This window comes from Caulobacter sp. FG121, assembly GCF_057809815.1.
On sequence record NZ_JBMDKR010000002.1, the window covers coordinates 170,318 to 223,518 of the forward strand.

61 protein-coding genes (2 of these 61 running past the window's edge) are annotated in these 53,201 nt (G+C 68.1%); 35 read left to right on the forward strand and 26 right to left on the reverse strand.

Annotation, left to right across the window (positions count from 1 at the left end):
- Window positions 1-591, forward strand: the 3' portion of a protein-coding gene (gene prfA / locus ACODSL_RS06695) for a peptide chain release factor 1 (protein WP_488899885.1). 486 nt of this gene lie to the left of the window's left edge; only the last 591 of its 1,077 coding nucleotides appear in the window; its start codon lies off the left edge, out of view; the stop codon is at window positions 589-591.
- Here prfA and ACODSL_RS06700 read toward each other — a convergent pair.
- Complete coding sequence (locus ACODSL_RS06700) at window positions 527-2,197, reverse strand: hypothetical protein (RefSeq protein WP_488899886.1); 1,671 nt, start codon at window positions 2,195-2,197, stop codon at window positions 527-529. The two genes, prfA and ACODSL_RS06700, sit on opposite strands and share 65 nt — an antisense overlap.
- Before the next feature lie 100 nt (window positions 2,198-2,297).
- Between ACODSL_RS06700 and ACODSL_RS06705 the strand changes: the two genes are divergently transcribed.
- The 3 genes from ACODSL_RS06705 to ACODSL_RS06715 all read left to right on the forward strand — a co-directional run bounded on the left by ACODSL_RS06705 (window position 2,298) and on the right by ACODSL_RS06715 (window position 5,112).
- Entirely contained in the window at window positions 2,298-3,062 is a 765-nt protein-coding gene (locus ACODSL_RS06705) for an MOSC domain-containing protein (RefSeq protein ID WP_488899887.1), read from the forward strand.
- On the forward strand, window positions 3,059-3,925 hold the full coding sequence (gene prmC, locus ACODSL_RS06710; protein ID WP_488899888.1) for a peptide chain release factor N(5)-glutamine methyltransferase: 867 nt from the start codon (window positions 3,059-3,061) through the stop codon (window positions 3,923-3,925). Before ACODSL_RS06705 ends, prmC begins: the two co-directional genes overlap by 4 nt.
- Before the next feature lie 233 nt (window positions 3,926-4,158).
- On the forward strand, window positions 4,159-5,112 hold the full coding sequence (locus ACODSL_RS06715) for a DUF4167 domain-containing protein (protein ID WP_488899889.1): 954 nt from the start codon (window positions 4,159-4,161) through the stop codon (window positions 5,110-5,112).
- Window positions 5,113-5,233: 121 nt separating this feature from the next.
- Here the strand turns inward: ACODSL_RS06715 and ACODSL_RS06720 are convergent, their stop codons facing one another.
- From ACODSL_RS06720 to ACODSL_RS06735, 4 genes are all read right to left on the reverse strand, one after another.
- The gene (locus ACODSL_RS06720; protein ID WP_488899890.1) at window positions 5,234-6,067 is read right to left on the reverse strand and encodes an alpha/beta fold hydrolase; all 834 of its coding nucleotides are present in this window, start codon (window positions 6,065-6,067) and stop codon (window positions 5,234-5,236) included.
- A gap of 225 nt (window positions 6,068-6,292) precedes the next feature.
- On the reverse strand, window positions 6,293-7,270 hold the full coding sequence (locus ACODSL_RS06725) for an NAD(P)H-dependent flavin oxidoreductase (protein ID WP_488899891.1): 978 nt from the start codon (window positions 7,268-7,270) through the stop codon (window positions 6,293-6,295).
- A gap of 78 nt (window positions 7,271-7,348) precedes the next feature.
- Entirely contained in the window at window positions 7,349-7,816 is a 468-nt protein-coding gene (locus ACODSL_RS06730) for a lysozyme inhibitor LprI family protein (protein WP_488899892.1), read from the reverse strand.
- Window positions 7,813-8,775 carry an acetyl-CoA carboxylase carboxyltransferase subunit alpha gene (locus ACODSL_RS06735; protein WP_488899893.1) on the reverse strand — a complete coding sequence of 321 codons (963 nt, stop codon included), beginning with the start codon at window positions 8,773-8,775 and terminating at the stop codon, window positions 7,813-7,815. Before ACODSL_RS06735 ends, ACODSL_RS06730 begins: the two co-directional genes overlap by 4 nt.
- A gap of 148 nt (window positions 8,776-8,923) precedes the next feature.
- On the opposite strand from ACODSL_RS06735, the gene ACODSL_RS06740 reads away from it, so the two are divergent.
- Together ACODSL_RS06740 and ACODSL_RS06745 are read left to right on the forward strand one after the other, a co-directional pair.
- Window positions 8,924-9,709 carry an SDR family NAD(P)-dependent oxidoreductase gene (locus ACODSL_RS06740; RefSeq protein WP_488899894.1) on the forward strand — a complete coding sequence of 262 codons (786 nt, stop codon included), beginning with the start codon at window positions 8,924-8,926 and terminating at the stop codon, window positions 9,707-9,709.
- Between the two features lie 99 nt (window positions 9,710-9,808).
- Entirely contained in the window at window positions 9,809-10,687 is an 879-nt protein-coding gene (locus ACODSL_RS06745) for a dihydrodipicolinate synthase family protein (protein WP_488899895.1), read from the forward strand.
- Here ACODSL_RS06745 and ACODSL_RS06750 read toward each other — a convergent pair.
- Window positions 10,684-11,493 carry an acyl-CoA thioesterase gene (locus ACODSL_RS06750; RefSeq protein WP_488899896.1) on the reverse strand — a complete coding sequence of 270 codons (810 nt, stop codon included), beginning with the start codon at window positions 11,491-11,493 and terminating at the stop codon, window positions 10,684-10,686. The two genes, ACODSL_RS06745 and ACODSL_RS06750, sit on opposite strands and share 4 nt — an antisense overlap.
- 164 nt (window positions 11,494-11,657) lie before the next feature.
- Here ACODSL_RS06750 and ACODSL_RS06755 point away from each other — a divergent pair, with 164 nt between their 5' ends.
- From ACODSL_RS06755 to ACODSL_RS06765, 3 genes are all read left to right on the forward strand, one after another.
- Window positions 11,658-13,028, forward strand: coding sequence for a cytochrome P450 (locus ACODSL_RS06755; protein ID WP_488899897.1), 1,371 nt, complete (start codon window positions 11,658-11,660; stop codon window positions 13,026-13,028).
- 41 nt (window positions 13,029-13,069) lie between these two features.
- Window positions 13,070-13,891 carry a thioesterase family protein gene (locus ACODSL_RS06760; protein WP_488899898.1) on the forward strand — a complete coding sequence of 274 codons (822 nt, stop codon included), beginning with the start codon at window positions 13,070-13,072 and terminating at the stop codon, window positions 13,889-13,891.
- Window positions 13,892-13,983: 92 nt separating this feature from the next.
- Window positions 13,984-14,271, forward strand: coding sequence for a hypothetical protein (locus tag ACODSL_RS06765; RefSeq protein ID WP_488899899.1), 288 nt, complete (start codon window positions 13,984-13,986; stop codon window positions 14,269-14,271).
- A gap of 29 nt (window positions 14,272-14,300) precedes the next feature.
- On the opposite strand, the gene ACODSL_RS06770 is transcribed toward ACODSL_RS06765, so the two are convergent.
- The 7 genes from ACODSL_RS06770 to ACODSL_RS06800 all read right to left on the reverse strand — a co-directional run bounded on the left by ACODSL_RS06770 (window position 14,301) and on the right by ACODSL_RS06800 (window position 19,738).
- On the reverse strand, window positions 14,301-14,648 hold the full coding sequence (locus ACODSL_RS06770; protein WP_488899900.1) for a hypothetical protein: 348 nt from the start codon (window positions 14,646-14,648) through the stop codon (window positions 14,301-14,303).
- Between the two features lie 111 nt (window positions 14,649-14,759).
- Window positions 14,760-15,212, reverse strand: coding sequence for an acyl-CoA thioesterase (locus ACODSL_RS06775; RefSeq protein ID WP_488899901.1), 453 nt, complete (start codon window positions 15,210-15,212; stop codon window positions 14,760-14,762).
- 2 nt (window positions 15,213-15,214) lie between these two features.
- Entirely contained in the window at window positions 15,215-16,264 is a 1,050-nt protein-coding gene (locus ACODSL_RS06780; protein ID WP_488899902.1) for an HpcH/HpaI aldolase/citrate lyase family protein, read from the reverse strand.
- 64 nt (window positions 16,265-16,328) lie between these two features.
- Complete coding sequence (locus tag ACODSL_RS06785) at window positions 16,329-17,354, reverse strand: mechanosensitive ion channel family protein (RefSeq protein WP_488899903.1); 1,026 nt, start codon at window positions 17,352-17,354, stop codon at window positions 16,329-16,331.
- 12 nt (window positions 17,355-17,366) lie between these two features.
- Complete coding sequence (locus ACODSL_RS06790; RefSeq protein ID WP_488899904.1) at window positions 17,367-17,585, reverse strand: alkylphosphonate utilization protein; 219 nt, start codon at window positions 17,583-17,585, stop codon at window positions 17,367-17,369.
- 51 nt (window positions 17,586-17,636) lie between these two features.
- Window positions 17,637-18,545, reverse strand: a complete 909-nt coding sequence (locus tag ACODSL_RS06795; protein WP_488899905.1) for a tyrosine recombinase — start codon at window positions 18,543-18,545, stop codon at window positions 17,637-17,639.
- On the reverse strand, window positions 18,542-19,738 hold the full coding sequence (locus tag ACODSL_RS06800) for a hypothetical protein (RefSeq protein ID WP_488899906.1): 1,197 nt from the start codon (window positions 19,736-19,738) through the stop codon (window positions 18,542-18,544). The genes ACODSL_RS06795 and ACODSL_RS06800 overlap by 4 nt, the downstream gene beginning before the upstream one ends.
- 70 nt (window positions 19,739-19,808) lie before the next feature.
- Here ACODSL_RS06800 and ACODSL_RS06805 point away from each other — a divergent pair, with 70 nt between their 5' ends.
- From ACODSL_RS06805 to ACODSL_RS06820, 4 genes are all read left to right on the forward strand, one after another.
- A complete protein-coding gene (locus ACODSL_RS06805; protein WP_488899907.1) occupies window positions 19,809-20,363 on the forward strand; it encodes a shikimate kinase in 555 nt (184 codons plus the stop codon).
- Window positions 20,360-21,472: a 3-dehydroquinate synthase gene (aroB, locus tag ACODSL_RS06810; protein ID WP_488899908.1), complete on the forward strand. Its 1,113-nt coding sequence runs from the start codon at window positions 20,360-20,362 to the stop codon at window positions 21,470-21,472. Before ACODSL_RS06805 ends, aroB begins: the two co-directional genes overlap by 4 nt.
- Complete coding sequence (locus tag ACODSL_RS06815) at window positions 21,469-22,770, forward strand: HlyC/CorC family transporter (RefSeq protein ID WP_488899909.1); 1,302 nt, start codon at window positions 21,469-21,471, stop codon at window positions 22,768-22,770. The genes aroB and ACODSL_RS06815 overlap by 4 nt, the downstream gene beginning before the upstream one ends.
- 99 nt (window positions 22,771-22,869) lie before the next feature.
- Window positions 22,870-23,235, forward strand: a complete 366-nt coding sequence (locus ACODSL_RS06820) for a response regulator (protein WP_488899910.1) — start codon at window positions 22,870-22,872, stop codon at window positions 23,233-23,235.
- Here the strand turns inward: ACODSL_RS06820 and ACODSL_RS06825 are convergent.
- The gene (locus ACODSL_RS06825) at window positions 23,232-23,507 is read right to left on the reverse strand and encodes a BolA family protein (protein WP_488899911.1); all 276 of its coding nucleotides are present in this window, start codon (window positions 23,505-23,507) and stop codon (window positions 23,232-23,234) included. The two genes, ACODSL_RS06820 and ACODSL_RS06825, sit on opposite strands and share 4 nt — an antisense overlap.
- Window positions 23,508-23,559: 52 nt before the next feature.
- On the opposite strand from ACODSL_RS06825, the gene ACODSL_RS06830 reads away from it, so the two are divergent.
- Entirely contained in the window at window positions 23,560-24,216 is a 657-nt protein-coding gene (locus ACODSL_RS06830; RefSeq protein WP_488900288.1) for a J domain-containing protein, read from the forward strand.
- A gap of 114 nt (window positions 24,217-24,330) precedes the next feature.
- On the opposite strand, the gene ACODSL_RS06835 is transcribed toward ACODSL_RS06830, so the two are convergent.
- On the reverse strand, window positions 24,331-25,056 hold the full coding sequence (locus ACODSL_RS06835) for a phosphatase PAP2 family protein (RefSeq protein ID WP_488899912.1): 726 nt from the start codon (window positions 25,054-25,056) through the stop codon (window positions 24,331-24,333).
- Between the two features lie 71 nt (window positions 25,057-25,127).
- Here ACODSL_RS06835 and cobS point away from each other — a divergent pair, with 71 nt between their 5' ends.
- From cobS to ACODSL_RS06895, 12 genes are all read left to right on the forward strand, one after another.
- Window positions 25,128-26,132, forward strand: coding sequence for a cobaltochelatase subunit CobS (gene cobS / locus ACODSL_RS06840; protein WP_488899913.1), 1,005 nt, complete (start codon window positions 25,128-25,130; stop codon window positions 26,130-26,132).
- A 232-nt stretch (window positions 26,133-26,364) separates the two neighbouring features.
- Window positions 26,365-27,300 (forward strand): ribose-phosphate pyrophosphokinase, encoded by a 936-nt coding sequence (locus tag ACODSL_RS06845; protein ID WP_488899914.1) that lies wholly within the window; start codon window positions 26,365-26,367, stop codon window positions 27,298-27,300.
- A 238-nt stretch (window positions 27,301-27,538) separates the two neighbouring features.
- Complete coding sequence (locus tag ACODSL_RS06850) at window positions 27,539-28,606, forward strand: hypothetical protein (RefSeq protein ID WP_488899915.1); 1,068 nt, start codon at window positions 27,539-27,541, stop codon at window positions 28,604-28,606.
- Window positions 28,607-28,732: 126 nt separating this feature from the next.
- Window positions 28,733-29,341 (forward strand): 50S ribosomal protein L25/general stress protein Ctc, encoded by a 609-nt coding sequence (locus ACODSL_RS06855; RefSeq protein ID WP_488899916.1) that lies wholly within the window; start codon window positions 28,733-28,735, stop codon window positions 29,339-29,341.
- A gap of 92 nt (window positions 29,342-29,433) precedes the next feature.
- On the forward strand, window positions 29,434-30,060 hold the full coding sequence (gene pth, locus ACODSL_RS06860; protein ID WP_488899917.1) for an aminoacyl-tRNA hydrolase: 627 nt from the start codon (window positions 29,434-29,436) through the stop codon (window positions 30,058-30,060).
- A gap of 55 nt (window positions 30,061-30,115) precedes the next feature.
- A complete protein-coding gene (gene ychF, locus ACODSL_RS06865) occupies window positions 30,116-31,216 on the forward strand; it encodes a redox-regulated ATPase YchF (protein WP_488899918.1) in 1,101 nt (366 codons plus the stop codon).
- 71 nt (window positions 31,217-31,287) lie between these two features.
- Window positions 31,288-31,731: a hypothetical protein gene (locus ACODSL_RS06870; protein WP_488899919.1), complete on the forward strand. Its 444-nt coding sequence runs from the start codon at window positions 31,288-31,290 to the stop codon at window positions 31,729-31,731.
- 40 nt (window positions 31,732-31,771) lie between these two features.
- The gene (locus ACODSL_RS06875) at window positions 31,772-32,158 is read left to right on the forward strand and encodes a DUF6841 family protein (protein ID WP_488899920.1); all 387 of its coding nucleotides are present in this window, start codon (window positions 31,772-31,774) and stop codon (window positions 32,156-32,158) included.
- The gene (locus ACODSL_RS06880) at window positions 32,158-32,907 is read left to right on the forward strand and encodes an SIR2 family NAD-dependent protein deacylase (protein ID WP_488899921.1); all 750 of its coding nucleotides are present in this window, start codon (window positions 32,158-32,160) and stop codon (window positions 32,905-32,907) included. Before ACODSL_RS06875 ends, ACODSL_RS06880 begins: the two co-directional genes overlap by 1 nt.
- A gap of 47 nt (window positions 32,908-32,954) precedes the next feature.
- Window positions 32,955-33,707 (forward strand): hypothetical protein, encoded by a 753-nt coding sequence (locus ACODSL_RS06885; protein WP_488899922.1) that lies wholly within the window; start codon window positions 32,955-32,957, stop codon window positions 33,705-33,707.
- Window positions 33,708-33,729: 22 nt separating this feature from the next.
- On the forward strand, window positions 33,730-34,410 hold the full coding sequence (locus ACODSL_RS06890) for a dienelactone hydrolase family protein (RefSeq protein WP_488899923.1): 681 nt from the start codon (window positions 33,730-33,732) through the stop codon (window positions 34,408-34,410).
- A gap of 2 nt (window positions 34,411-34,412) precedes the next feature.
- Entirely contained in the window at window positions 34,413-35,087 is a 675-nt protein-coding gene (locus ACODSL_RS06895) for a dienelactone hydrolase family protein (protein WP_488899924.1), read from the forward strand.
- A 38-nt stretch (window positions 35,088-35,125) separates the two neighbouring features.
- On the opposite strand, the gene ACODSL_RS06900 is transcribed toward ACODSL_RS06895, so the two are convergent.
- Complete coding sequence (locus tag ACODSL_RS06900) at window positions 35,126-35,710, reverse strand: DUF1579 domain-containing protein (protein ID WP_488899925.1); 585 nt, start codon at window positions 35,708-35,710, stop codon at window positions 35,126-35,128.
- 50 nt (window positions 35,711-35,760) lie between these two features.
- Window positions 35,761-36,630 carry an S-methyl-5'-thioadenosine phosphorylase gene (locus ACODSL_RS06905; RefSeq protein WP_488899926.1) on the reverse strand — a complete coding sequence of 290 codons (870 nt, stop codon included), beginning with the start codon at window positions 36,628-36,630 and terminating at the stop codon, window positions 35,761-35,763.
- 117 nt (window positions 36,631-36,747) lie between these two features.
- Between ACODSL_RS06905 and ACODSL_RS06910 the strand changes: the two genes are divergently transcribed.
- Window positions 36,748-37,530: a hypothetical protein gene (locus ACODSL_RS06910; protein WP_488899927.1), complete on the forward strand. Its 783-nt coding sequence runs from the start codon at window positions 36,748-36,750 to the stop codon at window positions 37,528-37,530.
- A 51-nt stretch (window positions 37,531-37,581) separates the two neighbouring features.
- Here ACODSL_RS06910 and ACODSL_RS06915 read toward each other — a convergent pair whose 3' ends face one another.
- The 3 genes from ACODSL_RS06915 to petA are packed head-to-tail and all read right to left on the reverse strand — an operon-like array spanning window position 37,582 to window position 40,223.
- Window positions 37,582-38,376 (reverse strand): cytochrome c1, encoded by a 795-nt coding sequence (locus tag ACODSL_RS06915; RefSeq protein WP_488899928.1) that lies wholly within the window; start codon window positions 38,374-38,376, stop codon window positions 37,582-37,584.
- 6 nt (window positions 38,377-38,382) lie between these two features.
- Entirely contained in the window at window positions 38,383-39,669 is a 1,287-nt protein-coding gene (locus ACODSL_RS06920) for a cytochrome b (protein WP_488899929.1), read from the reverse strand.
- 5 nt (window positions 39,670-39,674) lie between these two features.
- Complete coding sequence (gene petA / locus ACODSL_RS06925; protein ID WP_488899930.1) at window positions 39,675-40,223, reverse strand: ubiquinol-cytochrome c reductase iron-sulfur subunit; 549 nt, start codon at window positions 40,221-40,223, stop codon at window positions 39,675-39,677.
- Window positions 40,224-40,455: 232 nt separating this feature from the next.
- Between petA and hemF the strand changes: the two genes are divergently transcribed.
- The gene (hemF, locus tag ACODSL_RS06930; RefSeq protein ID WP_488899931.1) at window positions 40,456-41,328 is read left to right on the forward strand and encodes an oxygen-dependent coproporphyrinogen oxidase; all 873 of its coding nucleotides are present in this window, start codon (window positions 40,456-40,458) and stop codon (window positions 41,326-41,328) included.
- Window positions 41,329-41,445: 117 nt separating this feature from the next.
- Complete coding sequence (locus ACODSL_RS06935) at window positions 41,446-42,006, forward strand: hypothetical protein (protein WP_488899932.1); 561 nt, start codon at window positions 41,446-41,448, stop codon at window positions 42,004-42,006.
- Window positions 42,007-43,071: 1,065 nt separating this feature from the next.
- On the opposite strand, the gene ACODSL_RS06940 is transcribed toward ACODSL_RS06935, so the two are convergent.
- Entirely contained in the window at window positions 43,072-43,875 is an 804-nt protein-coding gene (locus tag ACODSL_RS06940) for a GIY-YIG nuclease family protein (protein WP_488899933.1), read from the reverse strand.
- Window positions 43,876-43,933: 58 nt separating this feature from the next.
- Here ACODSL_RS06940 and ACODSL_RS06945 point away from each other — a divergent pair, with 58 nt between their 5' ends.
- On the forward strand, window positions 43,934-44,536 hold the full coding sequence (locus ACODSL_RS06945) for a GIY-YIG nuclease family protein (protein ID WP_488900289.1): 603 nt from the start codon (window positions 43,934-43,936) through the stop codon (window positions 44,534-44,536).
- A 96-nt stretch (window positions 44,537-44,632) separates the two neighbouring features.
- On the opposite strand, the gene ACODSL_RS06950 is transcribed toward ACODSL_RS06945, so the two are convergent.
- From ACODSL_RS06950 to ACODSL_RS06960, 3 genes are all read right to left on the reverse strand, one after another.
- Entirely contained in the window at window positions 44,633-45,889 is a 1,257-nt protein-coding gene (locus ACODSL_RS06950) for a CCA tRNA nucleotidyltransferase (protein WP_488899934.1), read from the reverse strand.
- A 72-nt stretch (window positions 45,890-45,961) separates the two neighbouring features.
- Window positions 45,962-46,609 carry a CoA pyrophosphatase gene (locus ACODSL_RS06955; RefSeq protein ID WP_488899935.1) on the reverse strand — a complete coding sequence of 216 codons (648 nt, stop codon included), beginning with the start codon at window positions 46,607-46,609 and terminating at the stop codon, window positions 45,962-45,964.
- Entirely contained in the window at window positions 46,606-47,175 is a 570-nt protein-coding gene (locus ACODSL_RS06960) for a DUF1285 domain-containing protein (RefSeq protein WP_488899936.1), read from the reverse strand. Before ACODSL_RS06960 ends, ACODSL_RS06955 begins: the two co-directional genes overlap by 4 nt.
- Window positions 47,176-47,325: 150 nt before the next feature.
- Here ACODSL_RS06960 and ACODSL_RS06965 point away from each other — a divergent pair, with 150 nt between their 5' ends.
- Window positions 47,326-47,520 (forward strand): hypothetical protein, encoded by a 195-nt coding sequence (locus ACODSL_RS06965; RefSeq protein WP_488899937.1) that lies wholly within the window; start codon window positions 47,326-47,328, stop codon window positions 47,518-47,520.
- Complete coding sequence (locus ACODSL_RS06970; RefSeq protein WP_488899938.1) at window positions 47,520-48,410, forward strand: fatty acid desaturase; 891 nt, start codon at window positions 47,520-47,522, stop codon at window positions 48,408-48,410. Before ACODSL_RS06965 ends, ACODSL_RS06970 begins: the two co-directional genes overlap by 1 nt.
- Here the strand turns inward: ACODSL_RS06970 and ACODSL_RS06975 are convergent.
- Window positions 48,407-48,901 (reverse strand): GNAT family N-acetyltransferase, encoded by a 495-nt coding sequence (locus ACODSL_RS06975; RefSeq protein WP_488899939.1) that lies wholly within the window; start codon window positions 48,899-48,901, stop codon window positions 48,407-48,409. The two genes, ACODSL_RS06970 and ACODSL_RS06975, sit on opposite strands and share 4 nt — an antisense overlap.
- A 212-nt stretch (window positions 48,902-49,113) precedes the next feature.
- Between ACODSL_RS06975 and ACODSL_RS06980 the strand changes: the two genes are divergently transcribed.
- The 3 genes from ACODSL_RS06980 to ACODSL_RS06990 are packed head-to-tail and all read left to right on the forward strand — an operon-like array spanning window position 49,114 to window position 52,557.
- Complete coding sequence (locus ACODSL_RS06980) at window positions 49,114-50,373, forward strand: MFS transporter (RefSeq protein ID WP_488899940.1); 1,260 nt, start codon at window positions 49,114-49,116, stop codon at window positions 50,371-50,373.
- A 60-nt stretch (window positions 50,374-50,433) separates the two neighbouring features.
- Window positions 50,434-51,351, forward strand: a complete 918-nt coding sequence (locus tag ACODSL_RS06985) for an SDR family oxidoreductase (protein WP_488899941.1) — start codon at window positions 50,434-50,436, stop codon at window positions 51,349-51,351.
- 9 nt (window positions 51,352-51,360) lie between these two features.
- Window positions 51,361-52,557, forward strand: coding sequence for an acetyl-CoA C-acetyltransferase (locus tag ACODSL_RS06990; protein WP_488899942.1), 1,197 nt, complete (start codon window positions 51,361-51,363; stop codon window positions 52,555-52,557).
- 121 nt (window positions 52,558-52,678) lie between these two features.
- On the opposite strand, the gene ACODSL_RS06995 is transcribed toward ACODSL_RS06990, so the two are convergent.
- Window positions 52,679-53,201, reverse strand: the 3' portion of a protein-coding gene (locus ACODSL_RS06995) for a GNAT family N-acetyltransferase (protein ID WP_488899943.1). The gene runs 89 nt beyond the window's last position; 523 of the gene's 612 nt are visible here — the last part of the coding sequence; its start codon lies off the right edge, out of view; its stop codon occupies window positions 52,679-52,681.

Below are 53,201 nucleotides of genomic sequence, written 5' to 3' on the forward strand. Positions count from 1 at the left end.
TCGGTCACGGGCGACGGCGTGTTCGGCCGGCTGAAGTTCGAGAGCGGCGTGCACCGGGTGCAGCGCGTTCCGGCCACCGAGGCCCAGGGCCGCATCCACACGAGCGCCGCCACAGTGGCTGTCCTGCCCGAGGCCGAGGACGTCGACATCGTCATCAACGACGCCGATCTGCGCATCGACACCTATCGCTCCAGCGGTGCCGGCGGCCAGCACGTCAACAAGACCGACTCGGCGGTGCGCATCACCCACCTGCCCACCGGCGTGGTCGTGACATCCTCGGAAAAGAGCCAGCATGAGAACCGCCGCAAGGCGATGGCCAACCTCAAGGCGCGGCTCTACGACATGCAGCGGCAGGCGCTGGACGACGCCCGCTCCGACTCCCGCAAGAGCCAGGTCGGCAGCGGCGACCGTTCCGAGCGCATCCGCACCTACAACTATCCGCAGGGCCGGGTGACCGACCACCGCATCAATCTGACGCTCTACAACCTGCCCAAGATCATGGAGGGCGAGGCGCTCGACGACGTGATCAACCCGCTGATCGCCGAGGATCAGGCCGAGCGTCTGGCGACGCTGGAAGATAGCTTCGGCTGAGAGTCCATCCCACGACCGTCCAGGCGGGCAGCGGCGGCGGCAAGGCCTTCCTGCAGGGCACTTGCGCGACCATCTGTCCCTCGAAGGTGAACGGCACCGTCGCGTCTTTCGCGCAGAGCGCGGTGACGGCGTCGTAGGCGGCGCTGGTCGCCTCCACGACATTGAATCCTGCGATGGCGTCGACCTGAGGCTCGCCGCTGAGGACGCCGCAATGGTCCCCGCTGTCGAGCTTGATGGCCGGACGGCCGCTGTTGTTCCAGAAGCCGATCGAGCCGTTACAGACCTGCCGCATCAGATGCATGACGAGGATTTCCCGCTCCTGCGCGGCGTCGCGGGTCGGCGTCAGCCGGACGCCCAGTTCAGATAGCGCCGCCACCAGACGCGGCCATCGGTCCGGGCCGCCGGGCTTCATCACCAGAGCGAAGGGATCCTCCGCCGCATCGGTCATGCCGGCCGCGGCCAGAAGCGCCGCGCCGTCATAGGTTCCAGGGCCGGCCTTCGAGGCCTTGAATACTCCGCGCCAGACATCGAACACGTCCCTCTGGCCACCCGATGTCGCCTGGGCCTTGAGGTCAGCGATCCATTCCATCAGCACGCCGCAGTCATAGACGCCGTGGCCCCGCTTCGGTGGCGCGGCGGCAAGTCCCCTGTCGCCCAGCACCATCGCGCAGGCGGACAGGCGCTGGCCGAGCGCCGCGCGGAAATCATCTTCAGAGATCGCGCCGTCCTTCAGCGAAGCACGCAGGGCGGCGTATTCAGCCATGCCCTCGTGCAGCCAGGCTTCGTTCTCACCGTCGCGGGAGACGAACAGCCGGGTGTTCCAGAAATGGAAGAACTCGTGCGTCACGAAATGGGTGACCTCGCCGGCCTTGCCCGGGCCGGCGTCGACCCAGCCGGTCCCGAAGAACCGAAGCGAGGCGACGGGTCCGTCCGTGGTGTCGCCCTGCCAGCCGGCCTTGAAGGTCGGGATCGGGGTGACGATCAGTGTTGGACGGTCGGTCAACGACGTGTCGAGTCGCTGCCCATAGTAGCGGGTCGCGAAGCGGGCGCTCTCGGCGATACCGGTCCTCAGCCAGGCGGGCGTTTCAGGCGCCATGACCAGCGTGGCTGGACCCCTTGTGACATAGGCTGCCGGCCCGACGTAGGCATAACCCTCCGTCGACAGGCCGCCTGTTCGACGGCCGCCGACCGAGACCCAGCCCTTTGGCAGGATGGCCTGCACGGTCACATCGCCCGTGGCCGGTTTGAAATAGGGACCATAGATCTGCCAGCCGATGCCGATGCGGGTAAGCGCCGGGTATCGACGATCGCGCGGCTCGCTGTCGGGCGTCAGCTTCAATGTGAAAGCGCTGAAGGTTTTTCCGTCCCGACGACGCAGCACGCCGTCCGCGAGCACGAAGTCGGCCGCGGGATGCCAGGCATCAGCACGAACGTCGGCGACCGGTTCGTCGAACGTGAAGGCGGAGGTCGGCGCCGGCAAACGGTAGGCCGCCTGTAGGCCGCCATCGACCGGGGTGAGCTCGACCGTCGTGGCGCGCGGCGGCGTTGCGCCTGTGCTGAGAAACAGCGCCGCCACGGCCAGAATGACAACCATCGATCTGCCCATGCGCCTACCCCCGGTTTAGCGCCCAAGGCATAGACGCGGCGCCGACTAGCGTCCAGCAATCGCGCTTGCCCCGTTTCGCCGGCTGGGGCACTCACACGAGATGATATCCACTGTCTCCTCCCTCTACCGTCATCCTGTGAAGGGCTTCACGCCCGAGCGGCTGGCGGCGGCGACTCTGGCCGTCAGCGAGACCTTTCCCGGCGACCGGATGTACGCGGTCGAGGTCGGCGACTGCGGGTTTGATCCCGCCGCGCCAGCTTTCGTGCCGAAGACCAAGTTCGCCGTGCTGGCCCATATCGCCGACGTCGCGAAGGCCCGGACGCGGTACGATGACGCCACCGGCCTGTTCCACGCCACGGCGCCCGGCCACCCCGACTTCGCGGGAGATCTGACCGGCGAGGCCGACCGCGACGCCTTCGCCGCCTGGCTGACCGCCCTGCTGGGCGACGAAGCCCATGCGCCGCTGAAGGTCCTGCGCGCGCCGGGAAGCTGGCGGTTCACGGACCATCCCCTCGGCCATGTGTCGATCATCAACCTGGCCAGCGTGCGCGATCTGGAAGCGAAGATCGGCCGGCCGCTCGATCCCCTGCGCTTCCGGGCCAACCTCTATGTCGAAGGCTGGCCTGCCTGGGCGGAAAACGACTGGAGCGGCCGGACCCTTGCCGTTGGCGGCGCGACCGCCACCGTCTTCAAGCCGATCGTCCGCTGCGCGGCGACCCATGTCGATCCTGCCACTGCCGAGCGCGATATCGAGGTGGTCAAGGCGCTGTTCGACAACTATGGCCACACCCTCTGCGGGATCTATGTGCAGACCACCGCCGCCGGCAGCGTGACCGAAGGCGACGTCCTGGAGCTGATGGCGTGACCACCCTCGTGAAAGCCTGGAAGGCCGGCGGCGAACGGCTGAAGGCTGTCGGCATCGACCAGCCCGCCATCGACGCGCGCCTGATGCTGGAGGTCGCCGCCGAGGTCAGCCGGCTGGAGATCGTCACCGACCCCTACCGTGAGATGACGCCCGAACAGGAAGCGCTCTACGACAGCTATCTCGAACGGCGCAGCCGCCGGGAGCCGGTCAGTCTGATCCTCGGCCGCAAGGGCTTCTGGAAGATCATGCTCAACGTCAACAGCGCGGTGCTGACGCCGCGGCCGGAGACCGAGGTGATCGTCGACGAGGCGCTGAAGGCTTTTCCGGAGCACATGGCCTTCAGCATTCTCGACCTCGGCGTCGGCTCGGGCGCGATCCTGCTGTCGATCCTCGCCGAACGGCCGGCGGCGAAGGGCCTGGGCGTCGACATCTCCGAGGACGCCCTGGCGGTGGCGCGCGAGAACGCCGCCAATCTGGATCTCGACGGCCGGACCGCGCTTCTGCGCGGCGACTGGGCCGCGGGCCTCGGCGACGCGGGCTTCGACCTCGTGGTCGCCAACCCGCCCTACATCCCCAGCGCCGTGATCGAGACGCTCGATCCGGAAGTCCGCGATCACGATCCGCGGCTGGCGCTGGACGGCGGCGAGGACGGCCTCGACCCCTACCGCATTCTGGCGCCCGAGATCCTGCGGGTGCTCAAGCCCGGCGGCATGTTCGCCGTCGAGATCGGCCATGACCAGAGCGCCGCCGTCGAGGCTCTGTTCCGCGAGGCCGGCGCCGCGGGCGTCCGGACGATCAAGGACCTGGGCCTGCGCGACCGCGTTGTCGCGGGTTCCAAAAATCCCTTGGAAACAGGGGCCTGAGGCGCTACATCTGACTCGTCCCCACTCAGAACGCCGTAGAGATTGATCGCAATCAACGGCGGGCGCGCGAGGTCCCCAGAGGACCGGGTCGCGGCGCTGAAAGCCGGGCGAGGACAAAGAACAGCGTCTTTTTCGAAACAACAAGAGCGGGCGGCAAGCCCGAACAGGTATCCAGAACCGGCCCGCGCCAACGACCGCTGTGTCGCGCGCCCGCCGGCAGGTCGAAGGGTAACATGAGAGATTTCAAGGGTATGAAGCGTCAGCGCGGCCGCAATCGCGGCGGCAGCGGAGGCAACAACCAGGGCGGCAAGCCCCAGCACAACGCCAACCGGGCGTTCGATTCCAACGGTCCTGAAGGCATCAAGGTGCGCGGCGCCGCGCAGGGTGTCTTCGAGAAGTACCAGCAGCTGTCCCGCGACGCCGCGTCCGGCGGCGACCGGGTTCTCGCCGAAAACTACCTGCAGCACGCCGAACACTATTTCCGCACGCTGCGCGCCATGCAGCCGCATCGCCCGGTGTCCGACATCGTCGGTCGCGAGCAGTTCTCCTCGGGCTTCGACATCGATTTCGAGGCCGAGCCGGAAGATCCGCCCGAAGGCGGCTATGTCCCGGAGACGGAGAACAACGACAGCGGCGACGGTCAGCGCGACAACAACAACGGCAATCGCGACAACAACCAGAATGGCCAACGGTTCGAGAACCGTCCGCGCGACGGCCAGCGGTTCGAAGGCCGTGATCGCCAGCGGGACGACCGTCCTCGGGATGATCGTCCCCGGGATGATCGTCCTCAGCGCGATGACCGGCCGCGCGACGATCGGCCCCAGCAGCAGCAACAGTCCCGGGACGACCGTCCCCGCGCCGAAGGCGAAGGCGGCGGCCGTCGTGACCGCTGGCGCGAGCGCGATGAGCGCCGTGAGCGCGAACGCGCCGAAGCGGCGGCCCGCGATCCGCTGGCCGTTGTCGAGCCCCAGGCCGCCGCGCCGCTGGCGCCCGAACCGACGATCAGCGAGTCGCCGCGTCTGCGCGGTCAGGACGGCGCCGTGAGCGAACTGCCGGCCTTCCTCGGTCGTCCGGCCGCCGCCAGCGACGATGCGCCCGCCGAAGAGGCCAAGAAGCCCCGCCGTCGCCGCGCCCCGCGCACGTTCGAGGGTGGCGAAGGCGCCAAGCCCGAGACGGAAGAAGCGTAGCCCTGAGATGCTCCCCCTTTGGGGGAGCTGTCCGCAAGGCGGACTGAGGGGGTCCCCCGGTATTTGAGCGGCCCCCCTCCGTCTCGGCTGTCGCCGAGCCACCTCCCCCGATGGGGAGGATCTATTCCCCCGCCATCCCCGCCGCCGTCTCCAGCGCGCCGATCAGCGCCGGGACGCAGCAGGCGTTGAGGAAATGGTCGCCGCCCGGAACGGACACCATCGCCGTCGGCGCCGATCCGCGGCTGGCCGCCAGCGCCTTCGCGGACGCGATCGGCACGAAGGTGTCGGCTTCGCCATGCAACACCACCACCGGGATCGTCAGCGCCGTCAGTGCGGCCCGGGCCGCCGGAAGCTGCGGCGGCTGGCCCTTCACCTCGGCGATCGAGTTCTTCAGGTCGCGGGGCAGCATCGGCCGGACCATGCCGCCCAGTCCCGTCAGCCGACGCGCGGTCGCGCCGCGCTCGCCGTAGAACGGGCTCATCAGCACCAGCGCCTGGACGCGGTCGGGATAGCGGGCCGCCATCAGGGTCGCGATCGGCGCGCCATAGGACTGGCCGACGAGGATCAGCTTCTGTCCGGGCGCGGCCTCCAGCAGGGCGGACATCGCCTCGGCCTGGTCGCTGATCGAGCCGACGACGCCCTGCGGCTCGCTGAGCGCGAAACCCGGCCGGTCGACGACGGTCATGGAGAACTGTTGCGGCAGCGCGGCCAGCACCGGGGCCCAGAATTCCGACCACGAGGGCGTGCCGGTGATGACCACCACCTTCCACGGCGCGGCGCGGGGCGTGGCGAGGGTCGACAATTTCCACGGATGGCCAACGGCCTGAACCGCCGTTCGCGTCATGGTTCCGGCCGGGTAGTCGGCGGACGTCGGGAAGCGCTCGACCTTGGTCGCGCAGCCGGAGAGGACAGCGGCGGTCACGGCGACGACGAGCATGCGGACAACAGGGTGCAAGGCGAACTCCTTCGGCCGCGAAGCTACTCGCGCCATGCGACCGCATGAAGTTAAGCCTTGGTCAGACTTCGCACCGTCATCCTGGGCCTTGTGCCCAGGATCCCTCCCGACGTGTTCCGAACCCGTCAGACTGGAATGCCGACCTTGCGGCTGAACGAGGGATCCTCGCCACAAGGGCGAGGATGACGGGACTGGATGGTCAGGCCGCGACGGGCGTCTAAAGCCCTAGCTTACCATCCCGGCCAGGCGGCCGCGGATGATGCCCTCGGCTTCCGAGACGATCCGCTCGACCAGGTCCTTCACCGTCGGAATGTCGTGGATCAGACCCTGGACCATGCCGGCCGACCAGATGCCGCCCTGGGTGTCGCCGTTGGCCAGGGCGTCGCGGCCCCGCGTGCCGGCGACCAGGTGCTGGACGTCCTCGAACTTGGCCCCGCCCTTGCGCTCGATCTCGACCACGGCCTGGCTGACCTCGTTGCGCATGACGCGGGCGGTGTTGTGCAGGGTGCGGAAGATCAGGTCGGTCTGGCGCTCGTCGTTGGCGACCATCTGTTCCTTGAAGGCCATCGGGATCGGCGCTTCCTGGGTCACGCAGAAGCGGGTGCCCATGTTGATGCCGTCGGCGCCCAGCGCCAGGGCCGCGACCAGGCCGCGCGCGTCGGCGATGCCGCCTGAGGCCAGCATCGGGATCTTCACCTTGTCGGCGGCGGCGGCGATCAGGATCAGGCCGGGGATGTCATCCTCGCCCGGGTGGCCGGCGCATTCGAAGCCGTCGATCGAGATGGCGTCGACGCCCATCCGCTCCGCGCTCAGGGCGTGGCGGACGGCGGTGCATTTGTGGATAACCTTGATGCCGTGCGCCTTGAAGTCGTCGACGTGCTCCTGCGGCTTGTAGCCGGCGGTCTCGACGGCCTTGATGCCGCTCTCGATGATGGCGGCGCGGTATTCGGCATAGGGCGGCGGCTTGATCGCCGGCAGGATGGTCAGGTTCACGCCGAACGGCTTGTCGGTCAGATCCTTGGTGCGTTGGATTTCCTTCGCAAGGTCTTCCGGCGTCGGCTGGGTCAGGGCGGTGATGAAGCCCAGCGCCCCGGCGTTGGCCACGGCCGCCACGAGTTCGGCCTTGCCGACCCATTGCATGCCGCCCTGGGCGATGGGGTGCTCAACGCCGAACAGTTCCGTGAAACGGGTCTTGATGGCCATGGTGTTCCTCTCCCGAACAATCGTTTGAGAGAGACTGGCCATGTCACGCCACGTCAGGCAAGAGGCGGAAGTTCGGCGTCAGCCGTGGGACGGAACCATGCCGATGGACCCCGGCGGGTCGCTGTCGGCGGGACCTGCCCAGTCCGGCAGGAAGGCCTCGAGCTCAAGGGTCCGTTCAACGGTCCGCTGGAGCACGCACATATTGGCGGTGATGGTGGAGATCGACCCCCAGTCGGGGCTGTAGCGCGCGGCGCAGTCCGCGTCGCGGAAGGCGATCCAGGCGCGCTGGGCTTTCTGCAGACCAGACTTCTGGTCCGGCGTCATGTCGGCGACGAGTGAGCGGTAGGCGGTGTTCAGAGCCGCATCCTGGATCTTCAGCTCGCCGTCGATGCACTGAACCATGCCCATCGTCGACGACCCGTCGGGGGAGTCGAGGCAGGTCTGGAAGGCGGGTGTGTAGCGGGTCTCGACGGCGGTCTTCTCGGCGGCCATCGCGGGCGTGGCTGTCAGCAACGCGAACGCGGCGAGCATCGCAAAGGTCTTCATGCCACACCCGTCTTTCCGATGGCGTAGTAGCGCTCCGCCCGCTGGCTGAGCAGGGCATCCGCGGACAGGGGCGACAGCAGGGCCAGTTCTTCCTCGATGGCGTCGCCGACGGCCTTGATCGCCACCTCCGGATCGGAATGGGCCCCGCCGGCGGGTTCCTCGATGATCCGGTCGACCACGCCTGTCTTGATCAGGTCCTGGGCCGTGATGTGCATCTGCTCGGCCGCGTCCTTGGCCCGGGCCCCGTCGCGCCACAGGATCGAGGCCGCTCCCTCGGGGCTGATCACCGAATAGATCGAGTGTTCGAGGATCAGCACCTTGTTGCCGGCGGCGATGCCGATGGCCCCGCCGCTCATGCCCTCGCCGGTGATCGTCGCGATCATCGGCGTCTGCAGCGTCAGGCAGCGTTCGGTGCCGCGGGCGATGGCCTCGGCCTGGCCGCGCTCCTCGGCGCCCAGGCCCGGATAGGCGCCGGCCGTGTCGATAAAGGTCAGCACCGGCAGGTTGAACTGCTCGGCCATGTCCATGAGGCGGACGGCCTTGCGATAGCCCTCGGGCCGGGCCATGCCGAAATTGTGCTTCAGGCGGGTGGTGGTGTCGTGGCCCTTTTCCTGGCCGATGACCATCACCGGCTGGCCGCGGAAGCGACCGAGGCCGCCGATGACCGCCTGGTCGTCGGCGAACTTGCGGTCGCCGCGCAGCTCGACGAACTCGTCGATCAGGCCGGCGAGGTAGTCGACGAAGTGCGGCCGCTCGGGATGACGCGCCACCTGGGTCTTCTGCCAGGGCGTCAGGCGCGCATAGGACTCCTTGCGCAGCTCGCCCAGCCGCGCGCGCAAGGCGTCGATCTCGCTGTCGAACGATCCCGCGCCGGCCGTGTCGGAGAGCTTCGACAGCTCCTCGATCTTGCCTTCCAGCTCGGCGATCGGCTTTTCGAACTCGAGATAGTGCTGAACCATGAATCGCCTGACGCGGGCTGCCCCTGTGAGGGGGCGAAACTAGAGGGTGGCGGGGGGACGGGCAAGCTGGGCCTGCGCCCTGCCCCCTTCCCTCCGCGCCGCCCGCCGTGCATCCTGCTTCAAACAATCGTTTGAAGGAAACAGCACCATGAGCAAGCTCAAGGGCCGGGTGGCCATCATCACCGGCGCGGCCAGCGGCATCGGCCGGGCGTCGGCGCAGCTGTTCGCCGAGGCCGGCGCGACCGTCGTGCTGGCGGACGTGTCGGACAAGGTCAACGAGACGCTGGAGCTGGTGACAAAGGCCGGCGGTCGCGGCGTCGCCATCGTCGGCGATGTCGCCACGACGGACGTGCTGAACAAGGCCATCGAGGCGGCGGAGATGCTCGGCGGCGTGGACATCATGTTCGCCAACGCCGGCGTGTCCGGCGGCCTTCCGGGCCTGTTCGACCTGACCGCCGAGCACTGGACCGAGGTGCTACGCATCAACACGGTCGGCGTGTTCCTCGCGGTCCAGGCCGCCGCCCGACTGATGGTCGCGCGCGGCAAGGGCTCGATCATCTGCACCGCCAGCGTCGCCGGCATCCGCTCCGGCGCGGGCGGCATGCCCTACAGCGCCTCCAAGGCGGGCGTGATCAGCATCGTCCAGACCGGCGCCAACCAGCTGGCCGGCACGGGCGTACGGATCAACGCCATCTGCCCGGGCCTGACCGAAACCGGCATGACCCAGTTCATGTTCGACCGCGCCCGCGAGCGCGGCACCGAGGGCAAGATCGGCCAGCTCAATCCGCTGCGCCGGGGCGCCGTTCCGGAGGAAATCGCCCGCGTGGCCCTGTTCCTGGCCTCGGACGACGCCAGCTACGTCAACGGCCAGTTCATCGCCGTGGATGGCGGGCTGTCGAGCTCGCACCCGGTGGTGCCAGGGAAGATGGCCTAGGCCGCGTCTTCACCGAACGCTGACACAATCCGAAGCGCAACATGACTTGAGCCGCCGGGCGACCGGAGGCTGTATGCGCCCGCTTGTCGGAGGAACAGCATGTCACTCTTTGCCGGTCTGTCGGCCTTTCCCATCACGCCCGCGACGCCGGAAGGGCGGGTCATCGAGGCCGACCTGCGGGGCATTCTTCGCGCCATCGAAGACGGCGGCGCGGACTCGGTCGGCCTGCTCGGCAGCACGGGGACCTACATGTTCCTGGACCGCGACGAGCGGCGGCGCGCGACGGCCATCGCGGTGGAGACCCTGACCGACACTCCGGTGATCGTCGGTGTTGGCGCCCTGCGCACGGACCAGGCGCAGGCGCTGGCGAAGGACGCCGCGGCGGAAGGCGCAGCGGGCCTGCTGCTGGCGCCGGTCAGCTACACGCCGCTGACCGACGAGGAGGTGTTCCGGCACTTCGCCGCCGTGGCGTTGGTCACCGACACGCCGATCGTCATCTACAACAATCCGGGCACAACCAACTTCACCTTCAGTCCCGAGCTCGTGGCGCGTCTGGCGGACGCCATCCCCAGCGTGGCGGCGATCAAGCTTCCGCTGCCGAAGGGAGACATCGGCGTCGACCTGAAACGCTATCGCGACGCCGCGCCCCGGCTGACGATCGGCTACAGCGGCGACTGGGGCTGCAAGGACGGGCTGCTCGCCGGCGCGGACACCTGGTTCAGTGTCTCTGCCGGCCTGTTCCCGGAACGGGCCGCCGCCCTGACCGCCGCCGCGCGACGCGGCGACCGAGCCGAGGCCGACCGCCTCGACGCGGTCTTCGCGCCCTTGTGGGAGGTGTTCAGGAGCGTCGGCGGGATGCGCGCCATGTACGCCGTCGCCAATCACCTCGGCCTGACAGCCGCCCAGCCGCCGCTGCCGGTCCTGCCTCTGGCCGGCGAGATACAGGCGAAGGCCGTGGCGGCGGTCGCGGCGCTCTAGTCTTCCCGCACCCGGACGATCATCGACTGGCTGGCCACGGCCAGCAGCTCGCCGGTCTGCGCGAACAGGTTCATGGACCCGTGGCCGACGCCGGCGTGAACGCCGCTGATGTGGATGTCAGCCAGAACCCAGCGGGTGGGAACCAGCGACAGGACCCTGAGCGTGTTGTCCAGGCTGTTGCCGCCGGCCTGCAGGCCGAGCGCCGGTCCCAGGCCTGAAGGCACATAGTCGGCGAACACGGCCAGCAGGCTGGCGTCGACCGGATGCTCCTCGCGGGTCTGCAACCACATCTGCATGCGGCCATCAGCGTTCGGCTGACCGGTGCGGCTGTCGATGCCGTAGGCGCCGCCGGCGGTGCGGATCTCGATCCGGCGGTTGAGGTTGTCCCCCTGGTCCGGCCACAGGCGGACCGGGTCGCAGTCATCTGGCGGCGGCAGGACCGGCATCTTCGCCCATTGCATGGAGGCCCCGCCCGGCCGCGCGCCCAGCGCCGCGTAGACGGTGAAGATCTCGCTCTCGCCGACGTGGCCCTTCACGCTGGCCTGGGTGGTGTATTTGCCCGCGGCGGCGATCCAGACGTCGAAATCCACGATCGACGGCGGCCGGGCGTAGGACAGGTACTGCGCCGTGGCCCAGATCACCGGCCGGCCGCAGGTCTGTTCCAGCGCCGAGATCGACGCCGCCAGACCGACGCCGCCGTACATGAACATGTGCCCCTCTGGCCCGACGCAGACCTTCGGTGTCAGCGGCATGTGCCAGCGGTGGGGATTGTGCGAGGCGCGGAGGTCGAAGAAGGGCGTGGACATGAGGGCGGTTTAGCGGACGCGGCGGGATTGGGAATAGGGCGTAGGAGTAGGGAGTAGGGAGTAGTTTCACCTGCTCGCACCGCAGGCGCCGCGCCTGGCCTGTGCTACTCCCTATTCCCGACGCCCTACTCCATCGCCGCAACGGCAGTGCAAAGGTCCAGCGCATGGACGCCCCCGCCCGCCCGATCATCCCGCCCGCGCCCTATGTCCATCCGGAGGACCTGTCGACGCCGCGGCTGGTGGTGGCGACGCTTAGCAACACGCTCGGCAACTGGTCGAAGAACGCCTTCGACATCCCCTACGGCCGCCGCAAGGTGCTGGGAGTCGACAGTCTGCTGGTCAACGACCCTGCGGCGATCCGCGAGGTCATGCAGACCGGCATGAGCCACTTCATCCGCCCGCTCGCCGCTGTTCGACCGGTGCGGCCGCTGGCCGGCGAAGGAGTATTGCTGGCCGAGGGGCTGCCTTGGCGCGGCCAGCGCCGGATGCTGGCCCCCGCCTTCACGCCCGGAAGCGTCGAGTCCCTGCTGCCGCACTTCCACGCCGCCGCCGACAGTCTGGCCGCGCGCCTGACCGGCCAGACCCGCGCCAACCTCGCCGACGCCTACCACCAGGCAGCGCTGGAGGCGGTGCTGCGCTCGCTGTTCTCGCTTTCGGCGGGCCCGGAGCAGATCGAACTGGCGGCCATGGTTCGTGACTACGTCGCCACCGCCGGCCGGCCGTCCTTCCTCGACGGGTTCGCCCGGTCCGAGAGTGACTTCGCCTTCGCCGGCGGGGCGCGTCGCCGGTTCCAGAAGCGCTGGTTCGCCGCCGTCGACCGCCTGGTCGCCGCGCGCCGCGCCGAGCCGCCGGGCGCCGACCACGACGACCTGCTCGACCGGCTGCTGGCCGTGCGCGACGCCGGGACGGGCCAGCCCCTGTCCGACGCCGAGGTGCGCGACCAATGCGCCACCATGTTGTTCGCCGGCTTCGAGACCACCTCGCGCCTGCTGTTCTGGGCCAGCTATCTGCTGGCGCTCGACGGCGCCGAACAGAGCCGGCTGCGGGCCGAGGTGCGCGCCTTTCCGTGCGACCGTCTGACCACGCTTGAAGACCTGCAGCACTGGCCGCGCCTCAAGATGGTGCTGCTCGAAGCCCTGCGCCTCTACCCGCCCGTGCCGATCATCATGCGCCAGGTGGCCGACCCGGTCGTGCTGTGCGGCGAGAGCCTCGGAAAGGGCTGTCTGGTCTGGATCAGCCCCTGGGTGATGCACCGGCACACGGGCTACTGGGACAACCCGACCGCCTTCATGCCGGACCGGTTCGCCGGCAAGGCCCAGCCGTGGGTCAGCGAGCCGGCCTACCTGCCGTTCGGCGCCGGCCCGCGCATCTGCATCGGCGCCGCCTTTGCCCTGGCCGAGGCGTCGATCATGCTGGCAAAGGTGCTGGAGCGGTTCGAGTTTTCACTTGAGAGCGACCGTCCGGTGATGCCGGTCGGCGGGGTGACCACCGCGCCGGACCATGAACCATGGTTCAGGGTGGACCCCATCGACTGACGTCTTTCTTTCCCCAGCGAAAATCCGGGTAATGAGACGGCATGGGACGATTTCACGAAGATTCCGCCGTCGTTGAAGCCAACGGCGTTCTGACCGCCACCCTTTCCCGGGACTGGGAGATCTGGGGGCCGAACGGCGGCTATGTCGCCGCCATCGCCCTGCGCGCGGCCGGGACCCTGGCGCCGGAGGGGCATCGGCCGGCCAGCTTTTCCTGCCAGTACCTGTCCGTGGGCGCCTTCGGCCCGGCGCAGGCTGAGGTTCGCGTGCTCAAGGCCGGACGGTCGGCGGTCTGCTTCGCCGTGGAGCTGTCGCAGGCGGGCAAACCCTTTCTGACCGCCCAGGTCTGGACCACCAACCGTGAGGGCGGCCCGGAGATGGCGGCGGCCCTTCCGCCGGAGTCCCCGCCGCCGGCCGACCTCAAGCCGAACGAGCACTACCTGCCCGCCGACGCGCCCAAACATCCCTTCTGGGCCAATTTCGAGACCCGGCCTCTGGTCTGGATTCCGTGGGGCGAGCGACTGGCGCCCGGCGCGCCGATCCGGCAGTGGCAGCGGTTCCTGGACTTCGAGGCTGTCGATGTGTTCGCCGACTGCGCCCGGTCGCTGGTGCTGATCGACACCATCCTCTGGCCGGCCCATCGCCGGGCCCAGCCGCCGGAAGCCGACTACATCGCCCCGAGCCTCGATCTGGCGGTCTGGTTCCACGAAGACCCGAAGGGGGCCGACTGGCTGCTGGTCGACGCGCGTTCGGAAAAGGCCCATGGCGGCCTGATTCACGGCAGCGGCCAGGTCTGGAGCGAGGACGGCCGTCTGCTGGCCAGCGGCAACGGCCAGATGCTTCACACGCCGCGACGGCCGGGCTAGCTACGCGCCGCCGTAGCCATCACGACGTGGCGAGCCTGTCACATTCGGACAACCAGAGCGGCCTGCAATGGCCGCACGTTGGAAGATCAGCATTGCGCGCGATCAGGGAAGCGGCCAACATTACTCATCCCAAGATCGCAATGCGAGCGTTGACGATGAACCAGCTGAATCTGAACAGCATCGCCGTTGCCTCACTCGGGCTTGGCGCTCTTCTCGGGGGCGAGCTCGACCGCAGCGGCTCGACCTTGAACGCCCACGTTCACTTGTCGTCGTCTGCCGTGGCTGGGACTCTGATCGTCGCAGCCGTCGGCCTGAGGCTCGCCTCACTCTGGGTCGACCGCAAATCCGGCATCGTCGACCAGGCGACAAAGGCGCCCTAGGACCACGATTGCCCGCTGAAACACCGGCCTCAACGGTACCCCTTGAAGGTCAGCAAGCCGCCGATCAGCAGCAGCGCCGCGAACACCCCCCAGGTCGCGGGCCCCTCGGCCAGTTGGGTCGCGGCGGGAAAGGCCATCCGGTAGAAGCCCGCGAGCACGAAGGCCCAGCCGCACAGCGTCACCAGGGTCGAAAGGCTCCACGTCCAGCGCGCATAGGCTTGCAGGATCGCGACGCCTGCGATGAACAGCAACGTGCCGTCCAGATAGACCACCGGCGCGGGGTTGCCGGCGAACAGACGGAGATTGGGCGCCTCGGTCAGGGTCAGCACAACCAGTGTGGGACCAAGCACCCGTGACAGCCGCCGGGATATTTCCATGTCGAAGGCCCTTGCCGCCTGAGGTCGAGCCAAGTCTGCCGGGGCGCCGCCCGGGCTGCGTTGCGCTGGGTCAAACGGTCATGGGAGACATCCACCGAAGGTACGTGTCCCCTACGCCGGCTTCACCCGCTCGAACGCCCTGACGGCATCGATGAACGCCGCCGGCACGGGCACCGGCTTCTGCTCACCTTCCGTCGCGCAAACGTATGTGTTGCGCACATCGCAGATCAGCTCATCGCCCCGGAAGGCGGCGATCCGGAACAGGAAGCTGGTCCGACCAAAGCGCGCCGCCCGCACGCCGAGCGTCAGCTCGTCATCGAACCGGGCCGAGGCGCGGAAATCGGTGTTGGCGTTGACCGCGAAGATGTCGGCCCCGTGCGGCAGCAACGCCTGCGGATAGGGGAATCCCACCGCCCGCATGTACTCGGTCATCGCGACGTCCGCGTAGGTCAGATAGTGCGGATTGAACACGATCCCCTGCATGTCGCACTCCGACCACCGCACCCGCAGGGGCATGGTGAAGGTGAAGTCCGAGAGGACAGCAGGCGGTTCGCGCTCGGCCACGATCAGAATCCGTAGAGCGCGGCGTATTCCGGGTCCTTGGCGGCGATCTGTTTGGCACAGTCGACCATCACCCGGGCCTGCTTCCAGGTCGCGTCGTCCTGCATCTTGCCGTCGAGCATCACCACACCGGTGCCGTCCGGCATGCCTTCGAGGATGCGTTTGGCGAAGGCGATCTCGCCCGGATCGGGACTGAAAACCCGTTTGGCGATGGCGATCTGGTTGGGATGCAGGCTCCAGGCCCCGGCGCAGCCGAGCAGGAAGGCGTTGCGGAACTGCTGTTCGCAGGCCTCGCCGTCCGAGATGTCGCCGAACGGACCGTAGAAGGGTTTGATGCCGTAAGCGGCGCAGGCGTCGACCATCTTGGCGAAGGTGTAGTGCCAGATGTCCTGCTGGGCGGCGACGCGCGGCTGGCCGTCGTCACGCGGGTCTTCCAGCACCTTGTAGAAGGGGTGGCCGCCGCCGACGCGGGTGGTCTTCATCTGGCGGCTGGCGGCGAGGTCGGCGGGGCCGAGACTGATGCCATGCATGCGCGGGCTGGCGGCGCAGATGGCCTCGACGTTGTTCACGCCCTCGGCGGTTTCCAGGATGGCGTGCAGCAGGATCGGCTTCTTCAGACCATGCTTCGCTTCGAGGATGGCGAGGAACTGGTCCATGTAGTGGATGTCCCACGGCCCCTCGACCTTGGGGACCATCATCACGTCCAGTTTGTCGCCGACGCCGGCGACGATGTCCTGCACGTCGTCCAGGTGCCAGGGCGAGTTGAGGCAGTTGATGCGGGTCCAGAGGCCTACGCCCATGGCCGCGAAATCAGTGGCGTTGGCCATCTCGATGAAGCCGGCGCGGGCCGCGTCCTTGGCGTCGGCGGGAATGGCGTCTTCCAGGTTGCCGAGGATCACGTCGACGCTCGGGGCGATCTCGGGAACCTTGGCGCGGACCTTTTCGAGGTGGGCCGGGACGAAGTGGATCATCCGCTCGACCCGCACCGGCAGCTCGCGAAGCGGCGCCGGGGCGCCGATGGCCAATGGCTTGAAAAACCCGCGCGGCGTCTTCATCGGCGTTGTCCCCGTCCCTGCTTTTCGCAATTGCGAACGGTATTGCGGCGGCGCCGCGAGGCCGTCAAGGCTTGCGCGGCTCGGCCTGGGGCGCTTCGTCTTCGTCGACCGGGCGGAGCAGATCATCCGCCGCGTCGTTGCTGGAAGTCCGCGACTTGCGGCCCCGCACGGGCGCCGCCGGTCCGGACTGCAGGCCGAGCGAGCGGCGGGCGGCGTCGCCCTCCTCCCCGAACAACGAACGGACGCGCAGATCCAGCTGGGGGGCCGGCGTCTCGATGCCGGCCTTGCGCAGGGCGTCGTCGATCGCCCAGGTGTAGGCCGCCTGCATGGCGTTGGGCCGCTTCACCGCCTCCAGCCTCGGCCAGACCACCAGCTCGAAGTTCAGACCCGACTCGCCGAAGCCGACCAGCCAGACCTGGGTGCGGTAGGTGCCGCTATCCGGCAGGGTGAAGGGCACGGCCACGGCCGCCTCGAGCACGGCGTCGCGGACCTTTTCCTTGTCGACCCCGTAGGCCGCGCGGAACGGGATCCGGATCCGCCGGGTGTGCCCGCGCAGCGTCCAGTTAGTCACCGTGCCCTGGATCAGCTGGCTGTTGGGGATCAGGATATCGACGCTGTCATTGTTGCGGATGCGGGTCGCCCGGGCGCCGATCTCGTGGATCACGCCGCGCTGACCGCTCTCCAGCTCGATGTAGTCCCCGACCCGCAGGGACTCGTCGAAGATCAGCACGATGCCGGAGACGAATTCCTTGACCACGCCCTGCAGGCCGAGACCCACGCCGACGCCGAGCGCTCCGCCGAACACCGCCAGCGAGGACAGATCGACACCCAGGGTCGAGACCCCGGCGATCGCGCCGAACACCACCAGGCCGTAGACCGACAACTTCTCAACAATGTACAGGCCAGCGCCGCCGCGCGTGGCCTTGGCCCGCACGCGCTGCAAGGCCAGGCTGACCAGCCGGGCGGCGACAAGGGCCGCAACGACGGTCAGCAGGGCCACGATCAGGCCACCGGTCGTCACCTGCGTCTTGCCGATGTTGAACAACACCAGCTTGTCGATGTGACCGAGGGCGTCGAGGTCCGACTGCACGCGCGGGGCCTCCTAGGCCTTCTTGATGAATTCGGTCCGCAGCACGAGCCCGCGGACCTTGTCGACATTGGCCTCGATCTCGTCCGGGTCGCCGGTGAGGCGGATCTTCTTGACCAGCGTGCCGCGCTTGAGCGTGACGCCGCCCGAGCCCTTGACCTTGAGGTCCTTGATCAGGGTGACGCTGTCGCCGTCCGCGAGGAGGGCGCCGTTGCTGTCGCGGGTTTCCGACATGGGAGAATTCCTTGGAGGGGCCGGGAGAGTCGCGAATGCCCCTACCATGTGTCAGGGCTTTTTCGCTAACGGATGCTTGCTCCGCACCACTTCCGCCAGCCGCTCGCCCGCAACGTGGGTGTAGATCTGGGTGGTGGCGATGTCGGCGTGGCCCAGCAGGGTCTGGACGATGCGCAGGTCGGCGCCGCCTTCCAGCAAATGGGTGGCGAAGGCGTGGCGCAGGACGTGCGGGCTGACCCGGGCCGGGTCGATGCCGGCCCCGGCGGCGGCTTCCTCCAGCAGTTGCGAGAAGCGCCGGGCCGTCAGCCGTCCACCCTTGCCGCGCGAGGGAAACAGCCAGGGATTGGCGGCGTCGCCCTTGGGGATGAAGGTCTTGCGCACCGCCAGCCAGGCCTTCACAGCCGTGCGCGCCGCGTCGTTCAGCGGGGCCAGCCGTTCCTTGCCGCCCTTGCCCTTGACCATCAGGAAGGCCGGATCGCGCGCCAGCGCCGTCAGCGGCAGGGCCAGCAGTTCGGAGACGCGCAGGCCGGACGCGTAGGTCATCTCGATCAGGCAGGCGAGGCGCAGGCCCTGGGCTCCATACTTCGCGGCCGCCGCAGCGATCAGGCGCTCGACCTCGTCGCGCGACAGAACCTTGGGCAGCGGTCGGCCCTGTTTCGGCGCCTCGACGCGGCGGGAGGGATCGTCTGTCCGCCAGCCCTCGCCGAGCACGAAGCGGTAGAACTGCCGCACCGCCGCCCGCCGACGCGCCGCCGTCGCCGGCGACAGACCGGCCGCGCCCATGGCGGCGAAATAGGCCTCAATGTCCTCGGCCGAGGCGGTCGACAGATCCTGTCCGCGCCCTTTCAGGAAAGCCGTCGCATCGGTCAGGTCCTTGCCGTAGGCGGTCAGGGTGTTGCGTGCGGAGGCGCGCTCGACGGCCATCATTTCCAGGAAGGCCTCGGCCCAGGCCTGGCTCATCTGGCGGGAACCAGCAGGCCCTCGACGGCGAAAGCCTCCGCGGCGCTGGTCAATCCGACCTTGCGCAGGGCGGTGACGATCCTGACCCGGTCCACGGCGACTGGCCCGGCGGCCCCGGCATCGGACGCAATCGCGAGAACTGCCAGCGCGGTCTCGCCCTTGAGACCGGCGCCGGCGGCTCGGTCCAGCGCCAGCAGCATCGTCGGCGATACCGTGCTCCTGCCGGCATCGGCCTTCGCCAGCCGCGCCCGGGCGTTGGGGCCCGGCTGCCCGCCCATGGCCTCCAGCAACAGGACGCGGCCGATCAGGACCGGCCGCGCCTTCGGGGGCGCGGCGTCGGCCTCGTCGAGCAGGCTGTCGAGCAGCGCCGGCGTGGTGGCCGCGCTGGCGATCAGCGAGCGGGCGACCGTCACATCCTCGGTGTCAGGCGCGGAAGGCGTCGGCCACAACACCGCCGCGACGGCCGGCGAGGCGGTCGTCCGGGCGGCCGGCAGATCAAGCGCCAGCTTGCGCGACAGGGCGTAGTCAAGACCGTTGCGCAGAGAGGCCGCGCCGGGATCGCCCGCGCCGGCCAGCATGGCGCCCATCAGACGGGCGTAGACCGGGTCCTTCGCGCGCTCGCCCGCGAGCGTAAAGGTCAGCTGCGCCGCGTCGGACTGTCCCGCCACCGCCTGACAGAAGGCTCGCAGCCGCAGCCAGTAGAGATCGCCGCGATTGACCGTCAGCTGATCGGAGATGCGACAGGCGACGTCATCCTGGCCGTTGACCAGCGCCGTCTCGGCGGCGGCCTGGGCCAGGGCGGCGTTGATCGGTACGTTGGGCGCGCGATCAATGGCGGCCAGGGCGGACCGGGGTTGGCCTAGCGCCAGCAACGCCTGCACCCGGGCGGCGGCGACATCCGGGTCCCGCCCCGCGCCCTCCGGCCCGGCGACTCCGGCGCCCAGCACCCAGCCGGCGAAAATCGTGGCAGCGGGGCTGAGCGGCTTGCGGCCGATCGCCGGCAACGTGTCTCGCATCAGCCCGGCCGACGTGCCGGCCCAGAAGTCCGAAGGCAGGCCGCTCTCGCGATCCCCGAGCGAGAAGTAGTCCGGCGGCGCCAGCGTCGAGACCGCGACCTGCGCGGCGGCCGGCGCCCCGCAAACCAGCGAAAGGGCGAGGAGCAACACGAGAGGGGCGGACCGGAGATTGCGCATTCGGTGATTATGCCTGAGCTCGGGCCATCCTGAAACTTGGCTCAACCGCTCGCAGTCGTGTAAGCCAAGCATGGCCATGACCGCCGACCCAAGACTCCGCCGCAAGACCATCGCCCTCGTCGGACTCATGGGCGTTGGCAAGAGCAGTATCGGACGCCGTCTGGCGACCGCGCTGAACCTGCCGTTCCGCGACGCCGACACGGAAGTCGAAGCGGCGGCCGGGCAGTCGATCTCGGATATCTTCGCTTCGATGGGCGAGCCCGCCTTCCGCGACGGTGAACGTCGGGTGATCGCGCGGCTGCTCGATGAAGGACCGCACGTCCTGGCAACGGGCGGGGGCGCGTTCATCAATGACGACACGCGGGCGCTGATCAAGAATCGCGCGATCTCCGTCTGGCTCAAGGCTGACCTGCCGCTGCTGGCGCAACGCATCGGCCGCAAGGACACCCGCCCGCTGGTGCGGGGCAAGGATCCGATGGAGGTGCTGACCGCGCTGGCGGCCGTGCGTGACCCGATCTACGCCCTCGCCGATGTCGCCGTCGAAACCAGCGACACGCCGCATCAGGAGGCCGTCGAGGCCGTCCTGCGCGCCCTGACCGACTACATCGCCGGAGCCCCGACTTGACCCGCAGCCTTCCTGTCGCCCTCGGCGGACGGTCCTACGACGTGATCGTCGGGCCCGGCCTGATCGACCGGGCGGGCGAGCACATCGCCCCGCTGCTGAAGACGAAGCGCACGGCCATCGTCACCGACTCGAACGTCGGCGCGCACCACGGCGAGCGGCTCTCGGTCTCGCTGGAGCGCGCGGGCGTGGCGGTCGACGTGATCACCGTGCCGGCCGGCGAGGAGAGCAAGAGCTTCGAGGGCCTCGCCTCGCTCTCGGACCAGTTGCTCGACCTGCAGCTGGACCGGGGCGACGTGATCGTGGCCTTCGGCGGCGGGGTGGTCGGCGATCTCGCGGGCTTCGCGGCGGCGATCTACAAGCGCGGCATCGACTTCATCCAGGTCCCGACCAGCCTGCTGGCCCAGGTCGACAGCTCGGTCGGCGGCAAGACGGCCATCGACACCCCGCGCGGCAAGAACCTGATCGGCGCCTTCCACCAGCCCCGGCTGGTGCTGGCCGACCTCGACGTACTGGCCACACTGCCCGACCGGGAGATGGCCTGCGGCTACGCCGAGGTGATCAAGTACGGCATGCTCGGCGACGAAGCCTTCTTCACCTGGCTGGAAGCGCATGGCGCGGCGGTGCTGGCCGGCGACATCGACGCCCTGATCCACGCCGTCGGGCGGTCCGTGGAAATGAAGGCCGAGATCGTCGCCGAGGACGAGAAGGAACAGGGCCGCCGCGCCCTGCTCAACCTCGGCCACACCTTTGGCCATGCGCTGGAGGCCGAGACCGGTTACGGCGAGACCCTGAAACACGGCGAGGCGGTGGCCGCCGGCTGCGGGCTGGCTTTCCGGTTTTCCGCGACGCTCGGCCTGTGCGATCCGGCCGACGCCGCCCGCGTCGAGCGGGCCCTGGCCGCCGCCGGCCTGCCCGCGGGCATGGCCGACGTGCCCGGTCATCCGTTCAGCGCCGACCGCCTGATCCACCACATGGGTCAGGACAAAAAGACCGAGGGCGGCGCCCTGACCTTCATTCTCGCCCGCCGCATCGGTGAGGCCTTCACGGCGAAAGGGGTCGATCCGGACGCCCTGCGCCGCTTCCTGATCGAACAAGGAGCCAAGCCGTGATCGCGGCCCTCATACTGACCCTGGCCCCCGCCCTGATCATCCTGCTGGGCATCGGCGCCCTGATCTCGGCCGCCGAGACCTCGATGACCGCCGCCAGCCGCGGCCGCATGCACCAGCTGGAGCGCGACGGCGACCGCAGCGCCGCCCGGGTCAACGGGATGATGGGCGACCAGGAGAACATGATCGGGGCCATCCTGCTGTCCAACAACGTGGTCAACATCGGGGCCTCGGCCCTGACGACCAGCGTGCTGGCGGCGGCCTTCCCCGGCCCGATCGGGGTGGTCGCCTCGACGGTGATCATGACGGTGCTGGTGGTGATCTTCGGCGAGATCCTGCCCAAGACCCTGGCCATCACCCGTCCCGAGGTCGTGGCCCGGTTCCTGTCGCTGCCGACCTGGTGGCTGGTGCGCATCTTCGGGCCGCTGGCGCGGGGCGCGCAGTGGATCGTGCGCCAGACCCTGCGGCCGTTCGGCATCAACCTGTCGATGGAGACCGACGTCCTGGCGGCCCACGAGGAGATCCGCGGCGCGGTCGAGTACCACCACTCCGAAGGCGTGGTCGAAAGCCGCGACCGTCGCATGCTGGGCGGCGTGCTCGACCTGTCGGAGATGGACGTCTCCGAGGTCATGGTTCACCGCAAGTCGGTCGAGATGCTCGACGCCGGCCTGCCGCCACGCGAGCTGGTCCAGCAGGCGCTGGACTGCGGCCACAGCCGCCTGCCGCTGTGGCGCGACGACCCGGACAACATCGTCGGCGTCCTGCACGTCCGCGACCTGGTCAAGGTCATGGCCCAGACCGGCGTCGATCTCGACAAGCTCGACGTCATGGGCCTCGCCCGCAAGCCGTGGTTCACGCCCGAGACGACCAAGCTGAAGGACCAGCTCAACGCCTTCCTCAAGAAGCGCAACCACTTCGCCCTCGTCGTCGACGAGTACGGCGGCCTGCAGGGCGTGGTGGCGCTCGAGGACATCCTCGAGGAAATCGTCGGCGAGATCGATGACGAGCACGACGCCGCCGTCGAGGGCGTGAAGGTCCAGCCGGACGGCTGGGTCGAGGCCGCCGGCATCGTCACCGTCCGCGACCTGAACCGCGCGCTGGACTGGGATTTGCCCGACGATCAGGCCGTGACGATCGCCGGCCTGCTGATCCAGGAAGTCGAGAAAATCCCCGAGGAAGGCGAGACCTTCACGGTGTTCCAGCATCGCTTCGAGGTCGCCCGCCGTCGCCGCAACCAGATCACTGAACTGCGCATCAGCCCCCGGATGGACGCCGACGGGGGGTGGATCGAGTCCGGCTGAAAGCCGGAACCGCGCCCAATCCGGCACGTTTCAGCCTGACGCACACAGGACGTGCGCGGCGCGGCCAGCCGGGCCGTCCGCCGTCGGAAGGAGTTCTTGTTGACCAACGCGACGCTGACGGGATTGCGGGTTCTGGTGGTCGAGGACGAGGTGCTCGTCGCGATGCTTCTGGAAGACATGCTGTCCGACTTCGGCTGCAGCGTGGTGGGCCCGGCGCCGACGATCGCGGAAGCCCTGCCTCTGGCGAAAGAGGCCGACATTGATGTGGCGGTGCTGGACCTGAACCTCGGCGGCCAGCCGGTCTATCCGGTCGCCGACGCCCTGAGAGCCCGGGGCCTGCCCTACGTCTTCGCCAGCGGCTACGGCGCCGGGAATCTGGACGAGGCCCATCGCGACGCGCCGATGCTGCAGAAGCCGTTTCGCCAGGCCGATCTGGAAAAGGTCCTCAAGGACCTCAGGCGCTAGGCGCCCTCCCCCGGAGCCAAGGCCTTCAGCGACAGCGCGTGGACCGGCCCGGCCAGCAGCTCGGCCAGCACGCCGTAGACCTGACGCTGGCGCGCCACTTTCGACTGCCCGGCGAAGGCCTGGGCCTCGATCACAACATTGAAATGGCTCTCCCCGCCCGGCCGCGCGCCGGCGTGTCCGGCATGCCGCGCGGAGTCGTCGACGACCTCCAACCGTGTCGGAGAAAACGCGTCGGTCAGTTTTGTGCGGATGGAAGTAGATATGGAGGTCATTTTTCGAAGGTCAATTCTTGAATGAGAAAGGTTGAGCCTCATACTTCGGCTCATGGCGAACGCCTTTCAATACCGACCCCGGTTCGTGGACATCCGCGTTCGACCTCCCAAAGCCGGGGAGGCCGAGGCGGAAGCGGACGTCAACGCCCTCAAGCCGGGCGAGCGTCGCTGTGACCATCCCGACTGTCTGACCGTGGCCACGGCGCGGGCGCCGAAGGCGCGCGACATGCCGGGGCAGTTCTATCATTTCTGCCAGCCGCACGCGGCCGAGTACAACAAGGCCTGGAACTTCTTCGCCGGCATGAGCGACGACGCCATCGCCCAGGCCCAGGCCGCCCGCGCGACGGGCGAGCGGCCGACCTGGAGCTTCAAGGCCTCGAACCGCTCGCGGGAAGCCGCCGCCCAGGCCAAGGGCCCGATGGGCTGGAACGACCCGTTCAGCCTGTTCGGCTTCGGCCGCGCCGACCGCTCGGGCGTCGAGGGTACGGCGGTCCGCGCCGACGGCCGGCAACTGGGCAAGCTCGAACGCGGCGCCCTGGCCGACCTCGACCTGCCCGACACCGCCGACAAGACGCTGATCCGCGTGCGCTACACCGAGCTGGTCAAGAAGTGCCACCCCGACTCCAACGGCGGCGACCGCAGCGCGGAACACAAGCTTCAGCGCGTACTGAAGGCGTGGAAGACGCTGAAGAAGGCGGGGCTGGCCTGATCGCGGATCCTTCGAGACGCGGACCTGAGGGTCCGCTCCTCAGGATGACGAACACCTCTGCCAGTCATGGTGAGGAGCGAGGCCTCAGCCGAGCGTCTCGAACCACGCAAGCGGCTAGCCTCTGACTGAAACAGGTGGCGCAACCGGCCACCGCCGGTCCACTGCCTGCGCCGCCAGCCACCAGGCCAGCGCCCAGGCCGCGCCGAGCGACCAGCCGGCCAACACATCGCTCGGCCAGTGGACGCCGAGGTAGACCCGGCTGACGCCGACCAGCACCGTCAACGCCGCCGCGCCCGCCAGCGCGAACACCTTGACCCGACGCCGCTGGACGAATCGCGCGGTCAGGGCCCCCAGCGTCAGCCAGACCACGGCCGACAGCATGGCGTGACCGCTGGGAAAGCTGGCGTTGATCGCATCGACCAGATGCAGTGACGCGTCGGGCCGCGCCCGGCCGAACAGCGCCTTGAGGCCCTGGCTCAGCGCCACCCCGCCGCCGGCCGCCAGCACCAGGAACCCCGCCTCGCGCCAGCGCCGCAGCGCCGCGAACAGGCCGGCGACGAACAGCACCATCAGGCTGAGCACGGTCACCGAGCCCAGCGCCGTCACGTCCATCGCCGCCGTGGTCAGCCAGGCCGGCCCCAGCGGCCGGGACGGATCACCGTTCGCCCGCAGCGCCAACAGGACCGCCAGATCGAGGCGCCGGGTCTCGCCTTCCGCCACCTCGTCGGCGATGGCCAGGAAGGCCTGGACGCCGATCGCCAGCGCCAGAAGCGCGGCCAGAAGCCCGACCTCGCGCCGCGCCCAGGCCAGCCATGCGCCGATCCGTCGCCTGTCGATCACGTCGCCTGCACCATTTTTTCCTCGAACGATTGTTTGCTGAACGCTGATAAGGCGCTAATCGGTCAATCATCATGGCTGATCAGATCGACACCGCTTCCGACCCCCTGCTGGGCCTCGTCCCCGACAAGCAGGTTTCCATCCGCGACGTTTTCGGCGTGGACTCCGACATGATGGTCCCGGCGTTCAGCCATCGCGACCCGCATGTGCCGGATCTCGACGAGGCCTACCGCTTCGACCCGCAGACCACGCTGGCGATCGTCGCGGGCCTGGCCTTCGACCGCCGCGTGATGGTGCAGGGCTACCACGGTACGGGCAAGTCGACGCACATCGAGCAGGTCTGCGCCCGGCTGAACTGGCCGATGGTGCGCGTGAACCTCGACAGCCACGTCAGCCGCATCGACCTGGTCGGCAAGGACGCCATCGTCCTGAAGGACGGCAAGCAGATCACCGAATTCCGCGAAGGCATTCTTCCGTGGTGCCTGCAGCGCCCGATGGCCCTCGTCTTCGACGAATACGATGCCGGCCGTCCGGACGTGATGTTCGTCATCCAGCGCGTGCTGGAAGCGGGCGGCAAGCTGACGCTGCTCGACCAGAACCGCGTGATCCGCGCCAACCCCTATTTCCGCCTGTTCTCGACGACCAACACCATCGGTCTGGGCGACACCACGGGCCTCTATCACGGCACCCAGCAGATCAATCAGGGCCAGATGGACCGCTGGTCGATCGTCACCACGCTCAACTACCTCGACCATGACGCCGAGGCCGAGATCGTGCTGGCCAAGAACCCGCGCTACGCCACCCCGGAAGGCCGCCGCACCCTGGCCGCCATGGTCCGCGTCGCCGACATGACCCGCAACGCCTTCATGAACGGCGACATCTCGACCGTCATGAGCCCGCGCACGGTGATCACCTGGGCCCAGAACGCCGAGATCTTCGGCGGCGATCTGGCCCTGTCGTTCCGCATGACCTTCCTGAACAAGTGCGACGAACTCGAGCGGCCGACGGTCGCGGAGTTCTACCAGCGCGCGTTCGGCGAGGATCTGCCGGAGAGCGCGGCGCGGGTGAAGGTAGCTTAGGGCCACCGCCCCCACTCCGCCCATCCCGGCCTTCGCCGGGATGGGCGGCGTTGGTTGGGAGAACTGCCTCCAACCCGCCGCCCAGGGACGAATTTCCCCTCACCATCCCCGATCCGGGGACAGGCTGAAAGATTCCCGGGGCATCCCCGCCGTTCCAGGGGCGAATCCGCCTTGCCCCCGGCGCGTCCCCTGCTAGAAGCCGCCCAACGTCCCCAGCGCGAAGAGTCGTTCGATGAAGCTGCTTGCCGGCAACTCAAACCGCACGCTGGCGACCGCGATCGCCGAATATCTCGACATGCCGCTGACGCGGGCGCAGGTGCGCCGGTTCGCCGACAACGAGGTGTTCGTCACCATCGACGAAAACGTCCGCGGCGAGGACGTGTTCGTCATCCAGTCGACCAGCTTCCCGGCCAACGACAACCTCATGGAGCTGCTGATCTGCATCGACGCGCTCAAGCGGGCGTCGGGGCGGCGGATCACGGCGGTGCTGCCCTATTTCGGCTACGCCCGGCAGGACCGGAAGACCGGCGGCCGCACGCCGATCTCGGCCAAGCTGGTGGCCAACCTGATCACCCGCGCCGGCGCTGACCGCGTTCTGACCATGGACCTGCACGCCGGCCAGATTCAGGGCTTCTTCGACATCCCGACCGACAACCTGTTGCCGGTGCCGCTGCTGGCCCAGGACATCCGCGCCCGCTACGGCAAGACCGACGACCTGTTGATCGTCTCACCCGACGTCGGCGGCGTGGTCCGCGCCCGGGCGCTGGCCAACCGGCTGACCGCCGACCTGGCCATCGTCGACAAGCGCCGCTCGGGCCCGGGCCAGAGCGAGGTGATGAACATCATCGGCGAGGTCTCCGGCCGCCGCTGCATCCTGTTCGACGACATCGTCGATTCCGCCGGCACCCTGTGCAATGCGGCCAAGGCCCTGACCGAACACGGCGCGACCGAGGTCTCGGCCTATGTCACCCACGGCGTGCTGTCGGGCGCCGCGCCCGAGCGGGTCGCCGTCTCGGTGCTCAAGGAACTGGTGGTCACCGACTCCATCGAGCTGTCGGACACCGCCGCCGCCTGCAAGAAGATCCGGGCCGTCTCCTGCGCCCCGTTGATCGGCGAGGCCATCCGCCGGATCGCCAACGAGGAGTCGGTGTCGAAGCTGTTCGACTAGGGCGTAGGGAGTAGGGAGTAGGGAGTAGCAAAGGGTAGGCGCGGCGATGGCGGCGTGCGCCGGACGACTACGCCCTACTCCCTACTCCCTACTCCCTACCCTCGAATCACAGTCCCGATCTGTTTACCTCCGGCCCACCCTTCGCGTGCTAAGAGAGCCTCTGGCCCGCGGTGTCACATTCTCGCCGCTCAGGCGCGTTCTATTGACTTGGTCCGGATGTGACGGGGAAGCTGTGTTCATGAAAAATCTCCTTCCCGCGCGTTTCGCGCCGGCGCTTGCCGCTTTCGCCCTCGCGGCCGTTCTGGCCGGCTGTGGTCCCGTCGACAGCGGCACGCCGCCGCCGCCGCCCGCGCCGCCCGCGCCGCCGCCGATCACCCTGGCGCCGAGCCTGATCCAGGAAGCCAGCGCCTGGCGCGGCTACATGATGCGCGCCAACGCCATCTCGCCCGACTTCCAGAGCGGCGAGCAGATCCAGATCTCGCTGCGCACCGCCGCGGCCTATGAGCCCAAGCAATTCCTGCGCGGGGCCGTGGCCTACGCCGCCATCGTGGCGCTGCAGGACCCGACGTTTGTCGCCGAGCTGCGCAAGGTGGCCGCCGATCCGGCCCAGCGTATCGCCATGCGCGACCAGCTGATCTCCAACCCGAACATGGCCACCATCCTGCCGGGCGCCGAGAGCGCCGCCGGCCTGATCCTGCAGGCCCTCGGCAATGAAGGCCAGCGGATGGTCATCAACGGCCGCGCCGTGAAGCAGGCCGCCTATTCCGTGCAGCACAGCGCCTGGTCCAAGGTCTCGGTGCCGGATCGCGAAGGCCGGCTGATCGCCGCCAAGTCCCTGTCGGCCACGCCGATGACCGGCGACGCCGCCGACCTGATGCTCATGCAGCAGGCCAGCACCGGCCCCGCCGCCGCCACCCAGCTCGGACTGACCGCCGTCAGCGCCCCGCCGCCCTGGTCGCCGCTGGTCGTGCGCGGCCTGACGCTGGCCGCCCTGGCCGCGATCGGCGAGGCGGGCGACCAGAACCTCAACGCCATCACCACCCTGTCGGCCGAGCCGAACGCCGCCTACTGCCTGAACATGGCCAAGCTGAACCTCTATCAGTGCCTGGCCGTGTCCAAGCCGCACTACGAGGACATCTTCTGCCTCGGCCAGCACATCCTGATCGATACCGGGTCGTGCATGGTGAAGTGGTCGGGCGCGACGATGCCGCCCGAACCGATCCGCGAACCGGTCGTGGCGCCGAGCGGTCCGAAGAAGAAGACGGCCGCCGCGACGCCGGCAAAGAAGCCTCCCGTCCGGCGTTAAGACTCTTCGGCGGGCGGCGTTGCGCCGTCCGCTGAAAGCGTGTATCGAGCCCCACCCTGAATTCACCGACCGTCGCCGCGCGGAAACTGTCTGCCGCGGCGACTTCGTTTTGAGAACCGTAAGACCATGGCCGAGATCGTCCTGAACGTCGAAGTCCGCGACCGCACCGGCACGGGCGGCGCCCGTGAAGCCCGCCGCGCCGGCAAGGTGCCGGGCATCCTGTACGGCGGCCCCAAGGGCCCCGTCGCGATCTCGGTGAAGTCCAACGAGTTCCGCAAGTCGCTCCACACCGGTCAGCTGCACGGCCACCTGGTGACGCTGAAGTACGGCGACGAGAGCCAGCCGGTCATCGCCAAGGACATCCAGTTCCATCCGGTGACGGACGAGCCGGTCCACTTCGACCTGCTGCGCGTCGAGGAGGGCTCCACCGTCCGCATCGCCATTCCGGTGCACTTCAAGAACCAGGACATCTGCCCGGGCCTGAAGGCCGGCGGCTCGCTGGAAATCGTGCGTCACGACGTCGAGCTGAACTGCCCGGCCGACGCCATTCCCGAAGAGCTGGTCTACGACCTCAGCAAGAGCCAGCTGGGCGACACCATCCGCATCGGCGAGATCACCCTGCCGAAGGGCGTGACCCCGGTCGTCGCCGACCGCGACTTCGTGCTCGCCACGCTGAAGGTGTCCTCGGCCGGCATGTCCGAGATCGCCGCCGGTGAAGGCGAAGCCGAAGCCTGATCAGGCCTCGCATCGTTATCTGGAAACGGGCGGGCCTTGGCTCGCCCGTTTTCGTTTGAGCCCCCGCCCGCAACCGCCGCAGGGAGATCGACATGACGCTGATCCTCGCCGGCCAGGGCAATCCCGGGGGCAAGTACGAGAAGAACCGCCACAACGTCGGCTTCATGGCGCTGGACGCCATCGCCCGTCGCTGGGCCACAGCGCCCTGGCGCGCGCGGTTCCAGGGACTGGCCTGCGAAGGTCAGATCGATACGCCGGACGGCCCGGTGAAGCTGCTGATGCTCAAGCCGCAGACCTATTACAACGAGAGCGGCCGGTCGGTCGGCGAGGCGGTGCGGTTCTTCAAGCTCAAGCCCGCGGACGTCATCGTCTTTCATGACGAGATTGACCTGGCGCCCGGCCGCTTCCGCATGAAGACCGGCGGCGGCGCGGCGGGCAACAACGGCATTCGCTCGGTCACCGCCCAGGTCGGCGCCGACTTCCGCCGGGCCCGCATCGGCGTGGGCCATCCCGGAGACAAGGACGCGGTGATGCACTACGTGCTCGGCGACTTTCACAAGGTCGACAGGGTCTGGCTCGATCCGATGCTCGACGCCCTGGCCGACGCTCTGCCCTTCGCCGCCGCCGGCGATGACGATCGTTACCAGGCCGAAGTGATGCGCCTGGCTCCGGCCGCCAAGGCCGATCCGCGCAAGCCGCCGCGCGACGGCGACGCCTGACGACAATCCCGCGCCAATCGGCTATAGGCGCGCCACCCCTTCGTTCGAGAGTTCCATGGCCCTGAAAGTCGCGATCGTCGGCCTGCCCAACGTAGGCAAGTCGACCCTGTTCAACGCCCTGACCCAGACGGCGTCGGCCCAGGCCGCCAACTATCCGTTCTGCACCATCGAGCCGAACACCGGCGACGTGGCCGTGCCCGAACCGCGGCTGGAAGTGCTGGCCGGAATCGTCGGGTCCAAGGAAATCATCCCCTCGCGGATCAACTTCGTCGACATCGCCGGCCTCGTGCGCGGCGCGTCGAAAGGCGAAGGCCTGGGCAACCAGTTCCTGGCCAACATCCGCGACTGCGATGCGGTGGCGTTCGTCGCCCGCTGCTTCGAAGACACCGACATCACCCACGTCGAGGGCCGCATCGACCCGCTGTCGGACCTCGACATCATCGAGACCGAGCTGATGCTCGCCGACCTCGAGAGCCTCGAAAAGCGCAAGCCGAACGTCGAGAAGAAGGCCAAGTCCGGCGGTGACAAGGAGGCGGCCAACACGCTGCGTCTGATCAACATCGCCCTTGAGCAGCTGAGCAATGGCCGGCCGGCCCGCGCCGCCGAGATCAGCAAGGACGACTACAAGGCCTGGCACATGCTGCAGCTGCTGACCTCGCTGCCGGCGCTGTACGTCTGCAACGTCGACGAAGGCTCGGCCGACAAGGGCAACGCCTTCTCCGACAAGGTCGCTGAGCGGGCCAAGGCCGACAACGCCAAGAGCGTGGTCATCTCGGCCCAGATCGAGAGCGAGATCGCCCTGCTGGACCCGGCCGAGCGTAGCGAGTTCCTCGAGACGTTGGGACTGCATGAGCCCGGCCTCAACCGGCTGATCCGCGAGGCCTACGCGCTGCTGGGCCTGCAGAGCTACTTCACCGTCGGCCCCAAGGAAGCGCGCGCCTGGACCATCGAGGTCGGCTGCACCGCGCCCCAGGCGGCCGGCGTGATCCACAACGACTTCGAGAAGGGCTTCATCCGCGCCGAAACCATCGCCTACGACGACTTCGTCGCCTTCAAGGGCGAACAGGGCGCCAAGGATGCCGGCAAGATGCGCTCCGAAGGCAAGGAGTACATCGTCAAGGACGGCGACGTGATGCACTTCCGCTTCAACGTCTGATCACCCTACCCCCCTTCATGGGATGCGATCCCGGCTGAACGCCGCCAGAATCCGGTCAGGATTCTGGAGGGATGATCGACATGTCGCGCCTGCTGTTGTTGTCCGGTCTGGCCGCCGGCTTTCTGGCGCTGGCGGCTCCGGCGGCCGCTGCCGACCTGACGGTGCCGGCCAACGCCGCGGGGCCTCTCGCCGATTTCAAGGGTCAGGCATGGTTCAGGCCGCTGGCCTACTGCGCGGCTGCCTATTCCGAGGAAGCCAATGACCTGGCCGCGGCCGGCAAGGCGACGGAGGCCGAGTCCGCGCGCACCGTCGCCGTCAACTTCTTCGCCGATGCCAGCCGCCGCGTCGCCACCGATCGGGGCATACCGTTCAACAGCGCCATGCCGGAGGTCGGCCGCGACATGAAGCAGTGGCAGTTCGCCGTCATCGCCCTGAAGATGGACCCCGCCTACTACCCGCAGATGCACGGCAGTTGCGCCACGATTCAGAAGAGCTACGCCCGCGCTGCCGGCTGAGGCCTTTTGACCGGCGCGGCGAGCGCGCTAGGGTGGCCGCATGACCACCGATCACGCCGACGCCATCGCCGCCGCGCAGGGTGTGCTGGACGCCTTCATGGCGGCCTTCAATGCTCGCGACCTGGCCGCCTGGGAGAAGACCTTCAACTTTCCCAGCGTGCGGCTGGCGTCGGGGACGCTGGCGATCATCGAGCCCGGCTATCACCAGGCGGGCATGTTCGATCAGGGCGCATTGAGCGATTGGGATCACTCGGCCTGGGAGCGCCGCGATGTTATCCACGCGGGCGCCGACAAGGTGCATTTCGACACGCGGTTCACGCGCTACCGCGCCGACGGCTCGGTCATCGGCGGGTTCGACTCGATCTATGTCGTCACCTGCGAGAACGGCCACTGGGGCGTGAAGGCCCGCTCGAGCTTCGCCCCCTGATGAGTCGCCGCACGGAACTGGCCCGGATGATCGACGACGCCCGGCGGGTGGTGGTGTTCACCGGCGCGGGCATGTCGACCGAGTCCGGCATTCCCGACTTCCGGAGCCCCGGCGGCGTCTGGTCGAAGATGAAGCCGATCCAGTTCCAGGACTTCGTCGCCCGCGAGGACATGCGCCGGGAGGCCTGGACGCGGGTGTTCAACGGTTCGGCCGGCTGGGTCGGCCGCGCGCCCAACGCCGGCCATGACGCCGTCGCCCGGATGGTCGCGATGGGCAAGGTGATGACCGTCATCACCCAGAACGTCGACAACCTGCACCAGGACAGCGGGATCGCCGACGAGCGGATCATCGAGCTTCACGGCAATGCCAGCTACGCCACCTGCCTGAGCTGCGCGCGACGGCACGAACTGCACCACCTCAAGCCCGCGTTCGTGGAGCGCGGCGAGATTCCTGCCTGTCGATCTTGCGGGGGACTGGTGAAGACCGCGACCATCTCGTTCGGCCAACCCATGCCGCAGGACCAGATGTTGCTGGCCGAGGAGGCGACGCTGGCCTGCGACCTGTTCCTGGTGCTCGGCTCCTCGCTGGTCGTGTTTCCCGCCGCGGGCTTCCCGCTGCTGGCCAAACGCAATGGCGCGATGCTGGCCATCGTCAATCGCGAAGCCACCGACATGGATCGCTACGCCGACCTCGTTCTGCACGACGAGATCGGCCCGGTGCTGACCGAGATCGCGCCGGACCTGGCCTGACGCCGGTTGCCGCCGTGGTGGGCCGACTGCAACAATGGGGGATGCCCATGCCGCGCGCCCTGCTGATTGTCCTCGCCGCCCTGCTGGCCCTGATCGCGCCGACGGTCGCTTCGGCGGAGACGACACCGCTGACCGGCGCCGCCCTCAAGGCGGCCTGCCAGGAGGCCAGGGACGAGGTCTACCGCCTCAGCCTTTCCCCCGAACTGACCCGTCAGGGCGGCACGATGCGGGTGTTCGTCCATAGCCGGGGGCCCAAACACCCGTGGGGCGGAACCGTGCCGAATGCCTGCATTACGGGTTGGAAGGTATCGGACCCGGCGCTGGCGCGGTTCTCGGCTGACCATACGCATCTGACCATCGCCGACGATGCCTCGGCGGGCGCCAAGGTCCAGATCACCGCGCGGATCGGCAACGATGTCGCGACCGCCGAGTTTGTCGTGGTCGCAGCGGATGCCGTGGTCCTGACCGGCTACTGGACCGAAGTCGGCGACAGCCAATGCCCCGCGAGCGCAACGCCCTTGAGGGAGTTGCACTTCAAGCCGAACGGCCAGTTCGAGGTTACCTGGACGCCGTTCGAGACCTATGTCGACTACTGGGGTGATTACACGTTCGACCCCGCCACCGGCGTGGTTGAGTTCACGCCGACAGGCGGCAACTACCGGCCCGTGGACGCGGACCTAACCGGCCGGGCCAGCCTTGGGCCCGACGGCCTGCTTCGCCTGACCGAGCTGTACTTCGGATCATCGCGCTCGGGCGCCGCGACCCCCTCCGCCTGCGGCCTCGTCTTCAAATCCCGTTAGCCCGTTCAAGGACCTCGCCAACATGGCCGACATGATCAAGCTCACCTCCGGCCACGACGGCTTCGCCTTCGCAGCGCTCCATGGCCAGCCCGGGGGCCCGCGCAAGGGCGGGGTCATCGTCATCCAGGAGATCTTCGGCCTCGACAAATACGTCCACGAGGACGTCGCCCGCTGGGAGGCCCGCGGCTACGAGGTGCTGGCTCCGTCGATGTATGACCGGCAGCAGCCGGGGTTCACCGCCGAGCACACCGACGACGGCGTCCAGGCGGCCGTCAAACTGGCCATGGCCAACGGCCCGGACAACGCCATGAGCGACATCCAGGCCTGCATCGACTTTCTCAGCCCCCGGGGCCCGGTATTCATCGTCGGCTACTGCTACGGCGGGACGATGGTCTGGCTGGCGGCGTCGCGCTGCAAAGGCCTCTCGGCCGGCTCCAGCTACTACGGCGGTCAGGTCGCCGGCATGGCTGCCCTGCCTCTCTCCTGCCCCGTGGAACTCCACCTTGGGCGTAAGGACGGCCACATCCCCTGCGACGACGTGAAGGCCAAGGTGCAGGCTGCGCATCCCGAGGTGCCGGTCTACATTTACGAAGCCTCCGGACACGGGTTCAACAATGATGGCCGGCCGGACTCGGACCTCGCGGACGCGGAACTCGCCCGTCAGCGCACGGTGGCGTTGTTCGAGGCCAACGGCGCGGGCTGATCATGGGCGAGCGCATCGCCCTCGCCACGCGCGGCGGCAAACCCTTCTCAGTCTGGCGCGCGGCGCCGGGTGACGCCCGCCGGGGCGGGCTCGTGGTGCTGCACGCCATCTGGGGTGTGACGCCACATATTCGGGCCTTCTGCGACGGCCTGGCGGCGCAAGGCTATGAGGTGATCGCGCCGAGCCTGCTCGACGGGACGAACGCGTTTCCCGAACTCGACACAGAATTTCCGATCCTGAGCGAGCGGTTGGCGCTGGGCGAGGCGTCAGGCTGGGGCCTTGCGGCCATGGACGTCGTCCAGGCGGCGATCGATGCGCTGGAGGGGCCGGTCTTCCTGCTGGGCTTCTGTTTCGGCGGCAGCACGGCCTGGCTGGCCGCGGCGCGCTGCGAGGGCCTGTCGGCCGTCGCCTGCTTCTACGGCGGCGACATCGTCAACCGCCTCGATGAGGCGCCGAAGGTCCCGACGATCCTGCACTTCGGGACGCATGACGAGACTATCCCTCCGGAGGCCGTCGCCGCGATCACCGCCGCGCATCCGGACCTGCCGGCCTGGTTCTACCCCGCCGGTCACGCCTTCGTTGCTCCGAGCGGCTACCACGAAGACAGCGCGAAACTGGCGATGCTGCGGACCCTCCAGCTGTTCCACAGGAGCGGCGGCGCAAAGGGCGAGATGTAGATCGGCATTCCCCCCCGCGAGCGCGGAGGATTGCCCGGCTACTCCTTCGGCACCGCGCCGGCGCCCGGCCAGCTGCTGTCACTGACGCGTTTGAGGTTCATTTCGAAAATCTGGCGGGGCGGCTGGCCCTCCACGACGTACTCGCCGATCTCGCGCCAGGTGGCGGTGGTGATCACGGCGGTGTAGCGGATCGTGGCATTGGGACCCGCCGGGACGGTCCAGATGTAGCCGTCGTCGGTGATGGTCATCGGGAAGACGCCGGCCCGGCCCTGGGCCCAGGACGTCAGGGTCCAGGCCTTGGTGGTAGGGTTGTAGGACATGATCCCGAGGGCATTGAATCCGACCGTACCGTCGGCGTTGTAGCCACGCCCCTCGAACATCTTGACCGCGCCGTCGAGGAACGGCCCGATGCGCTCGGTCTGGGTGATGTCATGCTTCACGCCGCCCTGCAGGATTGACCAGGCCGGGCCGCGCCAGACGCCATCCATGCGCGACAACGGGGCCATGGCGGCTTTTTGCGCTGCAATCAGAGTCGCGGGATCGGCCTGCTGGGCCTGGGCGAGCACCGGTACGGCGGAACCAATGGATAGAGCCGCGAGGGCGGCGACGAAGGAACGGCGCATGGCGTTCTCCTTGCTGAACCTCCACACTCTGAATTACAAAGTTCTCTACGTCAAGCCTTCAGGACTCGCCCCGCGACAGCGTCCAGCCGCGCGATCATCGCGGGGTCACGCGCGTCCGGCGCGGTGATCAACGCCCAGTCGAGGCAGGTGTCGATGGGCGAGGCCTGCCGGTCCGCCGGCAGCGACAGGGCAAGCTGATGGACCAGGGCGCGGGCGCGGGTCGTATTGGCGTTCATGACCTCGAGAATGTGCCCGACCTCCACGGCCGCCTCACCCTCGCGCCAGCAGTCGTAGTCCGTGACCATGCCGACGGACGCGTAGGGAAGCTCGGCCTCGCGGGCCAGTTTGGCCTCCGGCATGTTGGTCATGCCGATGACCGCGCAACCCCATGACTGATAGAGATGGCTTTCGGCGCGGGTCGAGAACTGCGGCCCCTCCATGCAAAGATAGGTCCCGCCCTCGACCGTCCGGGCGCCGGCGTTTCGCGCCGCTTCGGCGGCCAGCCCCGACAGGCGCGGGCAGACCGGGTCAGCCATCGACACATGGGCGACCAGCCCCTCGCCGAAGAAGCTCGATGGCCGGCCAACCGTGCGGTCGATGTACTGGTCGACGACGACGAAGGTTCCGGGCGACAGGTCCTCGCGCAGGGACCCGACCGCCGACAGCGACAGGATGTCGGTGCAGCCGGCCCGCTTGAGCACGTCGATGTTGGCGCGGGCGTTGATGCCGCCAGGCGGGATGCGATGGCCAGGACCATGACGCGGCAGGAAGACGAGTCGCGTCGATCCGATCCTGCCGGTGGTCAGTTCTCCCGATGGCGCGCCGAATGGGCTGGCCAGCGTCAGGGTCGCGCGGTCCTCCAGCCCCTCCATGTCGTAGAGACCCGAGCCGCCAATGATCCCAAGGGTCCAGCCCGCCATGCCCGCGCTCCCGTGTTCAGGTCCGCCTGAAGTCCGACAGATCGCGCGCGATGTCCACAGCGACAGGCTTGAACGCGGCGTTTGCCGGGTCGAGATTCGGGGTTCAGGCTGTACCGCATGACCTGTCGTCCCGCCCTGATGCTCGGACTCGGCCTCGCCCTGGCTTCACCTGCGATCGCCCGCGCCGGCGACGCGGCCTGCTGGTTCGAGAATGGGGCGGTGGTGGCGTCGGCGGAAATCGGTGGCGTGGCCGGAGACTGGCTGCTCGATCCCTCGTCCCCGCGGACCGAACTGCACGAGACCCGGGCCGAGATGGAAGGCCTGCCGCCGACCTTCTCCGCCGGCGGCCATCTGGCCGGAGAGCCCCTGGCGACCGTAGCGGTCACCGTCGCCAATCTGGACGGCCGGGCGCCCGGATTTCCGACGCCGATCACCGGCGTCATCGGCGCCGATGTGCTGAGCCGGTACGTGGTCGATATCGACTTTTCGCCCTGTCGTCTGCGCCTGTCCCGGCGCGGCGCACCGACGCCCGGACGGGGAAGCCGGACTCTGGAGGTGCACACCATCGCCGGCGTGCCGACCGTGGCGGCTGCGGTGTCCGATGACAGCCGGGCGCGGCAGGGCGCCTTCGTGGTCGACTTCAGTTCACGCGCCGCGGTGCGTCTGGCGGCGGCGCGATTCTCACGGCCGAGCCCGAAGGCGGAGCGGGCGCCGCGCGGCGTTGCACCAGCCCGACTGAGGGCCCTGTCGTTCGCCGGCATGCTCTTCGAGGAAGCGACGGCCGCCCTCGCCCCGGACCTGGATCCGGCCCTCGCCGGAGCGCTCGGCACCGACCTCTGGTCCCGCTGGCGCGTACGGCTCGATATCGCGCATGGCCGGCTGGTGCTGAGCCCCAAATGAAGAAGGCCCGGGATTGCTCCCGGGCCTCCAATCATCAGGTCTTTCCAGAGCCTAGTGGCTCTCGTTGCGCCACACCCGCCGATAGCTGGCGTAGAGCAGGCCCGAGAACAGGATCAGGAAGATCAGGACCGAGAAGCCCATCTGCTTGCGGGCTTCCATGTGCGGCTCGGCGGCCCACATCAGGAAGGCGGCGACGTCCTCGGCCTGTTGCTTGACCGTCGACTTCGTGCCGTCGTCGAACGACACCTTGTCCACCGCGAGCGGCGGCGCCATGCCGATGACCCCGCCGGGGAAGTATTTGTTGTAGTGCTGCCCCGGGGACAGCGTCACGCCGTGCGCCGGCGGGCCGAAGCCCTGCAGCAGGCTGGCGATGTATTCCGGGCCGCCTTCGCGCGCCTTGGCCATCAGCGACAGGTCGGGCGGCGCGAGGCCGCCGTTGCTGGCCTTGGCCGCGATCGCGTTGGGGAACGGCGCCGGGAAGTGGTCGGCCGGGGTCGCGGGACGGGTGATGGGGTCGCCCGTTTCGCTGTCGATGTCCGGGACCTGGATGTCGGTGGCCAGAGCCTTCACGACGGGGTTGTCGTTGGCGTTCGGGTACTTCGGATCGAAGAACGGACCGCCCGGATCACCGAGGTTCCGGAACGCCACAAGGTTCATGCTGTGGCAGGCCGAGCAGACCTCGCGATAGACCTTGTAGCCCCGCTGGACCTGGGCCTGGTCGAAGCGGCCGAACGGTCCTTCGAAGCTGAAGGCGACGGGCTCGGGTTCGTGGGCCGTGCTGTTGGCCAGGGCGGGACCGCCAACGAGGAGCAGGGCCGCCGCGAGCAGGGTGACTTTGCGCAGCATCGGGGCTCAGTCCTTGTGTTCGCCGCCGAGAACCGGCGAGGAGATGGTTTCAGGCGTCGGCAGGGGCTTTTCGATCAGGCCCAGCACCGGCATCACCACCAGGAAGTAGGCGAAGTAGTAGAGCGTCGCGACCCGCGACAGCCAGACCCAGCTGTTCAGGTCCGACCCCATCGGCGCGATGCCGGTGGCCAGACCCGGGATGACCTGGTCGTCAGGCAGCTTGGCGCCGCAGAAGCCGAGGATCACGCAGGCCACCAGGAAGATGAAGAAGTAGAGCTTGGCCTGGGGCCGGTAGCGCATCGACTTCACCTTGGAGGTGTCCAGCCACGGCAGGGCGAAGATACAGGCGATGGCGCCGAACATGGCGATCACGCCCATCAGCTTGTCCGGAACCGCCCGCAGGATCGCGTAGAACGGCAGGAAGTACCATTCGGGCACGATGTGCGTCGGCGTCACCAGCGGATTGGCCGGGATGTAGTTGTCGGCGTGGCCCAGGGCGTTGGGCATGAAGAACACGAACACCGCGAAGAGGATCAGGAAGAGGCTCATCGCGAAGCCGTCCTTCACCGTCGCGTACGGGGTGAAGGGAAGGGTGTCGGTCTTCGACTTGGGCTCGACGCCGGTCGGGTTGTTCTGACCGACCACGTGCAGCGCCCAGACGTGCAGCACGACCACGCCGGCGATCATGAACGGCAGCAGATAGTGCAGCGAGAAGAAGCGCTTCAGCGTCGGCTCGTCGACGGCGAAACCGCCCCAGAGCAGCGTCGTGATGGCGTCGCCGACCACCGGGAAGGCGCCCAGCAGGTTGGTGATCACGACCGCGCCGTGGAAGCTCATCTGGCCCCAGGGCAGGACGTAGCCCATGAAGCCCGTGGCCATCATCAGCAGGTAGATCACGCAGCCGAGGATCCACAGCACTTCGCGCGGGGCCTTGTAGGACCCGTAGTAAACGCCGCGCAGCATGTGGATGTAGACGGCGATGAAGAACATCGACGCGCCGTTGGCGTGCATGTAGCGCAGCAGCCAGCCGTAGTTCACATCGCGCATGATGTGCTCGACGGAGTTGAAGGCGCCGGCGGCGCTGGGGGTGTAGTGCATCGCCAGGACGATGCCGGTGATGATCTGAACGCCGAGGCACAGCGACAGGATGCCGCCGAAGGTCCACCAGTAGTTCAGGTTCCGCGGCGTCGGGTAGTCGACGAAGCTGTCCCAGACCAGTCGGCCGACGGGCAGTCGCGCGTCGAGCCAGCGAGAGAAACCGTTCTTCGGTTCGTAGGTCGAATGTCCGCTCATCTCTATCAGCCGATCTTGACCTTGGTGTCGGAGAGGAAGGCGTAGTCCGGCACCACCAGATTCTTCGGCGCCGGGCCTTTGCGAATGCGGCCGGACGTATCGTAGACCGAGCCGTGGCAGGGGCAGAACCAGCCGCCGTAGTCACCGCCGCCGACCGTGGGCACGCAGCCCAGGTGCGTGCAGGAGCCCACCAGGATCAGCCACTCGGCCTTGCCTTCCTTGTGGCGCGCGGCGTCCGTCTCGGGATCCTTCATCGCGGCGTTATCGTCCTTCACCGCGGCGGCGATCTGCGCCGGCGTGCGGTTGCGGATGAACAGCGGCTTGCCGCGCCAGTTGATGACGACCTGCTGAGCCGGTTCGATCTTGGTCAGATCGTACTCGACGCTGGCGAGGGCCAGGGTGTCGGCCGAGGGATTCATCTGGGCGACAAACGGCCAGATCGCCGCGACGCCCCCGCCTGCGGCGGCGGTGATGGCGGCGATGTGGATGAAGTCGCGCCGGGAGGGATCATCTCCGGCGACGGGGTTGGTTGCGTCCGCGGCGGTGTGGGCCACCTTGAGATCACCCTTCGAAAAGGCCGCGACGACAGGGCGCGGCTCGCAAATCCTTGCGGGGCATCGTCATCGGCCTGCGCGGCTTGACCCATATTGGGTTGAGCCCCGTCCCGATGATGCCCCGTGGCAGGACCGATTAGTGCGCGTCTCGCCCAATTTCAACAGACCATCGCGGGAATATGGAAATCCGCGCCGCATGGACGCAGGCGGGAGAGGCTGTAAAAGCCGATTCATGAGCGACAATGCCCTTCTGGAAGACCGCAAGGCGCGCGCCCGCGCCTGGTTCGAATCACTGCGCGACCAGATCCTGGACGCCTTCGAGACGCTTGAGGACGAGGCGCCGGCCGACCTCTACCCGGGCGCCCCGGGACGGTTCGAGCGCAAGCCCTGGATCCGCGAGGCCGGCGGCGGCGGCGTCATGTCGATGATGCATGGCCGTCTGTTCGAGAAGGTCGGGGTGCACACCTCGATGGTGTTCGGGACCTTCACGCCGGAGATGGCGGCCAACATGCCCGGCGCGAAGGAGGATCCGCGCTTCTTCGCCACCGGGGTCAGCCTGATCGCCCACATGGCCAGCCCGCGCGTACCGGCGGTGCATATGAACACCCGCTTCATCTGCACGACGCAGGGCTGGTTCGGCGGCGGCGGAGACCTGACCCCCCTGCTCGAGGAACAGCGCCGGCAGGACCATCCCGACACCCTCGCCTTCCACGCCGCGATGAAAGCCGCCTGCGACGCCCACGACCCGGCCTGGCACGCGAAATACAAGGCCTGGTGCGACGAGTACTTCTATCTGGCCCACCGCAAGGAGCCGCGCGGCACCGGCGGCATCTTCTACGACCACCACGACAGCGGCGACTGGGACCGCGACTTCACCTTCACCCAGGACGTCGGCAAGGCCTTCCTCGACATCTATCCGAAGATCGTCCGCGGCCGGATGGCCGAACCCTGGACGGCCGCGGAGCGCGAGGAGCAACTGATCCGCCGCGGCCGCTACGTCGAGTTCAACCTGCTCTACGACCGCGGCACCACCTTCGGCCTGAAGACCGGCGGCAACGTCGAGTCGATCCTCAGCTCGATGCCGCCGACGGTGAAGTGGCCGTAGATCAATTCGGTGAGAGTCTGCGAATTCCGCCCGTGGCAGGTCGGGCCCGGCGTTCGCTGAGCGAATTCGCAAACTGTCCCAGCATTCGAACTCCCAGAAGGGAGCTGGATCACGACCGTGGGCTACATCATCGCCTTCGCCTTGATTGGCATTATCGCGACCGGCCTTGCCGGACTGGCCGCGCTCATTGCCGCGCTGCTTCCGGTCAGGGGCAAACGCTTTCGGACCAGAGTGTTCCGCGCGGCGGCGGCGTTCGTTCTCGTGTGGGCCGCCTGTGTGATCTACGGGGTCATCGACCTGTCCCGGATACACCACGAGAGCTTGAGCAAGGCTGATGGCTCCAAGGTCGTTCCGGGTCTGGTCCGGTCAGGCGACCAGGTCCTTCGCGCTGAACGCGTCTATGGCGGCGACACCGCGCAGACCTATGCCGAGGTCAGGATCACAGCCGATGAGATGGGCGCCTTCGCATCCGCGTCCGGGATGAAGACCGAACCGTTCGACGCGCACACGGCCGAGGCGCGCGGGTGGTATCCGCCCGACTGGTGGCCCAGGCAGCCGTGCCTGGAGGATGTCACCTATAGCGGTGACACATTCAGCGACCCGCCCCACCCTCTGGACTATGTGATCAACTGGTGCCCGCGCGAGGGCCGGGCCTACCTGCAGCACTTCGACTACTGACACGGATGTCCATCAGGCCCGTTTAATCTGTGCACACCGGCGTCAGATTGAAAGTCCGCAATGGGTGGTTAGCGGACATTGGCACCTGCTCAGCTAGCGGACACCGTAGTGACGTGCACCCGTTCCCCAACGCCGACAGCCTGCGCTTCCTAGTTGGGTCTCGAGATAGGGCGGCGTACTCGCCGGTTGGCGCTTTGTGTGGAAGTGGACGGGGCCAAGGCCCAAGTCGCCGCGAAGGCCAGGCAGGCTGCCGCAACGCTTATTCGAGTCTCCACTAACCCTCCCAAGGACCAACCGAATTGCCGGCACACATCGTCCTAAGGCCTTCTAGAAGCCGGGCGACGACCGGGGCACCCCCAGATCTCGTCCCCGTGAACGTGAAGACGCTACGAGCGCCGTCTGACCAGCCGAGAGAAACCGTATTCCCGGATAAGGTAACGCTTGTCACGTCCTTGAAGACGTCTGGGCCCCAAGTCGACTCAAACGCATCGGTGGTTTCGCCCGACGGGTTCGTATACGCCGGATAGTAGACGCGAAGGCGCAGGTCGCAGAGCGGACGGTATGTTGAAATGACGATGACGCGGCCAAATGGTGGGGAGCCAGCACTGCCACATTTGTTGCATTTATAGAACACATCGCCGCCCATGTACTGACTTAGAGTGTTTCCGTAGTCCAACCAATACTGTTCCGGGCCGCCGGTGGCGGCTAAAGCGGTCGTACTGGCAGTCGCAAGCGCGATCGCGGCGAGTTTCGATAGATTTTGAAGTCGCAAGTCTACCCCCCCAAAAAATAAAAAACGCTGGTCCGAAGTGCTGGGCTACATCGAGTAAAGTACACCCACACGTTAGACAAGGTCCGCGCATCCGGCAACACTTTCACCCCTTTTCCCGCTGGCGATCAGCACGGCGTCCCAATGGCCTCGAGGCTCTGCTCACGGGGCGGACTGATCTTTGGCTAAAGGGTGGTTAGCGGACATCCCTTTCCGCTCTTGCCCCGTCCGCAAGCGGACCTTCCGAACGTCCGCAACGGGTGGAAAGCAGAAGTGAGGGTCAGCTCTTCGCGGTTCTAGATTGCGCCCGGTGTTTTCAACGCGATCTCGCGAAAGCGACTGGGATCACACCTAAACCACTCTCTGTCGGGTCTATGCCGGTCCCCGACTAAGACGGTGTGGATTGCGCGCTCAGCAGTACGGCAGTCCTCGAACAGCACCGCATCCTCAATCACAAAGTCGGTCGGGATGCCCGTGCTCATGTTGAGAGCGCGAACCTGAGGATCGAATGCTGATCCGATCTTAAGCAAGCCCGGATGCTCCTTGAGTGACAGAGCATAAACATACCCAGCCTTGCCCTTGCGTCGGTTGGCGACGACCTGCATGGACAAATTTTCAGCCACCACACCGTTCAGGTAGTTCAGTGCAGTCTCGGACCGATAAGGGTCGAGGACCGGCACGACTTCCATGTCTTTGATGGCCTCGTAAAGCTCGGGCCCCGGCTCGCCGAGCCTGTTGCGAGAGTTGGAAGTCATCGAGCCAAACAATTCGGGCGAGACGATATTCTTAAGAACGGGAGGGTTCACGAACCAAAAGACCTCCCGCATCATCACAGCGTCAGGCCATCGGTCGATGTCCCAAGCGACCTCCTTATCGGGGTCGACGAAGCTGCGTGACGGGCCTTCCACGGGATAGATTGAGACCATTGAAACCAGCTTGCCCACGAGTTCAGGCTGACGCGGTTCCGGTGTGGAGAGAGGTATGTACTGGACGATGTAGTCGGTCTTCCAATCGACCTTAGATAACACCGTCTTCGTATATGTGGTCGGCTGTCTTCCGGGTTTGAGCGTGCCTTGGTTTTTCCGCGCGAACGTCAGCATCGGAGCCTCGCGGCTCCCCAACCCATGGACCTGATCGCTCCACCGCACCTTGTCGGTGATGTCGCTGATTTTGAGAGGCGCCCCGGTAGTCATCGGCCAACGGTATCGTCAATATGCGAAACTCGCGACCCGGCGGTTGGAAGCCATGCCCGTCTATTTCCTGCTCAACGATGGCGAGGGGCCGTGGCGCATCAAGATCGGCCGAGCCAAGAACATCGGGGCTCGCCAGAAGCAGCTTCAAACAGGCAATCCAGATCGGTTGAAGCTCGTTGGCGAAATCAGGACTGACGCGCCTTCCAAGCTGGAAGCGGCCCTGCACCGGCAGTTCAAAGCCCAGCGCGTCGATCCGAAACTGGAGTGGTTCTACATACAGCCAGCTGACGTGTGGCCCGTGCTGGAACGCTATAGGCAAATCGCGTTCGTGGGTGTGTCGGGCAATGCCTACGAGATCACCGGTTACGACAACCACGGCATTCCAGAATACGCGGGAGTCTGGGAGTGGGGGGAGTTCGACCTTGAGAATCTGTGCCCGTTCTGCGGCTGGCTGGGCGGGATGCACTTCCAGGAAGCGTCGTGGATGTACCACTGCATCGAGTGCGACACCTTGACGAACTTCGAGGAAGGCCGGAAGGACGGGTCTCCTGATGACTACGAAGGCTAGCGCGGAGCTAGTTTTTGGGCACGTCCACTATGGGTCGAAAGCCGTCGCTGATCAGGGCGCCAGTTCCCCGCTTCGCCCGCCTGCCCGGCGCTCGCCCTAGTACGCCATCCCCTGGGCCACGGCCTTGAGCCGCTCGACCGCCGCCAGCTTGTCGTCGATGAAGTCGAGGTCGATCCACCAGTCCTCGATCTCGCGCAGCACCTGGCCGACCATCGGGCCGCGCGGCACGCCGGCGTTGACGACGTCCTCGCCGGTCAGCGGGAAGGCGGGCGGGGTCCAGGTCTCGGCCAGCGGGATCAGGGCCCGCCACTGGTTGGCCGTCGCCGGACGGTCGGACGCGGCCCAGGCGAGCTTGACCCGGTCACCGAATGTGCGGCCGCCCAGGCGGTAGACCGCGCGGCGGGTCTCGCGCGGACTCATCCAGGAGACGATGCGCGGCTCGCGACCGACGGCGGCGACCAGCCGGTCCTTCAGGGCGTTCGACAGGCGCAGCCGCTCGGCCGTGTCCTGGGCGATCTTTGCGTCGTCCGGCAGCAGGCTGGCCAGACGCAGCTCCTCGTCCACGTCGAAGAAGTGCTCCGACTCGATGGCCACCAGGTTTTCGAAGCGGGTCAGCGCCTTCACCTGCGGCAGGACGGACGACAGCACGCTGGTCGCGGCCATCAGGCGCAGGGCGGCGCGGGGGTCGGGCGCGGCCAGGAGTTTGAGCAGTTCCTTCTGCGTCCGCTCGGCCGCCCGGCCCGACAGCATGCCCTTCAGGGCCTTGCAGGCCGACAGGGCCGCGGAGTCGGCGTCGCCCTTGCCGTACCAGGCATGGAACCGGAAGAAGCGCAGAATCCGCAGGTAATCCTCGCGGATGCGGGTCATCGCATCGCCGACGAAGACGATTCGCCCCGCCTTGGCATCGGCGACGCCCTCGCCCGTCGGATCGTAGATCCGGCCGTCGGCGTCGGCGTAGAGCGCGTTGAGCCGGAAGTCGCGACGCACGGCGTCCTCGTCCCAGCTCTGGGTGAAGGCGACCACGGCGCGGCGGCCATCGGTCGAGACGTCGCGGCGCAGGGTGGTGATCTCGAACGGCTTGCCTTCGCAGACCGCCGTGACCGTGCCGTGGTCGACACCGGTGGGCACGACCTTGATCCCGGCGGCTTCAAGCGCTTCGGTCACCTGGTCTGGCGTCAGGGTGGTGGCGATATCGATGTCGTCGATCGGCTGGCCGAGCAGGCTGTTGCGCACGCAGCCGCCGACGAATCGGGCGCATCCGGCGTAGCCGCGCGCCTCCAGCGCCCCCATGACCGCGCGGGTGGCCGAATGCGCCATCCAGGGACGAACGCCGATATTTTCAGTCGAAACCATGGGCCATGGCTTAGGGCGCCCGCCCGGTGGTGAAAAGCACCACGTTGCCCGCAGATCGGGCGTCGGCGCGGATCAGGCCATCGCCGCGCCGTAGAGCCGGTCGTAAAGCGCCCGCAACATGCCCGCCGTGGCGCCCCAGATCAGCTGGTTCTCCCAGGTCATGGCGTAGAAGTGTCGTCGCTGGCCGTCCGGCATGTCGTAGTGGCGACGCTCGTAGTTGGCCGGGTCCATCAGGAAGCCGAACGGCGTTTCGAACACATCGGCGACCTCGTCGGGGTTCGGCGTCAGCGGCAGGTCCGGGGGCACGAAGCCGACCACCGGCGTCACCAGATAGCCCGTCCCTGTACGGTAGGGCGTCGACAGGCCGGCGAGCGAAACATGATGGCGTTCGAGGCCGATCTCCTCCTCCGCCTCGCGCAGGGCCGCCTGCTGGACGGTCTCGCCCGGGTCCATGCGGCCGCCGGGAAAGGCGACCTGCCCCGTATGTTTGCGCAGGGTGTCCGACCGGCGGGTGAGCAGCACCGACAGGCCCGCCTTGCGCTCGACCAGCGCCACCAGCACGGCGGCAGGCTTGGGCGCGGACAGCACGGCCGGAGCCATCTCCGGGTTCATGTCGAAGTCGGAGCGCGGCGGATGGAGGGCGTTGGCCGGCTCGTCCAGCGGATCGAGGTGTCGTCCTATCCAGTCGCGCAGCTCATCCGGCGAGGCGTGCGGGTTCACGACCGGTGCGCCCCGGCGGGTCCGATCTGGAACCAGGCGCCGTTGGACTCCACGCCCAGCGCCGGCCCTTCCGGCGTGTCGCGTTCGGCGGCCAGTTCGACCATCTCGTAGAACACTGGCCGGGCGATCAGCGCCTCCAGTCCCCGGCGGACGTGCAGGTAGGGTCGTGGCTCGCCGGTCACGGCGTCCATTTCGACGCGGATGGCGTTGTCGGGCCCGGCCTCGACCGTGTCGCCGACGTTGGTCTGGAAGACCAGGGCCTCGCCCTCGCGGTCGACCCGGATGGCGATGAAGGGCGCGTCCTCGACGACGATCTTCATCTTCTCGACGGGCGTCACGAGGTGGAAGCCGTCGGGGTCCTTGCGCAGCACCGTGGAGAACAGCCGCACCAGCGCCTCGCGGCCGATCGGCGTGCCTTCGTGGAACCAGACGCCGTCCCTGCGGATGCGGATGTCGATCTCGCCGCAGTGCGCGGGGTTCCACAGGTGCACCGGCGGCAGGCCGCGCCCGGGCGCCTGTTTCGCCGCGGCGATCACGCCATCCAGTCCGGGTTTCGTATCGGTCATCTCGTTCATGTAGATGCGCCTCGCGTCGCGGAAAGCAACAGGCGTCGCCTGTCGACCCGGCTTGCCAAAAATGACGCATGTGTCACTTTCGACGCGGGGAGCGCTTCGACGCACGGGTCGGAGACGGGTGAGACGCGGAGCCGTTTTCGCATGCGCATGCTGTTGGGCGGCCTTTTCAAGGTCATGCCGCTGCTGTTCGGGCTTGGGTTTCTCGCGCCGCTGATCGCGCAAATCCTGACGCTGACCGGCTGGTCCCTGCCCGGCGAAATCGCGCCGCTGGCGGTCGGACTGACGATCGGCGGCCTCTGGGGCGGTATCGCCACCCTGACCGGACGGTGGCTGTGATGATCGCCGTTCCCGACGTCGCCACGCTGCGCACCCTCGACCCGAAGGCGCTGAACCGCCTGGAGAAGGAAGTCGCCGACCAGTTCATGGGCGGCCTGGCCTGGGGCTCGGTGCTCTGGGGTCTTGGCAACCTGCTCGTCTGGCTGTCGCTCTGGCCGCTGACGATCATGGGCATCCTGCCCCTTTGGGCGGCCTTCCCGATCGCCACGCTGAACGTGATGCTCTGCTACCTGCCCTCCCATGAGGCGCAGCATCGGATCTATGCCCGCGAGGGCGAGCTGCTGTTCTGGCTCAACGAGCTGGTCGGCTATGTCTCGACCATCCCGCTGGTGCTGCCCTACCAGGTCGCCCGCCTGACGCACTACGAGCACCACACCCACTGCAATGATCCGCTGCTCGATCCCGACATCGCCACGAAGTCGAACGGGCCCTGGCACCTGATCTTCAAGAGCATCGCCAACCGCCAGCCCGGCGCGAAGGCCGGCTCGGCCTACGGCGAGACGCTCGCCCGCCTCGGCACGCCCGAGGCGCAGAAGGCCGGCCTCCAGGCGCTGGTCTCGCAGCTGGCCTATCTGGCGATCCTGTTCACCCTGGCCTGGACCGGGCACGCGCTGGAAGCGGCGCTGATCTGGTGGCTGCCGCGGCATATCGGCGTGACCTACATCCAGTTCTATCTGAGCTGGGCGCCGCACCATCCCGGCACGGGCAAGGGGCGCTACCAGGACACCCGCGCGTTCCGCAGCGCCGTCGGCAACATCGGCTCGATGGGCATGCAGTTCCACATCATCCACCACCTGTATCCGCGCATCCCGCTGATGCGGACTCCGGCGGCCTACTGGGCTCTGCGGCCGATTCTCGAAGCGCGGGGCTGCAACCTGGAGCGGCTCTAGCCGCCGGCCGTCACCGGCCCTGCCAGACTGTCGGCGCCACCCTCGACCAGAGACTTCAACAGCACGCGGCGCTGGTCGACCGGGCCCGGCATGCGCACGGCCGCCGCAGGCGCGGCGTCAAACCCGACCCGGCCGAAATAGGGCGCGTCGCCGACCAGAAGCACAGCCCGCCAGCCGGCTTTCGCGGAGGCCGCGCAGGCCAACTCGACCAGCGTCTGGCCGATGCGGTGCTTGCGGAGTTCCGCCTCCACGGCGATCGGGCCCAGGAACACCACTGGCGCGCCGCCGATGGCGACCGGCCACAGCCGCACCGAACCGACCAGTGTCTCGCCGTCCCAGGCCGTGAACGACAGGTCGGGGATCAGCGTATTCGACTCGCGCAGGCGGTCGGCCGCCTTGGCGTGCCGGCCCGGCCCGAAGGCGCGGTCGATCAGGGCGGCGATGAGCGGCGCGTCGGCCGGCTGCTCGGGGCGATAGGTGATGGCGGTCATGACGAGCTCGAAGCGGAAAGGCGGGAACGACCCCGCGCCCTTCGGCCGGGGGACTAGACTCGCGCTGATCCAGCGCGGCGGATCGTTCGTCGGAGGCTGCGCATCGCGCCCTCGTCCTTCTCGCCATCAAGGGGCCGCGACTTAAGGGCCTCGCCCGGGCGCGTCAACGGCTGTTGCGGCGTCGGTCGCCACGGGCGAATGTGCGTCGACCCATGTCCGACTCCCCCGATCTCCCCGAACCCGACACGTCCTTCCGCGCCCTGCTGCGCGAGCGGGACTACGTCCTCTTCTGGCTGTCCCGCTTCGTCGCGGTCCTGGGGGTGCAGATCCAGGGCGTGGCGCTGGGCTGGCACATCTACCAGGTCGCCCGCGAGACGATGGATGTGAAGCAGGCGGCGTTGATCGTCAGCATGATCGGGCTGGTCTCGTTCATGCCCGTGCTGCTGCTGGCGCTGCCCGCCGGCGAGATGGCCGACCGACATGATCGCCGCCGCATCCTGCTGCGCTGCTACCTCGCCGAAATCGTCGTGGCGGTCGGCCTGGCGACCGTGACCTTCCTGGGCTGGGCATCGATCCCGGTCCTGCTGGGCGCCGCCGCCCTGTTCGGCACGGCGCGGTCCTTCTTCTCCCCGGCCAGTTCGGCGCTCGGGCCCATGCTCGTCCCCCGCCCGCTGCTGCCGCGCGCCATCGCCTGGCAGTCGCTGGCCTGGCAGACCGCCTCGATCGCCGGACCGGCCGTCGGCGGCGTGCTGGTCGCGATCTCCCCGACCCTGTCCTACGGCGTTTCCGCCGCCCTGTACGTCACCGCCGCCGTCTGCGTGCTGCTGATCCGCGGCAACGCCCAGCCGGAAGTCCAGCCAGGTTCGCGCTGGGCGCTGATGAAGGAGGGGCTGGCCTACGTCTGGAACAACAAGATCGTCTTCGGGGCCATCTCGCTCGACCTGTTCGCGGTGATCCTCGGCGGCGCGACCCTGCTGTTGCCGGTGTTCGCCAAGGACGTGCTGCACGTCGGCGCGCAGGGCTTCGGCATCCTGCGGGCCGGGCCCGCCATCGGCGCGGCCGTGGTGGCCTTCTGGCTGGCCAGCAACCCCATCCGCAAGAACGCGGGCGTGATCATGTTCTCGGCCGTGGCCCTGTTCGGCGTCGGCACGCTGATTTTCGGCCTGTCGAAGATCATGTGGATCTCGATGGGCGGCCTGATCCTGCTCGGCGGCGCGGACATGATCAGCGTCTACGTCCGCCAGACCCTGGTGCAACTGGCCACGCCCGACCACATGCGCGGGCGGGTCGCCACGGTCTCGTCCCTGTTCATCGGCGCGAGCAACGAACTGGGCGAGTTCGAGAGCGGCGTGGTCGCCCGGTTCCTCGGCCCGGTGGGCGCCGCGGTGTTCGGCGGCGTCGGCGCCCTGATCGTCACCGGCGTCTGGGCGAAGCTGTTCCCCGACCTGCGCAAGGCCGACAGGCTTGCCTAACGCTGCGTCCGGCGCCTAGACCACTGCGACACTGTAAAAATCATCCAGGGGAGAGCCGTCATGGGCGTTCTTGAGGGCAAGGTTGTTCTGGTCACCGGCGCCGCGGGCGGCATCGGCAAGGAGTGCGCCCTGCTGGCGGCGCGCGAGGGCGCCAAGGTCGTGGTCAACGATCTGGGCGGCAGCGTTTCGGGCGGAGACGAAGGCGATGCCGGTCCTGCCCAGATCACCGCCAACGAGATCAAGGCGGCCGGTGGCGAGGCCGTGGCCAACTCCGAGAGCGTCACGTCGATGGCCTCGGTCAAGGGCATGATCGAGCAGGCGAAGGACACCTTCGGCGGCCTGCACGCGATCATCAATCCGGCGGGCATCCTGCGCGACGGCATGTTCCACAAGATGACCGACGAAGACTGGGACAAGGTCATCGAGGTGCATCTGCGCGGCGCCTACAATGTCTCCCGGGCCTCGGTGGAGCTGTTCCGCGAGCAGCAGGAAGGCTCCTATGTCCACTTCACCTCGACCAGCGGCCTGATCGGCAACATCGGCCAGGCCAACTACGCCGCCGCCAAGCTGGGCGTGATGGGCCTGTCGCGGATCCTGGCGATGGAAGGGGCGATCAAGAACGTCCGCTCCAACATCATCGCCCCCTTCGCCTGGACCCGGATGATCGCCTCGATCCCGATCAAGGACGAAGCCAGCGCCCTGCGCGTCGAGCGGATGAAAAACGCCATGCGCGCCGACCAGGTGGCCCAGCTGGCCATCGCCCTCGCCTCTCCGGAGTCGAAGGACGTCACGGGCCAGATCTTCGGCGTGCGCGGCAATGAGGTGGTGCTGTTCGACCAGCCGCGCCCGATCCGCTCGATGGCCAAGGTTGAGGGCTGGAGCCCGCGCTCCCTGCTCGATGTGGCCCTGCCGGCGATGAAGAACAGCTTCTTCGACGCGGGAGCCTCGGCGTCCGTGTTCCCCTACGACCCGATCTAAGGAGCGCCCATGCGCCGCGTCGCCATCGTCAGCCCTATCCGCACCGCCGTCGGCAAGTTCCAGGGTGGTCTCTCCAGCATGACCGCCGGCGAGCTCGGGGCGGTCATCCTGCGCGCCCTCGTCGAGCGCACGAAGCTCGACCCCGAGCGGGTCGACGACGTGATCTTCGCCCAGGGCTATGGCAACGGCGAGGCACCCTGCATCGCCCGCTGGTCGTTGCTCGCCGCCGATTTCCCGATCAGCGTCCCGGGCTATCAGCTCGACCGGCGCTGCGGCTCGGGCCTCCAGGCGATCATTGACGCGGCAATGATGATCCAGACCGGCGCGGCCGACGTGGTCATCGCCGGCGGCGTCGAGAGCATGAGCAACACCGAGTACTACAGCCTGGACATGCGCAGCGGCGCCCGCGCCGGCTCGGTGACCATGCACGACCGCCTCAGCCGCGGCCGGGTGATGAGCCAGCCGATCAGCCGCTTCGGCGTGATCAGCGGCATGATCGAAACCGCCGACAACCTGGCCCGCGACTATGACATTACCCGCGAGCAGGCCGACGAATACGCGGTCATGAGCCACCAGCGGGCCACGAAGGCCTGGGCCGACGGCAAGTTCGATGACGAGCTGGTCAAGGTCGCCGTGCCGCAGAAGAAGGGCGACCCGGTGATTTTCGCCCACGACGAGGGCCACCGTCCCGACGCCACGATGGAGACCCTCGGCAAGCTGCGGGCGATCGAGAAGGACGGCGTGGTCACCGCCGGCAACGCCAGCCAGCAGAACGACGCCGCGGCCGCCTGCCTGGTGGTCGCCGAGGACAAGCTGGACGAACTGGGCCTGGAGCCGATGGGCTGGTTCCACAGCTGGGCCGCCGCTGGCTGCGATCCCTCGCGCATGGGCATCGGCCCCGTGCCGGCGGTCGAGCGCCTGTTCAAGCGCACTGGCCTGGGCTGGAAGGATATCGACCTGGTCGAGCTGAACGAGGCCTTCGCGCCGCAGGTGCTGGCCGTGCTCAAGGGCTGGGGCTGGGACGACCGCGACAAGCTGAACGTCAACGGCAGCGGCATCAGCCTCGGCCACCCGATCGGCGCCACGGGGGGGCGGATCCTTGCCAACCTGCTGCGCGAACTGCACCGCCGGGACGGCAAGTACGGCCTGGAGACCATGTGCATCGGCGGCGGCCAGGGCATCGCGGCGGTATTCGAGCGGGCGTAGTGCGTCCTTCGAGACGCGATCCTGAGGGATCGCTCCTCAGGATGACGTGCAGTGTGGGCTTGTCTCCTCGGTTCGTCATGGTGAGGAGCGAGCCTCAGGCGAGCGTCTCGATCCACGCACGCTATCCCCACCTCTCCCGCCACTGATCCGCCGTCACTTCCCAGTACAGCGACGTCCGCGTCGTCCCGTCCGGCCTCACCGCGTCGCGCGTCCCCATGCGCACGAACCCCGCCGCGTCGATCAGCTTCGCCGAGCGGACGTTGTCGACGGCGGCCGTCAGGCACATCATCCGCACCCTCAACTCCGAGAATATCCAGCCGAAGGTGTGCAGCGCGCCGGCGCCGCCCTGCCCGCCGCTCTGGCGGTCCGCGCGCAGGGCGCCGGCCAGCTCGGCGGCGGATCGCTCGGGCCAGACGCTGACGCAGCTGTAGCCGGCGATCTCGCCCGTCTCGTCACGCGTCAGGATCAATATGCGTCGTCCCTCCTGGCGCAGCGCCTCTGACTCGGCGATCCAGCGGCCGACGTTGTCGAGACTGAAGGGCCGGGGCAGATCGTAGATGGCGTCCGTGACCCGGGGATCGGCGAGGAAGGCGGTCAGGTCGACCGTGTCGTCCAGGCCCGCGAGCGATCGGCCCGGCCCGAGC

Excerpts from the sequence above, each read along its gene's own strand:
- ACODSL_RS06830 (WP_488900288.1), top strand. The coding sequence starts at position 23,560 with ATGGCGAACGCCTTTCAATACCGACCCCGGTTCGTGGACATCCGCGTT.
- ACODSL_RS06790 (WP_488899904.1), bottom strand. The coding sequence starts at position 17,585 with ATGTCGGAAACCCGCGACAGCAACGGCGCCCTCCTCGCGGACGGCGAC.
- ACODSL_RS06870 (WP_488899919.1), top strand. The coding sequence starts at position 31,288 with ATGATCGACATGTCGCGCCTGCTGTTGTTGTCCGGTCTGGCCGCCGGC.
- ACODSL_RS06805 (WP_488899907.1), top strand. The coding sequence starts at position 19,809 with ATGGCCATGACCGCCGACCCAAGACTCCGCCGCAAGACCATCGCCCTC.
- ACODSL_RS06920 (WP_488899929.1), bottom strand. The coding sequence starts at position 39,669 with ATGAGCGGACATTCGACCTACGAACCGAAGAACGGTTTCTCTCGCTGG.
- ACODSL_RS06850 (WP_488899915.1), top strand. The coding sequence starts at position 27,539 with ATGAAAAATCTCCTTCCCGCGCGTTTCGCGCCGGCGCTTGCCGCTTTC.
- ACODSL_RS06900 (WP_488899925.1), bottom strand. The coding sequence starts at position 35,710 with ATGCGCCGTTCCTTCGTCGCCGCCCTCGCGGCTCTATCCATTGGTTCC.
- ACODSL_RS06940 (WP_488899933.1), bottom strand. The coding sequence starts at position 43,875 with ATGCTGACGTTCGCGCGGAAAAACCAAGGCACGCTCAAACCCGGAAGA.
- ACODSL_RS06845 (WP_488899914.1), top strand. The coding sequence starts at position 26,365 with ATGAAGCTGCTTGCCGGCAACTCAAACCGCACGCTGGCGACCGCGATC.
- ychF (WP_488899918.1), top strand. The coding sequence starts at position 30,116 with ATGGCCCTGAAAGTCGCGATCGTCGGCCTGCCCAACGTAGGCAAGTCG.
- ACODSL_RS06960 (WP_488899936.1), bottom strand. The coding sequence starts at position 47,175 with ATGACCGATACGAAACCCGGACTGGATGGCGTGATCGCCGCGGCGAAA.
- ACODSL_RS06740 (WP_488899894.1), top strand. The coding sequence starts at position 8,924 with ATGAGCAAGCTCAAGGGCCGGGTGGCCATCATCACCGGCGCGGCCAGC.
- ACODSL_RS06970 (WP_488899938.1), top strand. The coding sequence starts at position 47,520 with ATGATCGCCGTTCCCGACGTCGCCACGCTGCGCACCCTCGACCCGAAG.
- ACODSL_RS06895 (WP_488899924.1), top strand. The coding sequence starts at position 34,413 with ATGGGCGAGCGCATCGCCCTCGCCACGCGCGGCGGCAAACCCTTCTCA.
- ACODSL_RS06735 (WP_488899893.1), bottom strand. The coding sequence starts at position 8,775 with ATGGTTCAGCACTATCTCGAGTTCGAAAAGCCGATCGCCGAGCTGGAA.
- ACODSL_RS06755 (WP_488899897.1), top strand. The coding sequence starts at position 11,658 with ATGGACGCCCCCGCCCGCCCGATCATCCCGCCCGCGCCCTATGTCCAT.
- ACODSL_RS06730 (WP_488899892.1), bottom strand. The coding sequence starts at position 7,816 with ATGAAGACCTTTGCGATGCTCGCCGCGTTCGCGTTGCTGACAGCCACG.
- ACODSL_RS06745 (WP_488899895.1), top strand. The coding sequence starts at position 9,809 with ATGTCACTCTTTGCCGGTCTGTCGGCCTTTCCCATCACGCCCGCGACG.
- ACODSL_RS06705 (WP_488899887.1), top strand. The coding sequence starts at position 2,298 with ATGATATCCACTGTCTCCTCCCTCTACCGTCATCCTGTGAAGGGCTTC.
- ACODSL_RS06825 (WP_488899911.1), bottom strand. The coding sequence starts at position 23,507 with ATGACCTCCATATCTACTTCCATCCGCACAAAACTGACCGACGCGTTT.
- ACODSL_RS06985 (WP_488899941.1), top strand. The coding sequence starts at position 50,434 with ATGGGCGTTCTTGAGGGCAAGGTTGTTCTGGTCACCGGCGCCGCGGGC.
- ACODSL_RS06975 (WP_488899939.1), bottom strand. The coding sequence starts at position 48,901 with ATGACCGCCATCACCTATCGCCCCGAGCAGCCGGCCGACGCGCCGCTC.
- ACODSL_RS06700 (WP_488899886.1), bottom strand. The coding sequence starts at position 2,197 with ATGGGCAGATCGATGGTTGTCATTCTGGCCGTGGCGGCGCTGTTTCTC.
- ACODSL_RS06880 (WP_488899921.1), top strand. The coding sequence starts at position 32,158 with ATGAGTCGCCGCACGGAACTGGCCCGGATGATCGACGACGCCCGGCGG.
- ACODSL_RS06890 (WP_488899923.1), top strand. The coding sequence starts at position 33,730 with ATGGCCGACATGATCAAGCTCACCTCCGGCCACGACGGCTTCGCCTTC.
- ACODSL_RS06855 (WP_488899916.1), top strand. The coding sequence starts at position 28,733 with ATGGCCGAGATCGTCCTGAACGTCGAAGTCCGCGACCGCACCGGCACG.
- ACODSL_RS06905 (WP_488899926.1), bottom strand. The coding sequence starts at position 36,630 with ATGGCGGGCTGGACCCTTGGGATCATTGGCGGCTCGGGTCTCTACGAC.
- ACODSL_RS06760 (WP_488899898.1), top strand. The coding sequence starts at position 13,070 with ATGGGACGATTTCACGAAGATTCCGCCGTCGTTGAAGCCAACGGCGTT.
- ACODSL_RS06980 (WP_488899940.1), top strand. The coding sequence starts at position 49,114 with ATGTCCGACTCCCCCGATCTCCCCGAACCCGACACGTCCTTCCGCGCC.
- ACODSL_RS06945 (WP_488900289.1), top strand. The coding sequence starts at position 43,934 with ATGTCGCTGATTTTGAGAGGCGCCCCGGTAGTCATCGGCCAACGGTAT.
- ACODSL_RS06910 (WP_488899927.1), top strand. The coding sequence starts at position 36,748 with ATGACCTGTCGTCCCGCCCTGATGCTCGGACTCGGCCTCGCCCTGGCT.
- ACODSL_RS06780 (WP_488899902.1), bottom strand. The coding sequence starts at position 16,264 with ATGAAGACGCCGCGCGGGTTTTTCAAGCCATTGGCCATCGGCGCCCCG.
- ACODSL_RS06715 (WP_488899889.1), top strand. The coding sequence starts at position 4,159 with ATGAGAGATTTCAAGGGTATGAAGCGTCAGCGCGGCCGCAATCGCGGC.
- pth (WP_488899917.1), top strand. The coding sequence starts at position 29,434 with ATGACGCTGATCCTCGCCGGCCAGGGCAATCCCGGGGGCAAGTACGAG.
- ACODSL_RS06875 (WP_488899920.1), top strand. The coding sequence starts at position 31,772 with ATGACCACCGATCACGCCGACGCCATCGCCGCCGCGCAGGGTGTGCTG.
- ACODSL_RS06770 (WP_488899900.1), bottom strand. The coding sequence starts at position 14,648 with ATGGAAATATCCCGGCGGCTGTCACGGGTGCTTGGTCCCACACTGGTT.
- ACODSL_RS06795 (WP_488899905.1), bottom strand. The coding sequence starts at position 18,545 with ATGAGCCAGGCCTGGGCCGAGGCCTTCCTGGAAATGATGGCCGTCGAG.
- hemF (WP_488899931.1), top strand. The coding sequence starts at position 40,456 with ATGAGCGACAATGCCCTTCTGGAAGACCGCAAGGCGCGCGCCCGCGCC.
- ACODSL_RS06800 (WP_488899906.1), bottom strand. The coding sequence starts at position 19,738 with ATGCGCAATCTCCGGTCCGCCCCTCTCGTGTTGCTCCTCGCCCTTTCG.
- ACODSL_RS06990 (WP_488899942.1), top strand. The coding sequence starts at position 51,361 with ATGCGCCGCGTCGCCATCGTCAGCCCTATCCGCACCGCCGTCGGCAAG.
- ACODSL_RS06950 (WP_488899934.1), bottom strand. The coding sequence starts at position 45,889 with ATGGTTTCGACTGAAAATATCGGCGTTCGTCCCTGGATGGCGCATTCG.
- cobS (WP_488899913.1), top strand. The coding sequence starts at position 25,128 with ATGGCTGATCAGATCGACACCGCTTCCGACCCCCTGCTGGGCCTCGTC.
- ACODSL_RS06750 (WP_488899896.1), bottom strand. The coding sequence starts at position 11,493 with ATGTCCACGCCCTTCTTCGACCTCCGCGCCTCGCACAATCCCCACCGC.
- ACODSL_RS06965 (WP_488899937.1), top strand. The coding sequence starts at position 47,326 with ATGCGCATGCTGTTGGGCGGCCTTTTCAAGGTCATGCCGCTGCTGTTC.
- ACODSL_RS06915 (WP_488899928.1), bottom strand. The coding sequence starts at position 38,376 with ATGCTGCGCAAAGTCACCCTGCTCGCGGCGGCCCTGCTCCTCGTTGGC.
- ACODSL_RS06725 (WP_488899891.1), bottom strand. The coding sequence starts at position 7,270 with ATGGCCATCAAGACCCGTTTCACGGAACTGTTCGGCGTTGAGCACCCC.
- ACODSL_RS06885 (WP_488899922.1), top strand. The coding sequence starts at position 32,955 with ATGCCGCGCGCCCTGCTGATTGTCCTCGCCGCCCTGCTGGCCCTGATC.